Below are 49,923 nucleotides of genomic sequence, written 5' to 3' on the forward strand. Positions count from 1 at the left end.
TCAGACAGCCGAGCGGCTGGGTGTTCGAGGTTGCTCAGCGTGGCGGCGTCAATTGCGTATAACTGGAGCCCGGATGAGGATGATTTTACGTATAAATAAACGCTCGCCGTGTCGACGCTCACACCGGCGACCGTAGCGTCACAGCATCACCACTCGTCGAACGAATCAGCGTATGAATGGCGGACAGGCGGGGTAGCCCGGCGTTCCGTCACGGGGTATCCCGATTGCCTCCTCCACCCCGCGACCCGACGAGCGACTGGCGTCCGGCGGTGGGCTGCTCGCTTCCGCGCCTGACCCAATATCGCCGACGAACCGCGACGGACCGCTCCTGCGAGCGGGCGCCACGGACCGCTGTCCCCGGCGGACGAGGCTTCCACGTTGGCTCTCGGGGCCCGTGCCGGTCTGACCGGACGTGCCCGCTGTTCGGTCCCCGCTGAAGACTGCCTCACGGGTAACGAGCGGGGCCTAACCGCCCGACCTAGTCCGTTCGACGATATTCGGGTGCGGCATAAGGGCCTTTCGTTCGCCGGCCGACGGCGACGCGGGCGGCGAGCGCGCGTCGGAAAAGAGGCGTCCCGCGCGTTCCGGCGTCTCGGCTACGATAACACCGCTCGGGCGTACACCGCCGCGGAGAGCGGCAGCGGGACGGAGAGCGCGACGACGGCGGGCGCGTGCCACACCAGCCAGAGGTGGTCGCGGAACACGGCGGTCGGTTGGACCGCGAGCGCCCACGTCGCCGCGCTCGCGGTCGTCGCGAGCCCGAGGACGATTGCCACGCCCGCGAGCGTCCCCGGGTCGACGTTCCCCTGCTCGACCGAGGCGATAACGACCGCGGCGAGCAGCGCGAACAGCGCGATCCCGCTCCAGCCGACGGCCCCGGAGGCGTAGTAGGACGCGAGCTGCGACGCGTACTCCGGCCCCGTGATGATCGCGTACGGCGCGACGAGCGCGACGACGGTGACGACCGCGGCGGCGATCCCGGCCCGACGCGAGACGGCGCGGAGGTTCATACCCGACCTCGGAACGGAACCGCGGTAAAAGGACCGGATCGGAGCGGACGCGGGGGGCGGCCGCCTCGCCGCGCTCCGTTCCCGTAGCGTTTTGACCCGTCGGCACCCACTACGGACCATGTCACTCGACGTCGACCTGCCGGAGCCTCCCGAACTCGCCGCCGTCGACCCGAACGAGTACGAGGACGCCGAGGTGGCTGGCGGCGAGTACCGCCGCGACGACCTCGAAGCGCTCCTCCGCGAGGGCGCGTGGGAGGAGGCGTTCGACCAGTGGGCCGCGGGCAGCGACATGGACGCGGCGGACTGGCAGATCGCGCTCGACCTCGAGTTAGTCTCCCGGTTCGACTTCTTCTGGGACGACTTCGCCGACCGGGTCGGCTACCACGCGCCGGGGCTGCCAGAGGACTGGAAGGAGCGCGACCTCCACCCAGACCTCGACTCGTGGGGGACCGTCTCCGCGATCAACGCGGGGCTCACGGAGCTCGGGCAGATCGTCTGCGAGACGCTCAAGGAGGAGTACATCGACTGGGAGGCCGACTTCGAGGCGCCGGACGACCTGCCGGACTTCGACGAGTAGCGGCCGCTTGTGGCCGGGAGGCGACTGCTCAGTGGCCCCAGCGGTTCCCGTCCGGGTCGTAGCGCGCGTCCATGATCCGGTCCCACTGCTCGTCGGAGAGGTGGAGGTCGGCCGCCGCGACGTTCTCGTCGAGCTGGTCGACCGTCCGCGCGCCGACGATTGGGACGCAGGTGAACTCGTCCCAGCCGGAGAGCCACGCAAGCGCGACCTGCGCGGGCGTCGAGTCGCACTCGTCGGCCACATCGCGGACCGCGTCGAGCACCTTCCAGCCGCGCTCGGAGAGATAGAAGCGCTTGAACCGGTCGTCGAAGCTCGCCCGGGAGCCGTCGGGCGCGATCACCTGCTCGGGGTCGTCCGGGTCGGCGCGCTCGTACTTCCCGGTGAGGAACCCGCCCGCGAGCGGAGAGTACGGGCAGACCGCGAGGTCTTGGTCGATACAGACGTCGAGGTACTCCTTCACGTCCTCGTAGTAGCCCGCGTGGTGGAGTGGCTGGACCACGTCGAAGCCCGCGTACCCGTTGACGTCGGCGGTCCACTGCGCCTTCGTCAGTTGCCACGCCGCCATCGTCGACGCGCCGAGGTGGTGGACCTTTCCCTCGGCGACCAGCTCGTCGAGCGCGCGCATCGTCTCCTCGATGGGGGTGTCCTCGTCCCAGCGGTGGATGTAGTAGATATCGAGGTAGTCCGTGCCGAGCCGGTCGAGGGTCCCCTCGATCTGCGCGCGGATGTGTTTCCGGCCGAGCCCGGAGTCGTTGGGTCCGGGCTCGCCGCGCCCGTCGAATGGGAAGTACACCTTCGAGGCGATCACGTAGTCCTCGCGGTCCCGCTCCGCGAGCCACTCGCCGATGTACGTCTCGCTTTTCCCATTCGGCGTCCCGTAGACGTTGGCCGTGTCGATGAAGTTGATCCCGCGGTCCGCGGCCGCGTCGAGGAGCTCGTGTGACTCCTCGCGACCCGTCTCCACGACGCCGTTCGTCTCGCGCCCGAACCGCCACGTGCCGAAGCAGAGCTCCGAGACGCTGAGCCCGGTGTTCCCGAGCCGTCGGTAGTCCATACCCGGTCCTCGCGGGGGAGGTGTGTAAAGCGTGGCGGCGCCGGCCGGCGACGCCGCGAAGATCGGCCGAGGCGCCGACGCGAGCGCGGACGGCCCGGCCTGCGGCCGCGCCTACCCGAAGTTCTCGACCTTCGCGGCGTCCGCGTCGCCGCCCGCCGCCTCGATGGCGGCCTCCGCGTCGGCGACGAGGTCGGCGAACCCGTAGACGAACACGGTCCCGCCGTCGGCGCCGGCGAGGACGTCGGCGACGGCGTCGGTCAGGGGGGCATCGCCGTCGAGCAGCCTGACCGCGGCGCCGCGCTCGCGGAGGGCGTCGATCCGGTCGGCGTGGGCCACGTCGTCGTCGCGGTAGACGACGGCGGCCTCGGCGTCCTCGTCGAGCGCGCGCTCAGCGATGGCGACCGCGGGGCCGACCCCGGGGCCGCCCGCGATCACGACCGCGCGTGGCTCGCCGTCGTAGTGCTGGTCGCCGAAGGGGCCGGAGAGCGTCATCTCGGTGCCCGCCTCGGCGCCGGAGAGGAACGCCGAGAACTCGCCGCCCTCGTCGGGGTCGATACCGACCGTGACCTCGAACGTCTCGCCGACGCGGGGCGACGAGAGGGTGTAGAACCGTGCGACCGACTCGCCGTCGATCTCGGTGCCGAGCTTCACGAACTGTCCGGGTTCGGCCGCGAACCCCTCGGGGGCGCGGAAGCGGAGGGCGTACGTGTCGGAGCCGACCGGCTCCACCGACTCGACCATCGCTGTCGTGTCCATACGTCGGATCGGCGGGGCAGACACAAACGCCTTCCCGTCGCCGTCGGTCCTGCCCATGTCGAAACCGGTTCGGACGGGAGGCCCAGATCCCCGCTGCGGTGACCGGCCCGCAGGGCCGACCGCCTCGGCGTGGGGACGACCCGACACATGGACGCCAGATGCGGGGATACCCGACGCCTTGGCCTACCTCGTCGTGAACAAGTCCGCCGCGATAGGGGCCGACGCAGTTCGTCAAACGTCGAAAACGGGTCCGACGCGAAGGGTCGATCGTGATGATTTTGGTGAACGAACGTCCAATTATATGCGTTATTACAAGGCACATAGGACTCAAAGCTGACAATATTCGCGATATCGAAGACGTACGTCCAGATACACCTCGGTGGCTCCTTCCAGAAGCCTTTTGATGAGTCCGCCGGAACCTTGCCCATAGCACATGGCTGCGGATTTCAACTGGGCTGTCGGCGGAGAGGCCGGCGACGGCATCGACTCGACGGGGAAGATCTTCGCACAGGCGCTTTCCCGCGCGGGTCGACACGTGTTCACGTCGAAGGACTTCGCATCTCGGATACGAGGCGGCTACACCGCCTACAAGGTGCGGACCTCCGTCGACAAGGTACAGAGCGTCGTTGACCGACTCGACGTGCTCATCGCGTTGACCCCCCGGACGATCGAGGAGAACCTCGACGAGCTCCACGAGGGGTCGGTGATCATCTACGACGGCGAACGGACGACGATGCAGGACGTCGAGATCCCCGAGGAGATGATCGGCCTCGACGTGCCGCTGAAGAGCCTGGCCGAGGAGGCCGGCGGCGCGATTATGCGGAACGTCGTCGCGCTCGGCGCGGCCTGCGAGGTGGCCGAATTCCCCATCGAGAACCTCGACTCGGCGCTGGAGAAGCGGTTCAAGGACAAGGGCCAGAAGCTCGTCGACAATAACAAGGAGGCGGCCCGCGCGGGCCAGTCGTACGTCGCCGACGAGTACGACCACGAGTTCGACTACTCGCTGGAGACCACCGACGAGGACTACGTCCTCCTCAACGGCGACGAAGCGATCGGCATGGGCGCCATCGCGGCCGGCTGCCGCTTCTACGCTGGCTACCCGATCACGCCCGCGACCGACGTGATGACGTACCTCACTGGCCGCATCGAGCGGTACGGCGGCCACGTCGTCCAGGCAGAAGACGAACTCTCCGCGATCAACATGGCGCTGGGCGCGGCCCGCGGCGGCGCCCGCGCGATGACCGCGACCTCCGGGCCGGGGATCGACCTGATGACCGAGACGTTCGGGCTCATCGCCACCTCGGAGACGCCGCTCGTCATCTGTAACGTGATGCGCTCGGGCCCCTCGACGGGGATGCCGACGAAACAGGAGCAGGGCGACCTGAACCAGATGTTGTACGGCGGCCACGGCGAGGTGCCGCGGTTCGTCCTCGCGCCGACCACCATCTCGGAGTGCTTCTGGAAGACCGTCGAGGCGTTCAACCTCGCCGAGAAGTACCAGCTCCCTGTCTACCTCACCGCCGACCTCTCGATGGCGGTCACCGAGCAGACGTTCTCCCCGGAGACGTTCGACATGGACGAGGTGGAGATCGACCGCGGCAAGGTCGTCGACGAGACGGCGATCGACGACCACATGAGCGAGTCGGGCGGCTTCCAGCCCCACGAGATCACCGATGACGGGGTCTCGCCGCGGGCGTTCCCCGGTACGGCCGACGGCGCGCACATGTCCACCGGCCTCGAACACGACGAGCAGGGCCGCCGGACAGAGGACACGGAGATGCGCGTCGAGCAGGTCGACAAGCGCAACCGCAAGGTCGAGACCGCCCGTGAGCGCGAGGACTGGAGCCCGCGCGAGTTCGGTGACGAGGACGCGGACACCCTCGTCATCACGTGGGGGTCGAACGAGGGCGCGCTCGCCGAGGCAGTGGAGTTCCTCGACGAGGACGGACTGGACGTGCGGGTCCTCTCGGTCCCGTACATCTTCCCGCGGCCGGACCTCGCGGAAGACGTGGCGGCCGCCGAGACGACGGTCGTCGTCGAGTGTAACGAGCAGGGCCAGTTCGCGGACCTCGTCGAACACGACGTGCTCGAACGCGTCGACCGCGTGAACAAGTACAACGGCGTGCGGTTCAAGGCCGACGAACTCGCAGCGGAGATCAAGTCGACCCTCGAAGCGGGGGTGGAGGCGTAACCAATGAGCTCAGACATTCGATTCACCGATTTCAAGTCCGACAAGCAGCCGACGTGGTGCCCGGGGTGCGGCGACTTCGGGACGATGAACGGGATGATGAAGGCCCTCGCGGAGACGGGCAACGACCCCGACAACACCTTCGTCGTCGCCGGCATCGGCTGTTCCGGCAAGATCGGCACGTACATGCACAGCTACGCGCTCCACGGGGTTCACGGGCGCGCGCTCCCCGTCGGCACCGGCGTCAAGATGGCGCGGCCCGACATCGAGGTGATGGTGGCCGGCGGCGACGGCGACGGCTACTCCATCGGCGCGGGCCACTTCGTCCACGCCGTCCGGCGCAACGTCGACATGACGTACGTCGTGATGGACAACCGCATCTACGGGCTGACGAAGGGCCAAGCGTCGCCGACCTCCCGCGAGGACTTCGAGACGTCGACGAGCCCCGACGGGCCCAAACAGCCGCCGGTGAACCCCCACGCGCTGGCGCTCGCCTCCGGCGCGACGTTCATCGCGCAGTCGTTCTCCTCGGACGCGCTCCGCCACCAAGAGATCATCCAGGAGGCCATCGAGCACGACGGGTTCGGCTTCGTCAACGTCTACTCCCCCTGCGTCACCTTCAACGACGTCGACACGTACGACTACTTCCGCGACTCGCTGGTCGACCTGAAGGAGGCGGACCACGACCCGACCGACCGCGAGGCGGCGAAGGACGTGATCCTCGACAACGAGAAGGAACACCAGGGCGTCATCTACAAGGACGAGTCGTCGGTGCCGTACCACGAGCAGCACGGCGTCGACGAGGACATGTCGGTGCTTCCGGACGGCGCCCCCGAGGGCGCGACCGACCTCGTCCGCGAGTTCTACTGAACCGCGCCGCGGTCCCGGCGGGCGGACCCGATCCGACGCCCGTTTCGGGGGCCGGGTCTGCGTCCGACCGCCGGATGAGACCCCGGTAATTCCGACCTCTCTCGACGGCCAAAACCGGGCGAACGAGGGGGTTCGCGCGTATTTTCCGGTGGGTTTCAGCAAGCCTAATTAGGTGGGTCCGTAACCGTCGTGTATGGTTGACCGCTACGACGTCGCCATCGCCGGCGCCGGTCCGGCGGGCGCGCAGTGCGCCCGTGACCTGGCGACGCGCGACTACGACGTCGTCGTCTTAGAGACGGAGTCGGAAGACGAGTTCCCGCGACAGAGCAACAAGTCGACGGCGGGCACGTTCCCGTCGATGATGTCCTCTTTCGGAATCCCCGACGACGTCGTGATGTCGTACACCGACGACGTCGTGCTGGAGTCGCCCAACGAGTACTATGAGAGCTACCAGCCGGGCGCGGTGTTGGAGTTCGCGGAGTTCAAGCAGTTCCTCGTCGCCGACGGTCGCGACAACGGCGCGGAGTACCGCTTCGACGCGCGGGTCTCGCGGCCGATCCTCGACGACGACGGCGTCATCGAGGGGGTGCGGTACAACGGCGACGAAGCGGTGTACGCCGACATCGTGATCGACGCTACCGGTCCGGCCGCACCGATCGCCAGCGCGCTCGACGTGGTCGACCTCGAACGCGAGAACCAAGCCATCGGTATCGAGTACGAGATGGAGGGCGTCGAGATGAACCACCCGGACTACGCGGACCTCCGGCGGGCGATGATGCTCCGCTTGGACCACAACATCGCGCCCGGCGGCTACTCGTGGATCTTCGCGACCGGCGAGGACACCGCGAAGGTCGGCATCTGTTACATCCAGAACGACCGCCACCGCGAGTTCGCCGAGGCGGGGAAGACCGTCGACGGGTACCTCGACGACTGGATCGACCGCGACCCGCGGTTCGCCGAGGCGGAACAGATCGACGAGACGGTCCACCGCGGCTCCGCGCACATTCAGCGCCCGGAGCAGATGTACACCGACCGGTTCCTCGCCGTCGGCGACACAGTGCCGAGCATCGACCCGCTGTGGGGAGAAGGGATCCACAAGGGCATGAAGTCGGCCCGCGCCGCCGCGGCGACCGTCGACCGCTGTCTCACCGACTCGGAGCGGCGCATCGACGCGGAGAGCCTCGCGGTGTACGAGACGCTCTGGCACCGGGACGTGGCGCCGCGCGCGGAGTCGCGACTGACGCTCACGGAGTTGCTGTACCTCGCACCCAACGAGCGGTACGACCGGTTGATGCGCGATCTCCAAGAGACCGACGACGACATCTTGGCGAAGGCGAACCGCGGCGAGAAGGCGGGGATGGCGCGGCTGCTTCACCTCGACGACGTCCCGCTGCTCGCGAAGTACGCCCGCGAGCGGTTCGGAATCTGAGGAGCCGGGCCGATCGGTCGCGGACGCACATATTCTGCGAGCGGGTGACGCGCCGCGACGTTTGAAGAGCCGTTCGAAGAAGGCGGGTGGCCGGCGGGCGCGACCGTTACCGTTCGTCGAGGGGAACGAACTCGCTGTCTTCCGGACCGGTGTACCGGGCGCGCGGACGGATGAGGCGGTTGTCCTCTTGATACTCGGCGACGTGCGCGATCCAGCCGCCGACGCGGCTCATCGCGAAGATGGGCGTGTACATGTCGACGGGGATGCCGAGCGAGTCGTAGACGGAGCCGGAGTAGAAGTCGACGTTCGGGGCGATCCCCTCCTCGACGAGCCCCTGTTCGGTGAGGTACTCCTCGATGGCGGTGGTGTAGTCCAGCCACTTGGTGTCGCCCGACGATTCGGCGAGGTCGCGGAGCTTCTCCTCGAGGATGTTCGCGCGGGGGTCTTTCACCTTGTAGACGCGGTGCCCGAAGCCGGGGACGCGCCGTCCGTCGTCTCGGGCGTCTTTTACCCACTGGACGGGGTCTTTCGAGGAGGCATCCACCTCGTGGAGCACCTCCATCACGTCTTGGTTCGCGCCGCCGTGGAGCGGGCCGGAGAGCGCGCCGATACCCCCGGTGACGCCGGAGTAAACGTCCGCCATCGTCGACCCGATCACCATCGCGGTGAACGTGGAGGCGTTGAGCCCGTGGTCGGCGTGGAGCGTGAGCGCCATGTCGAACGTCTCCTCGCTCACGTCGTCCGGCTCGGTCCCGGTCAGCATGTAGAGGAAGTTCCCGGCGTGCGAGAGGTCCGGGTCGGGGGCGACCGGCTCCTCGCCCTGACGGACGCGCTCGAACGCGGCGAGGACCGTCGGGATCTTCGCCGTGATCCGTCGTCCCTGACGAAGCGTGGCCTCACCGGCGTCGGCCTCGTCGTCCGGGTCGTACGCCGACAGCATCGACGTCGCGGTCCGGAGCGCGGCCATCGGACGCTCGCCGGCGCCCGCGAGCGCGCGGACCGTCTCGATGACGTCGTCGTCAACCTCGCGCTCCGCCGCGAGGTCGGCGGCGAACGCGTCGAGCTCCGCGGCGGTGGGGAGCGAGCCGTGCCACAGGAGGTACAGCACCTCCTCGTAGCTCGCGCCCCGCGCCAGGTCTTCGATGTCGTACCCGCGATACACGAGCTTCCCGACCTCGCCGTCGACGTAGCTCAGATCTGACTCCGCGACGAGGACGCCCTCGAGCCCGCGTTTTAACTCATCAGCCATACCCCGAGTTATCTAGGCCGTCAAAAAAGCGTTATCTTTCAGGAGGGATACGTTACGACAATCGTGGTATGTGGCCGCGTCGAACGACGACGTGACAGCGAGCGAAAACGTCTGGCGTGGATGCGATCGCCAGCCAGCGGGGCGATCGGACGGCCGTCGGGCGGCTACGTCCGACCCGAACGGCCGGTTGCGGGATTCACCGCGCCGGGACGACCGTCACGGTCCGGTTCCGGTCGATCGCGTCCTCCAGTTCCTCGGCGATGGCCGAGCCGCGCGAGACCTGAACCTCACCGCCGCGCCCGACCGTGGCGGTGAAGAGGTACTCGCCGTCCGCGCGCACTTCGACCGTCTCGCCGACCTCGTCGTCGACGTCGATGACGACGTGACGCGAGGTGATCTCCGGCGCAACCACCGTCCCGCGCTCGGCGCCGACCTGCCCGTCGCCGTGCCCGTTCTCGGGGCCGCCGGCGGGACCGGCGCCGGACCCGCCGGGCTTCTCGTCGTGCGTGCGGACGTCGATGTCGATCCCGAGGCGGTTCTCGATGTCGGCGATGCGGCCGCCGCCCTTCCCGATCACCGTGCCGATGTCGCCCTCGGTGACGTAGACGACCGCCTCGTCGTCGCCGTTCAGCTCCACCTCGACGTGGCCGTGCGCGACCGAGCGGATCTCGCGTTCGATCTCCTTTTTCGCGATGCGGCCGACGCCCGTCTCGCTCCCCGCCTCGCCGCCGTCCTCGTCAAGCGGGACGGTGACGACCTGCCGGTTGAACGTGTATATCTCGTACTCCGGCCGACCGGTCTCGAAGTTCGACACCTGAATGACCGGACGGGCAAGGTCCTCGGCGGTGAGCCCCGCCGGCACCTTCACTTCCGTCGTCACGTCGTAGACCGTGTGGACCTCGCCGGCCTCGATGTAGACGACGGTGTCGACGATCTGCGGGATCATCCCGAGTTCGACGCGGCCGACGAGCCGCTGGAGCGCGTCGATGGCGCGGGAGGCGTGGACGACGCCGACCATGCCGACGCCAGCCATACGCATGTCGGAGAACACCTCGAAGTCGTTCGTCTTCCGGACCTCGTCGTAGATGGTGTAGTCCGGCCGGACGAGGAGGAGAGAGTCGGCGGTGTTCTCCATCTCGCCACCGAGCGCGCCGTACTGCGTGATCTCGGGACCGACTTGGAGGTCCCGGGGCTTCTCCATCGTCTTCACCGCGTAGTCGCTGTCGTTTAGGAACTCCGCGACCGCCTGCGCGAACGTCGACTTCCCGGCGCCGGGCGAGCCCGAGATGAGGACGCCGCGTTTCCGCTCCGCGAACCGGTCGCGGAGCTCGTCGGCGAACTCGTAGTCGTCGAGGTCCGTCTTCGCGATGGGGCGGACGGCGGTGATCTCGACGCCGTCGGCGAACGGCGGGCGCGCCACCGCGATCCGGTAGTTGCGGAACTGGACGATGTCCATCCCGTCGTCAGAGAGCTCGATGAACCCCTCGCTCGACTGGCGGGCCAGGTCGACGATCGAGTTCGCCCACTCCCGCAGCTGCGCCTCGTCGGTGGGGTCGTCCGCGATCTCGACGTAGCGCATCTCGCCGAGCGCCCCGCGTTTCGCCTTCGGGACGGTCCCCGTCTTGAGGTGGACTGACATCGTCTCGTCGGTGAAAAAGTCCTGTATCGGCAGCTCGTCGACGACGCCGCGGGCGACGGGCTCGACGTACTCGACATCGAGCCCCTTCGCGCGGGCCACCTCGGCCTGAACCACGTCGCTGGAGAGGAGCGTCGCGTCGTGGTCGGCGGCGAGGTCGCGGATCAGCGCGTCCACGTCGCCCTCGTGTGCGTTCGAGCGGGCGTCGCCGCTCGCGCGCTCGCCGACGTACCGCAGCTCGATCGTCCCGTCGTCGGCGTAGTCCGCGAGCCGCTTGAGTTCGCTGAGCCCGTCCCAGCCGGATTCGAGCCCGTCGTTCGCCTGCGACTCCAACTCGCCGACGACCGCCTCCGGGACGAACACGGTGACCGACTCGTAGGTCCCGTCCGCGACGCGTTCGGACACGCGGCCGTCGACGACCGCGCTCGTGTCCGGTACTACGTTCATACCCGAGTTCGGGACGGGAACCGTATAAGGGTGTTCGACCGGGGGCCGCGGGCGGACGGCGTGGAATCGCGCCGGTCAGTCGTCGCATCGGTCGTGCCGGTCGAGCGGCGCGGCGGTCGCGCCTCCGTCGAACCGGTCGACCCGCTCAGTCGTCCGCGGCCGCCCGCTCCGCCCGCTCGGCCGCCAACCGCTCGGCGTAACCGGTGAAGTTCTCGAACAGTTGCTTCGCCTCGCAGGCGGCGTCGTAGGCGTCGGGCGTGATCGACTCGAGGACGCCGTCCACGCGGGCGTCACCGATCTGATCCCGCTTGCCGTCGGTCACGTCGCGGGCCGTGTCGATGTCGTACTCCGGGTGGAACTGGACCCCCCAGCAGTGGCCGTCGCGGAACGCGTGGACGCCGCGGTCGTTCTCCGCGAGCAGCGTCGCTGACGGCGGGAGTTCGACGACTGCGTCGCCGTGGGTGGTGAAGGCGGTGAACGTCTCGTCGATCCCCTCGAACAGCGGGTCGTCGCGAGGTCGGCGGATCTCGTTGTAGCCGATCTCGAACCCGTCCATGCCCGCGACGCGGCCGCCGAGCGCCTCCGCGAGCACCTGGTGACCGTAACAGACGCCGAGGACGGGGACGCCGGCGTCGGCGGCCTCGGCGACGTAGTCGACGAGCGGCGGGATCCACGCCTCGTCCCAGTAGACCGACGAGCGCGACCCGGTCACCACGACGCCGTCGAACTCGGTGTGATCGGGGAGGTCTCCCGCGACGGCGTCGAACTCGACGAGGTCGGCGTCGAGCTCTCTGCGGAAGTTCCGCCGGGTGTTCGCACCGTCGTGGGCGGCGTTCAGCAGGGCGAACCGGAGGCGAGTCATCAGGTGAAGGGTTCGGCGAGAGTCACAAAACGGTTGCGACGCCGGACGCCCCGGCCGACGACGCGGACGCGGGCGTCGCGCGGCCCCGAACGCCGCGCCTACTCGAACCGGCCGGCGGCGTGTTCGGCGAGCCAGCCGACGAGGAGGTCGTTGACCGCGGCCGACGCCTCGACTCCGACGAGGTGGCGCGCCCCGTCGATCCCGTGGAACTCCCCGCGGGGGAGCCCCTCCGCGAGCGTCTCCCCGGCCGTGGCCGGACAGACCGTGTCGTCGGTGCCGTGGACGACGAGCGCGGGCGTGGTGATCTCGTGGAGGCGACCGGTGAGGTCGAACCCCTCGATCGCGGCGCGGTGCGCCTCGTACGTCTCGCGGTCGGCGTCCTCCGCGAGGCGCCACTCCGCGATCCGCGAGAGCGCGTCGGGGTGGGCCTCACGGAAGTCGAGCGAGAGGAGGCCGTTCAGCGACCCCTCGACCGCGGCCGGATCGGCCGGGGGGGCCCAGACGCCGTCGGGGTTGTAGGCGTCCCCCGCGGGCGGCGTCCCGACGAGCGCGACGCTCGCCGGCCGCGAGGAACTCGCCGCGGCCGTCAGCGCGACCATCCCGCCGAGCCCGTAGCCGACGAGGTGAGCGTTTCGGATCCCCTCGGCGGCACACACCGCGTCCACGTCGGCCGCGAGCTCCCCGACCGCGTACGGGCCGGGCGGGGCGTCGGACCGCCCGACACCGCGCGTCTCCGGGGTGATCACGGTGTGTGGACCGGCGAGCGCCGCGTGCTGCCAGCCGAACTGCCAGGCGCCGAGCCCGACGTCGCCGCAGAACACCACCGCCTCGTCGCCGTCGCCGGTGTCGGGGGCGTCCACCTCGTACCGGATCTCGGTCCCGGCGTTGGTCGCGTGCGGCATAGTGGCGAACTGGGCGCGTTCAGGCCTCCTGAAGGCTGCGGAGCACGTCCGGCGCCGCGTCGAGGGCGTCGTCTAAGGCGTCCGCGTCCGGGCCGCCGCCCTGCGCGAAGTCCGGCGGCCCGCCGCCGCCGCCGCCGACGCGCCCGGCGAGCTCCGAGACGACCTGCCCCGCGTTCACGTCGACGCAATCGGGGACGCCGACGACGAAGCTCGCGGAGCCGTCCGCGCCGCTGCCGATCACCGCGACTTTCCCGTCGTCGACGTGGGCGTTCGCGGTCGCGCGCAGTTCGTCGGCGTCGCCGTCGAGCCGCTGGATCACCGCTGTCGTCCCGGCGACCTCGACCGCCTCGGCGTCGGCGCCGCCGGCGGCCCGCGCGGCCGCGAGCTCCTCTTTGAGCGACTCGATCTCCTTGCCGCGGGCCTTCCACTCCTCGAAGAAGCGCTCGGCGGTGTCCGGCACGTCGAGCGGGTCCACGTCCAGGACCTCGGCCGCGTCGTACAGCGCGTCCTCGGTGCGCTGGGTCGCCTCCACCGCCGCGGCCCCGGCCGCGAAGACGATGCGCTCGACGCCGTCCTGTACCGGCTCCGTCTTCAGCACTTTCACGGCGCCGATCTCGCCGGTGCGGGCGACGTGCGTGCCGGCGCAGGCCTGGACGTCGGCGTCGCCGACGTGGATCAGCCGGACGTTCGTTCCCGGCGGGACGCCGCCCTGGTACAGGTCGAAGCCGTGCTCGGCCTCCGCCTCGTTGCGGTCGGGCCACTCCTGGCGGACGGGGACGTCGTCGCGGACCAACTCGTTCGCGACGCGCTCGATCGCCTTCACGTCCCCGCGGTCGATGCGCTCGAAGTGGCGCACGTCGAGCCGCGCCGAGTCGGTTCCCTTCTGGGCGCCAGCCTGCCGGACGTGGTCGCCGAGCACCTCGCGGGCGGCGTGACCGATCAGGTGCGTCGCGGTGTGGTGCGCGCGCAGTCGGTCGCGGCGGTCGCCGTCCACCTGCCCCGTGACGAACTCGCCTTTCCCGGGGTCCGCGTCCGTGCGGTGGAGCACGACCCCGTCGACCTCCTGAACGTCGTCGACGTCGACGGTGGTCTCTCCGACCGTGAGGTGGCCGCGGTCGGCCGGCTGACCGCCGCCCTCGGGGTAGAACATCGTCTGGTCCAGCACCACGTCGTACCCGCCCTCGGCCTCCAGCACGTCGAGGACGACCGCCTCGAACTCCGTGCGTCCCTGGTCGTCGTAGAACAGCTTCTCCGTCTCGGGGAGGTCGGCGAGCCGCTCGTCGCGCTCGTCGCTCTCTCCCGCGGCGTCGCCCTCCTCGTGTCGGTCGGCGACGAGCGCGTAGAAGTCGTCGGGCACGTCGACGGTCGCGCCGCGCTCGTCGGCGATGTCGGCGACCATGTCGGGCTGGATCCCGTGGGAGTCGTACAGCTCCAGTAGCTCCCCCGTCGGGATCGGCTCACCGGTGCCGGCGTACTCGTCGGCGAGCTGTTCGACCTTGCGGGCGCCGCGCTCCAGCGTCCGCTCGTACTTCCGCTCCTCGCTGCGGACGATCTCGCGGATCGTGTCGCGGTTCTCGTAGCCGAGCCGCTCGGCCTGCATGTCGACCAGCTCGTCGAGCGGCGCGTCGACGCCGACCTCGTCGACGAGGCGCTTCATCCGGCGGAGCACCATCCGGGCAAGGTAGCCCGTGCCGACGTTCGACGGGACGATCTCGTCGCCGAACATGTACGCGAGCGTCCGCGAGTGGTCGGCGATCGCGTAGATCGCTTCGAGCGGTTCCACCAGCTCGCGCAGTCGGTCGACGTCCACGTCGAGCCGGTCTGCGATCTCGCCGCGGGCGGCCTCCACGTCGTCGACGTCGTCGATGTCGAGCCGGCCGGAGAGCTTGGCGGCGCGGTGGACGATCTCGCGTTCGGCCTCGGTGTGCTCGACACCGGCGTTGTCTTTCAGGAAGTCGATCGCGTCGGGGTAGACGGCCTCGTACACGGTCGCGGTCCCCTGGCTCATCCACGTCCACCGCTCTAACCCGTACCCGGTGTCGACGATGTACGTGTCCATGAACGAGTACGAGTTCCCGTCTTTCATCTCGTAGTCGCCGTCGGGGTCCCGCTCCATACACATGAAGACGAGCGTCGCCAGCTCGGCGCCCTTGTAGATGACCTCGATGGCGGGGCCGGCGTTACCGCCGCCGACCCACGGGTCCTCGATGTAAGTGATCTCTTCGAGGTCGGCGCCGAGACTCTCGAACAGCTCGTCGCAGTACCGGACCGTCTCGTCTTTCCAGTACACCTCGCCGTGGTAGGCGTACTCGTCCTCGTCGACCTCCTCGCGCGTGTTGAACGCGTGGTGGGCCATCATCTCGAACGCCATCGTGTGCCGGCCTGTCTTGCCGACGTTGTCGATGTCCTGCATCCGGATACAGGGCTGCGAGATGGTCAGCGGGTTCGCCGGCGGGGGCGTCTGTCCCGAGGTGACGAGCGGCTGGAAGTCGTAGATCGACGCCTGCGTCAGGAGCACGTCGTCGCGCCAGCGGTTCGCGGCGACCGGGTACGGGTCGATCCGCTCGTGGCCGTTGTCTTCGAAGAAGGAGAGGAACGCCTCGCGCATCTCCGACAGCGAGTGCGCCTCCGGGAAGCCCGGGTCGTCGATGAAGCTGTAGTCCTCGCAGGGCGGCTCGCCGCACAGGTCGCGGTCGCCGTCGCGGGTCCAGAAGTGCGCGCCACAGGAGGGACACTCCTTGCGCTCGAACCCCTCCTCCTCGAAGTAGTCGAGACGGTACTCCGCTTCGAGATCGCTCATTACACGAACGTGGCCCGTGTTGCTCCAAAAGGGTTCCGGGGTCGCTCGTCGCCGGCGAGGAGGGCGGAGCGCGGGACGGCCCGAACCGCCCGACTGCGGAGATCGGTACGAAGTTTTATGCTCTCGGCGTGTACTAATTCGTACAATTGTGACTCCTGCGTTGGGTGAGCGCGCGTCCGTTCTCGTGCTCGCAGACGACCCCCGACTCACCGACGAGGTCGAGTCGGGGGCCGACCCAGAGAACCGCGGCGACGACGGACCGGTCGCGGTCGAGACCCACGCGACAGCTCCCGCCGACGTCGACGAGGAGCGCCTCGCGGACGTCGACGTGGCGGCCGTCACCGACGAGGCGGGGCTCGACCGGGTCCGCTCGGCCGAGGCCGTCGAGTACGTGATCGCGTACGTCGACGATCCGACGGGCCGGACCGCGACGGATCCGCTCGTCGACGCGGTCGCCGGAACGCCCGAGGCGCTCTCGGAGACGGTCTCGTGGCTGCTCGCCCGGGATCAACGGTCGACCGTCCGGGCGAAGCCGACCCGGACCCCGTCGCGAATCGAACAGCTCAACGCCGGGATGGCGGAGCTCGCCGCCGTCAGGTCGGTCGACGAGGCGTATCGTGCGGCCATCGCCGTCACCGAGCAGGTGTTTCCGGAGTATCACGCCGTCGTCGCCGTTCGGGACGGCGAGTGGGTCGAGCCCGTGGTCGCCTCCAGCGGGACGCCCGTCGAGGACTGTAACCGGGTCCGCGTCGGCGCCGGCGTGGCCGGCAGGACCGTCCAGACGGGCGACGCGTCGATCGCCCCGAACCCGAACCCAGAGGGCCAGTTCGGTACGCTGCTCACCGTTCCCGTGGGCGACGACGTCGTTTTCCAGCTCGCCGCCGACGGAGTCGACGACGGCGACGCGTTCGACGACGCCGACCGCCGGCTGGCGGAGCTGCTCGCCTCCCACCTCGAAGAGACGCTCGACCGGATCGGGGTCACGGAGGCGCTCCGGACCGAACGCGACAGGCTGCTCGCGCTGTTCACGAACGTACCGGACCCCGCCGTCGCCTACGACTACGTCGACGGCGAGCCGATCGCCCGACAGGTGAACGACGCGTTCGAGGCGACGTTCGGCTACGAGGCCGAGACCGTGCTCGGCGAGTCCATCGACGAGTACATAGTCCCCCCCGACGCCGAGTCGGAGGCCGACGACCTCAACGAGCGCTTACAGTGCGGCGAGAACGTCCGCCGGGAGGTGACCCGGACCACCGCGGAGGGGCCGCGTCACTTCATCCTCCACGTCATTCCGATCCACCTCGACGCCGCCAACGCGGCCGGGTACGCCATCTACACCGACGTCACCGACCGACGGGAGCGCGAGGAGACTCTCCGGCGGCAGAACGAGCGACTCGACGAGTTCGCGTCCATCGTCTCGCACGACCTCCGGAATCCGCTGTCGGTCGCGGAGGGGTACGTCGACCTCGCCCGCGAGACGGACGACACGGCGCCCCTAGAGAAGGCCGCGGACGCGCTCGGGCGGATGGACGAACTCGTCGCGGACCTCCTGTCGCTGGCCCGGGAGGGACGCTCGGTGGGAGAGACCGAGTCCGTCTCGGTGGTGGACGTCGCGCGCGAGGCGTGGGAGTGCGTCGACATGGCGAACGCGACCCTCGACGTCGAGACGGACGCGACGCTGGACGCGAACCGGACGCGGCTCTGCGAGCTGCTTGAGAACGTCTACCGGAACAGCGCGGACCACGGCCGCGACTCCCCCGACGAGCCGCTCTCGGTCCGCGTCGGAGCGCTGACGCGTCGCGACGACGGGACCGCGACCGACGGCTTCTACGTCGAAGACGACGGGAGCGGGCTCCCGGACGACGCCGACAATGTGTTCGAGAGCGGGTTCACGACCGACGAGTCGGGGACGGGACTGGGACTCGCCATCAGCGAGCGCATCGCCGAGGCCCACGGCTGGAGCGCGCACGCGCTCGCCGCCGAGGGCGGCGGGGCGCGCTTCGAGTTCCGGGTCCCCTGAACGCGCCCGGCGGCGGTCCGAAACGACCTTACGCCGCGCGCGAAGGTATCCGGTATGGTCGAGAACGTCGTCTACCCCGCATACTTCGACGCCGAGCTGTCGCGGTCCGAGGGGCGCCGCGTCCCGACGGATCTGGCGGTCGAAGCGCCGACCGTCGACGAGATAGCGAAAGCCGTCCAGCAGGTGGGCTACGACGCGGTCGTCGAGCGCGACGCGACGTATTCCCGGGAGTTCGAGCCACGGGGCTCCGTCGTCGTCAAAGGCACCGAAGACACCGCGAAAAACGACCTCGTTCAGGCGATCGCCGCGTACCTCGGCGTGCTCCGGGAGTAACCGTGCGGCGCGTCGGCACCGTCGTCCGCACGGCCGGCGGACTCGCGATCGCCCGCGGCGACGCCGGCAACGATCCGCCCCGGATCGGCGCGAGCATCGTCGACGAGTCGCTCTCGACGGTCGGCCGCGTCGTCGACGTGTTCGGTCCTATCGACCGCCCCTACGTGGCGATCACGCCCGGCGACAGCGTCGGACTCGCCGACCTCCTCGGCGAAAAGTTGTACGCGCGGTAGCTACGCGTCGCCCGGCTCGGGTGTCGTTCGTCCCTCCGCCGCCTCCTCGTCGACCGCCACGTCGAAGTCCGCGAGCGTCTTGTCCGTGCGAGCGAGGCGCTCGGCGACGAGCAGCTTCTCCCGCCGCTCCAGTCGGTCCCAGTCGAACTCCGCCGGCGGCGACGCCTCCAGCGACTCGAACCGCTCGATCACCGCCTCGTTCGCGAACCGCTCGAACGAGCCGCAGTCCGGACAGGTCCGGGACAAGTGCGACGTGTCGAAGGTGCGCGTGACGGTGGCGTCGAGGCAGTTCAGACACCGATAGGTGTGGCTCCGGGACACGAACACAGTAACGGGGCGAACGAATGAGTATCTGTGGTCGGCGGTGCGGGGTTCGGCGACCGAAACCGCCCTCCGGGGCGCGGTGAGTGGTGACGCGGAGAACAGCGGAAACAGAAATCGACCGGCGGAACGGACCGCTCAGCGCTGCGGAGCCGCCGGTCAGAACAGCGCGGAGGCCGCCGCTTCGGCCGTCTCGATGACGGGCCCGAAGCCGGGCAGGAGCAGCACCGTCGCGACCGCCGCGAAGATGACCGCGGCGTACAGCGCCGTCGGCCGCACGTCGATCGCGTCGAGCGCGCTCGGCGACGCGGGGTCGTCCAGGAACAGCGCCTTCACGACCCGGCTGTAGTAGTACAGCGACACGACGCTGTTTATCGCGCCGAGCCCGGCGAGCCACAGGAAGCCGTTGTCGATGGCCGCCTGAAACAGGAAGTACTTCGAGAAGAACCCGGCGAACGGCGGGAGCCCCGCCAGCGAGAACATGAACACGGCCATCGCGACGGAGGCGACCGGTGCGCGCCGCCAGAGCCCCGCGTAGTCCGCGAAGGTGCGGCCGACGCCCCACCGCTCCGCCATCGCGACGAAGAGGAACGCGCCGGTGTTCATGAACCCGTAGACGAGCAGGTGCGCCATCGCGGCGCCCATGACGGTGCCGTTGGCGGGCCCGTCGACCGTGAGCGCGGCGACGCCGATGAGCGCGTATCCGGCGTGCCCGATCGAGGAGTAGGCCAACATCCGCTTGACCTCCTCCTGGACCGCGGCCGCGAAGTTACCGAGCGTCATCGTGACGGCCGCGAGGATCGCGAACGCGAGCATCCAGTCGACGTTCGCCGACGCCGCCATCTCCAGCGGGAACGCCTCGGTGAACACGCGGAACGCGACGACGAACCCGGCGGCCTTCGAGGCCGACGAGAGGAACGCGCTCACCGGCGCGGGCGCGCCCTCGTACGCCTCCGGCGCCCAGAAGTGGAACGGGACGGAGGCCGTCTTGAAGGCGACGCCGCCGATCATCATCACGACGCCGACGCCGAGCACGCCGGCCAGCCCGTCGATCGAGGCCGACGCGATGTCGGCGAGGATCAGCGAGCCCGTCGCGGCGTACACGAGCGAGATGCCGAACAGGAAGATAGCCGACGAGAGCGCGCCGACGAGGAAGTACTTCAGCCCCGCCTCGACGCTCCCGCGGTTCTGCTTGAGGTACGCGACGAGCACGTACGAGGGCAGCGACACCATCTCTAAGGCGACGAACACGACCGCGAGCGAGTTCGCGACCGCCAGAAGCGCCATGCCGGTCGCGGCGAACGTCACGAGCGAGTAGAACGCCGCTGGGTTGTCGTGGTCGTGGAAGTAGTCGTGGGCCGCGACGAGCACCAGCGCGGTCACCGACGCGAAGATGGCGGTGAAGAACAGCGACAGCGTGTCCACCTTCACCGCGTCCGCGAACAGCAACACCGCGCCGCCGTCCGGGCTCACACCGCCGCTGGCGGTGAGCCAGACGCTCGCCGCGAGCGCGGCGAGAGACCCGATCGCGCCGACGACCGCCATCGACGTGTTCGACCGCGCGTCCGGCCGGACCGTGTCGACCAAGAGCAGCGCGAGACCGGTGACGGCAAGCAGGAGCGCCGGCAGCAGCGCCGTCACGCCGGGCAGGCCGTTAACCATTGATCGTCACCCCCTCTACCACGGGTAGGGCAGCGTCGCGGATCATCTCGAAGAAGATGTCGGGCGCAACGCCGAGCACGATGATCGCTACCAGCAGCACCGCGAGCGGGGCGACGTCGTGGAACGGCGCGGGCCCCACGTCGTAGTCGGTCTCCAGTTCGAACGGACCGAACAGCGTACTCTGCATCGCCGACAGCAGGTAGCCGGCGACGATGACGATACCGAACATCGCGAGCGCCGTGAACACCGGCGCGTACGGGAGCGACGGGGCGGACAGCGAGCCGACGAAGATGAAGAACTCGCCCGCGAAGCCGGCCATCAGCGGGAGCCCCATGTAGCCGAACGCGCCGGCGACGAGGATCCCGACGGTGACCGGCATCCGGTCGGCCATGCCGCCCATGTCGCCGATCATCCGCGTGTGGGTCGTGTTGTAGATGACGCCGACCGCCATGAACATCAGTCCCGAGATGAGGCCGTGCGCGACCATCTGGAACGTCGCGCCGCCGACCCCGTACTCGGTGAACACGATGAGCCCGAGGATGACGTACCCCATCGACGAGACCGACGAGTACGCGACGATGCGCTTGAGGTCCTTCTGTGCGAGCGCCAGCATCGCGCCGTAGATGACGCTGATGACGGCGATCGCCGCGATCGGAACCGCGAGCATCGACGCCTGGTCGGGCAGCATCGTGAAGTTGAACCGGAGCAGCGCGTACGTCCCCATCTTCAGGAGGACGCCCGCCAGCAGCACCGACGCGGGGGTCGGCGCCTGAACGTGCGCGTCCGGCAGCCACGTGTGGAACGGCACGATCGGGACCTTCACCGCGAACCCGAGGAACATCGCGAGGAACGCGAACAGGGCGAGGCGGTCCGGCGCGATGCCGAACCACGTGCCCAAGTCACCCGCGGCGATCGCCTGCGCGATCTCGGGTAAGGCGAACGACGACACCGAGTCGCCGAGCGCGAACACGAGGCTCATGAAGCCGATGAACATCAGTAGCGACGCCGCGTTCGTGTACACGAAGAACTTGATCGCGGCGTACTTGCGGCGCGGACCGCCCCAGATCCCGATGAGGAAGTACATCGGGACCAGCACGGCCTCCCAGAAGACGAACCACAGGAAGAAGTCGAGCGCGGCGAACACGCCCAGCAGGTTCGCCTCCATGAACAGCATGAGCCCGTAGAACTGGCTCTGCCGCGAGTCCACGGGCGTCCACGCGCTGACGATCGCCAGCGGGACGAGGAACGTCGTGAGCACGAACAGCGGGAGGCTGATCCCGTCGAGGCCGACGAACCACGAGACGCTGCGGCCGCCGACTTCGAGCCACTCGATCTGCGTCGCGTACGCTATCTCCCCGCCCAGCAGGGCGTTGCCGCCGGCCTCGAAGCCGGACCACAGGTAGAGGCTGCCGACGAACGGGATCAGGCTGATCGCGAACGACAAGCGGCCGGCCCACTCGTCGGGCGCGAGGAACACGGTCAGCGCGCCGACGAAGGCGGCCGCCATGAGCGCTTCGAGTATCACAGGAACCACCCCCCGGTCGCGCCGAGCACGAGCAACAGCGCGACGAGTCCGAAGGTGAGCAGGGCGGCGTACTGCGAGACGATCCCCGACTGGAGCTGACGGATCCGACCGCCGCCGGTGAGGCTCACCGAGGAGACGCCGTTCACGACGCCGTCGATGATTCCCTGATCGAAGACGTTCGCGCCGCCCGCGACGTCTTCCGTGCGATACGCGAGCCAGACCTGCAGTTCGTCGAGGTAGTAGTTGTTGTACAGCACGTCTTTGATGCCGCCGAGCTTGGCGGTGTGTTCCGCGGGCGACGGCACGTTGTAGAGCCGCCAGGCGAGTCCGAGTCCGAGCAGCGCTAAGCCGAGCGAGACGGCCGCGCCGACGAGGACGGTCCCGGTCTCACCGCCGACGAGGTAGCCGCTGCTGTAGGGACCCAAGTCGGCGTAGTGGTGCGAGGAGAGGCCCTCGATGCCGCCCCAGTGGTTGTCGAGCCACAGGTGAAGCAGGTCGATCCCTTCGATGCCGAGGACCTTCTGGACCGGCACCATGTTGATGAACCCGGTGACGACCGCGAGCGAGCCGAGGACCGTCAGCGGCCCCTTCACGTTCCAGCGGACCGGGACGGGGTCGCGCGCGGTGTCGCTGCGGGGCTCGCCGTGGAAGGTCAGGAACACCATCCGGAAGGTGTAGAACGCGGTGACCGGCACCGCGAGCAGCCCCATCAGGTAGCCGCCGAGCAGCAGCGGGTCGTTGAGGCCGTGGACGAGCGCCTCGTAGAGGATTTCGTCTTTCGACCAGAAGCCAGCGAACGGGAAGATGCCCGCGAGCGCCAGCGACCCGGCGAGGAAGGTGTAGTAGGTGACGGGCAGCTTCGACTTCAGCCCGCCCATGTCCCACATGTCTTCGTTGTGGTGCATCGCGATGATGACCGACCCGGCGCCGAGGAACAGCAGCGCCTTGAAGAACGCGTGGGTGGTCAGATGGAAGACCGCGGCCACGTACCCGCCCGCGCCGAGCGCGAGCATCATGTACCCGTACTGGGAGATGGTGGAGTACGCGAGCACCTGCTTCAGCTCGTTTTTCACGAGCCCCATCGTCGCAGCGAACAGCGCCGTGAAGCCGCCGATGAAGGCGATGACCGCCATCGTCGTCGGCGTCAGCACGTAGAACCCGTACATCCGCGCGACGAGGTAGACGCCGGCCGCGACCATCGTCGCGGCGTGGATCAGCGCCGAGACGGGCGTCGGGCCCTCCATCGCGTCGGGGAGCCACGTGTGAAGCGGGAACTGCGCGGACTTCCCGACCACGCCGCCCAAGACGAGCAGGCCGACGACGGTCAGCCACGTCCCGAGTTCGACACCGCCGGGCGTCCACGCGACCGAGCCGGAGCCGTTGAGCGCCGCGTCGGCGAGCGCCGGGAACGACTCCGGACCGGCGAACTGCGCCGTGCCGAAGGTGGCGAACACCGCGACGACGCCGACGAGGAAGAAGTAGTCGCCGAAGCGGGTGACGAGGAACGCCTTCTTCGCCGCCGACGGCGGGCCCGGCTCCCGGAAGTTGAAGCCGATGAGCAGGTACGAGCAGAGCCCGACCAGCTCGAAGAACATGAACGCCATCAGGAGGTTGTCGGCGACGACGAACCCGAGCATCGAGGCCGTGAACAGACCGAGGCCGGCGTAGTAGCGCGGCAGGCCGGTCTCGCCCTCGTCGTTCATGTAGCCGAGCGAGAACACGTGGACGAGAAGCGCCACGAGCGTCACGAGGACGAGCATGAGCGCCGACAGCGGGTCGATCAGGACGCCGAAGGAGAGCTCGATGTCCGTCGGGCCGATGCCGGCACCGCCCTCGCTCGCCCAGTAGTACAGCGTCTCGTTGTACGCCCGTCCGCCCGCGACGGTCGCCGCGACCCAGATCGACAGCAGGAACGAGCCCGCGGTCGCGGCGATACCGCCGAACGCGCCGCCCTTCGGGAGGTACCTGCCCGCGCCGAGCGCGACCAGGAACGAGAAGAACGGGAGGAGCACGATCGCCGGGACGTATGCGAATGCGTTCACCATCTTACCACCTCATCTCCGCGGGAACAGTCACGTCTGTCGTGCCGAAGTTGCGGTATAACACGAGTATGATGCCGATGCCGATGGCGACCTCGGCGGCGGCGAGCGCGATGACGAACAGCGCGAACACCTGCCCCGTGAGGTCGCCGTAGTAGAGCGCGAACGCGACGAAGTTGATGTTGGCCGCGTTCATCATGAGCTCGACGCTCATGAGGAAGTACAGCGCGTTCCGGCGCGTCAGCACGCCGAACAGACCGACGCAGAAGACGGCCGCCGCCAGCAGCAGGTACCACGACGGCGGAATGGAGGACGCGACGGCGGTCACTGCCGGTCACCTCCGTCGCGTCCGCCGTCCGTGAACGCCTGTCCGACCGCCGAGATGACCGACCCGTCCTCCTCGCGTTTCGCGAGGTAGACAGCGCCGTCGACCGCGACGTCGAGCGCGACCGCGGCGATCAGGAAGGCCGCGAGGAACCCCTCCGCGGGGATGGTCGCGATGTCGTACGCGCCGAGGTTGAACAGGGCGTACCCGAGGTTGTGGACGATCGAAGCGTCAGCCGGGAAGCCCACCTCCTCGAAGCCGAACGTCGCCGCGTTGATCGTCGCGGCCAGCACGGCGAACAGGGCGCCCACGGCGACCGCGGGGGCGATCCGCGACCCGCGGCTCTCGTCGTTGCTCACGCGCTACTCACCTCCGTTTCAGAATCAGATCGCGTGAGCATCACGGCGAACGTGACCAAGATGAGAACCCCGCCCACGTAGACGAGGATCTGCATGGCGGCGATAAACTCCGCCCGCAGCATCACGTAGTGCACCGCGACGCTCGTGAGGGCTCCGCCCAGCAGCAGCGCGGCGTGGAACACGTCGCGCGCCAGGACGACCCCGAGGGCGAACGCCAGCGTAACCGCGGCGAACAGCCCGAACGCGATGGTAGGATAAACCATTGTGTTTGTCTCCTATGAGAACCCCTTTGAAGATTTCGAGACGAGCCCGCTACTGGTAGTCGACCTCGCCGTCACCCTCCCCGATCCACGCGCCGCGATCGGGATTGCGGGACTCCAGCGGGTCGATCCCCTTGTACCACGGGACGTTCTTGAGCTGTTCTTTGTTGAACACGAAGTCGTCTTTCGTGTCGGCGGTGAACTCGAAGTTCTGCGTCAACAGGATCGCGTCGACGGGACAGACCTCCTCGCAGAGCCGGCAGTAGATGCACTGCCCGATGTGGAGGTTGTACTGCTCACCGTTGCGCTGGTCGTCCTGAACGATCTGGATCGTGTCGTTCGGACAGACGTTCTCGCACTGCCGACACCAGATACACCGTTCCTGGCTGAACTTGTGGACCCCGCGGAACCGCGGGCTCACTTCGGGCGCGTCCTCCGGGTATTCCACCGTGAACGTATTCCCGTCCAGCGCGTGCTTCATCGTCGTCGCCATGGATTTCATGAGTCCAATCATGTTACGCGATCACCCCCACGATTACGGCCGTGAGCACCAGGTTCGCGAACGACAGCACCAGCATTCCCTTCCAGCCGATTTCGATCAGCTGGTCGATACGGACGCGGGGCAGCGCCGCGCGGGCCCACTGCGTGAACAGGAAGAAGCCCCAGATCTTCACCACGAACCAGATGAAGCTGATACTCTCCGGACCGGGCCCGGAGGCCCCGCCGAGGAACGTCACGGCGAGGATCGCCCCGCCGAGGAAGATGTGGACGAACTCGCCGAGGTAGAAGAGGACGAAGTACGCCGAGGAGTACTCCGTCTGGTACCCGCCGACGATCTCGGTCGGCGCCTCGGGGATGTCGAACGGATTCCGCCCGATCTCCGCCATGTTCGCCGTGAGGAACAGCACGAACGCGAACGGGTTCACGAGGGCGTACCACGACGGGATCGAGACGCCGGCGATCGTCACGAGCGTCTCCGTCTGCGCGCCGACGACGCCGCTCATCTGGAGCGTGCCGGAGAAGATCACGACCGACATCGCCGTGACGATGAGCGGGATCTCGTACGCGAGGTTCTGCGCGACGGCGCGGAGACCGCCAAGGAGCGAGTACTTGTTGTTCGACGCGTAGCCGGCCATCACCAGCGAGACCGAGGCGATCGACGCGAACGCGAACACCAGCGCGAACCCGACCTCGGGGTCCGCGAGGTGGAGGTTGATCGGACCGAGCTGGCCCATCGGGATCACGGAGAAGCCGAGCAGCGCCGACGACGGCAGGATGATCGGCGCGATGTCCCACGAAGGGCGGTCGACGCCCTCGGGGATGATCAGCTCCTTCGCGAGGAGCTGGATCGCGGCCGCCGGGATGATGAGCAGGCCGAACGGGCCGATCCGGTCGACCGCGATCCGGTCGGTGAACGCCGCCGTGATCTTCCGTTTCGCCCACGGGCCCGCGACGCCCGTGAACGCGAGGATGATGTTTCCGACGACGAAGGCGGCGACCAGCGAGGCCGCGACCTCGCCGATGACGCTGTCGAGCCCGAGCGTGTCGACGATGAACTCGGGGAACAGCTGTGCGGGGGCCGTACCCATCAGCGGTCCACCTCCCCGAGAACGACGTCGAGGCTACCGAGGGCCGCGATGACGTCGGGGATGTACTCCCCGTTCGCCATCTCCGGCAGCGTCTGGAGGTTCGAGAAGCACGGCGACCGGATCTTGAACCGCGCCGGCTTGTCCGTGCCGTCCGCGCGGATGTAGATGCCGAGTTCGCCCTTCGCGCCCTCGACGGCGCGGTAGATCTCCGTGTCGTCGTCCGGGCGCAGCGTGCGCGGCACGTTCGCCTGGATGTTGCGCTCGTCTTCGGGCCAGTCCTCGAGCAGGTCGACGCACTGCTCGATGATCTTCGCGGACTCCTCGACCTCGCGCATCCGGACGAGCAGGCGGCTGAAGTTGTCGCCGCCGTCCTCGGTGACGACGTCCCAATCGAGCTCGTCGTAGTAGCCGTACGGGTCGTCGCGGCGGAGGTCGTAGTCGACCCCCGAGCCGCGGGCGACGGGGCCGGTCGCGCCGTAGTTCTTCGCGACCTCCGGCGGCAGGATGCCCGTGTCGATGGTCCGCATCTGGAACACCTCGTTCGAGGTGATCAGGTTGTGGTACTCCTCGACGGACTCCGGGGGCTGGTCGAGGAAGTCCCGGGTCTTCGAGAAGAACTCCTCGCGCGGTTCCGGCAGGTCCCAGACGACCCCGCCGAGCCGGAAGTAGTTGAACATCAGCCGCTGGCCCGTCAGGTCCTCCAAGAGGTTCTGGACGCGCTCGCGGTCGTTGATGGCGTACATGAACGTCGCCGTGAAGTCGCCGTTGATGTCGAGCGCGAACGTCGCGAGCGCGAGCATGTGCGCGGCGATCCGGCACATCTCCGCGCCCATCGTCCGAATGACCTGCGCGTACTCGGGCACCTCGATGTCCGCGAGGTCCTCGGCCGCGCGGGCGTACGCCCACTCGTTGAGCAGGCCCGCCGAGATGTAGTCCCAGCGGTCGGGGTACGGCATGATCTGGTGGCGGTACGTCCCGGACTGCGCCATCTGCTCCTCGCTGCGGTGGAGGTAGCCGATGTCTGGCTCAACGTCGGCGACCTGCTCGCCGTCGAGCACCGTCTTCAGGTGGAGGACGCCGTGGGTCGCGGGGTGGTGCGGCCCGATGTTGAGGAACATCGTGTCGGACTCGGCGTCCTTGTGGTGGTCCTCCAGCGGGTTCGCGTGCTCCGGCAGCGTGGCGATCTGCGGCCGGTCCTTGTCGTAGTCCATCGACAGGGGGTGGCCCTGCCACGTCTCGGGGAGCAGGATCCGACGGAGGTCGGGGTGGTCGTCGTACTCGATCCCGATCAGGTCGTACGCCTCCCGCTCGTGCCAGTCGGCCGTGCGGAAGACGGGCTCGGCCGACTCGGAGACGGGGTCGTCCTTGTCGGCGGGCACGACGATGCTGACCTCTTGGGTCGGATCGTCGTACTTCTTCAGGTGGTAGATGGACTCGTAGCGGTTCTCGTACTCCTGTGCGGAGACCACGGAGAGGTGGTCGTACCCCGCCTGCTCTTTCAGGGTCCGAAGCGTTTCCTGAACGGTGTCCGGGCGGATGACGAACCCGGGCGCGTTCAGATGGTCGTCGCGGTCGACGACGAGGTCGCCGAGCAGCGCCTCCAGCTCGTCGGGGGTGCGCTCGACGGCGTCGTCGTCGACTCTGTCTGGTCGTTCGAGGCTCATGGCGAATCAGCGAAGTTGTACCGCATGACGAGTTCGTCGTCGTCGATCTGGTCGGCCAGCTTGTCGACGAGCTCGTCGCGTTCGAGGTCCGAGAACTCCTCCAGCTCGTACGGCTTGACGGTGACGGGCGCGGCCTCGCCGTTGGCGACGCGCTCCTGTAGTTTCACGACGCCGTACACGAGCGCCTCGGGGCGGGGCGGGCAGCCGGGGACGTGGATGTCGATCGGGATGACCTCCTCGGCGCCCTTGATCACGTTGTACCCCTCCTGGAACGGGCCGCCGGAGATGGTACACGAGCCCATGCCGACGACGAACTTCGGCTCGGGCATCTGGTCGTAGACGCGCTTCATCCGCGGAGCGAACTTCGAGACGATCGTCCCGGGGACGATCATCACGTCGGCCTGCCGCGGCGAGGCGCGGGGGACGCCCGACCCGAAGCGGTCGAGGTCGTGTTTCACCGCGTAGGTGTGCATCATCTCGATGCTACAGCAGGCGATACCGAACTGTAGCATGAACATCGAGGAGCCCCGACACCAGTTCAGGAACTTGTCGAACTTGGTGAGGATGAACGGCGAGGAGCCGAACGCCTCGCGGAGCCGGGAGTTGAACCGGTCCCCCTGCCCGGTCATCCGGGCGTCCCTCGTCTCGGTTACGACCTGCGATTCGTCGGTGATAAACGGTTGATCGCTGCTCATTAGTTGATGTCCTCCGTCGTTTTTCTGCTGGTCGCGCGGGGGCTGCGGGCCCAGCTGATCGCCCCCGACCGCCACGCCCAGACGAGTCCGACCGCGAGGATTCCGACGAAGGCCAACATCGGCCACAGCAGGTCGGCCATCGGCACGCCGGCCTGGACGGCCGGGCGGTAGATGACAGCCCACGGGAACAGCAACACGGTCTCGATGTCGAACACGACGAACAACAGCGCGACCATGTAGTACTGGATGTTGAACCGGATGCGGGTTCCGCCCGTCGGGGTCTCGCCGGACTCGTAGGTGGTACTTTTACCGGTCTCAGGCACGCTCGGACGGAGCAGCGCCGACACTGTCATCATCGCTATCGGGATGAGCAGGCCGACGACCGCCAAGGCGCCAATCGCTATCCAATCGCTCATATAGGTCTCCGTAACGTGCTGGGGTTTGGACCGCCCCCTCATAAGCGTTGAGTCTTGTGCGTCCCCGCGTGTGCGGGCCGGTACCGGCCGTTCGCGGTCGAAGCGACGCCGAAGCGACCGAGAGTCCTCGATCGGCCCTCGATCGTGAACCCGCGTGCGAGTGGGGAGGGGGACGGTGATTCGGTGGGAGACGAGGCATCCGGTTTTATAAACCGACGCGCGGTCGCGGTGGCGCGTGCCTACGAGCGGGACGGAGGCCCGCGAGGCAGCACGCGCGATGGAGCGGTGAGCGCTCGGAGAGCGCGAACAGCGAGGCTGGGGAGGCGTGAGGCACGGCACGGTCGCGGTCGAGGGAGACGCGAGTGGGCGGCCACGGAGCGGACGGACGCCCCCTCACCGGTCGCGGAACCCGTCGATACCGAGGTCGTGGAGGTCAGCGGAAACGTCCGCGACGCCCGCTTTCTGCCCGTCGTGGAGGTCGAGCAGTCGCTCTTCGACCTCGTCGTGTTCGCGCGCGAGCACCTGCGCCGCCGACAGCGCCGCGTTGTACGACTTCCCGGCGTCGACGGCGACGATCGGGGCCCCGGTCGGCATGCCGATCACGGAGTCGACCGACTTCTCTTGAACCGGCACGCCGATCACGGGGACCGGATACGCGATCGAGGCGGTCATGTTCGGCAGGTCCGCGGACTTCCCGCCCGCGCCTGCGACGATCACGTCCAGCCCGCGGGCCGTCGCCGTCTCCCCGTACGCGTACATCAGCTCTGGCGTCCGGTGCGCGGAGACGACGTAGCTCTCGTAGGTGAACCGCGCGTCCGGCGCGTCGCCGAAGTCGGTCTGCTCCGCGAAGCCGAGGTCGTCGAGCGCCTCGTAGGCGCCCTCCATGACGGGGAGGTCCGAGTCGGAGCCCATGATGATCCCCACGTCGGGGGTGGTCGACGGGTCGGCGTCCGCCGCAGCCTCCGATTCGAGCCGCTCGATCAGGTCGTCTACCATGGTCATGATCGGACGTTCGGCGGAGGGCTACAAGGAACTCCCGGATGCGGCGACGCCGGTGTGCTCCGTCTCCCGGACGGCGTTCAGAGGTACGGGCGGAGCAGGGCGCCGTCGTGGAGGGCGGTTGGGACCGCCTCGAACCACCGTGCGGCGCGGATCTCGTCGGGAGAGACACCGAGACCGGCGGCGTCGGGAATACGCCCCGCGGCGCGGGCCGCGTAGACGACGTACTCAGCCTCGAACGCGACCGCACCGCTCTCGGCGCCGACGTACGACTGCTCGAAGACGCCGACCGGGTCGTCGATCGCCGCGCCGAGTCCCGTCCCCTCGCGGCCCTCCCGCGCCCCCGCGGTCGGGGGCGACTCGTCGGGTTCGACCGCGCCGCCCGGAAGGACCCACCCGTCCGACCACGAGGTCTTCACGAGCGCAATCCGACCGTCGGGGTCGCGGACGCGGGCGGCGGCGGTCAAGCCGGTTCCCGCCTCCGCCCACTCCCGAAGGGCCTCGATCCGCTCTTCCGGGAGCCGGATCGACTGCGACTCGCGAGGGGCGCCTGGCGCGACGCCGCCGGGAGCGTTGTCAGACATCGGGGCGAGCTACGCGTCGCGGAACGTCAGTCCGTCCCGGAGTTCTCGCGCGTGTGAGAGCAGCGCGTCGCGGTCGGCCCCGTCGTCGCTTCCGCCGGGCACGGTCAGATGCCCCATCTTCCGGAGCGGGTACACGTCGTCTTTGCCGTACCAGTGGAGGTCGGCGTCGGGCGCGGAGAGGACGGACTCGACGTTCCGGAGCGTCGCCGGTCCGGTCGCCTCTGCGTCACCGAGGACGTTCGCCGTGACCGCGGGCGCGACGAGGTCGGTCGGGCCGAGCGGCCACCCCAGCACGGCGCGGACGTGGTTCTCGAACTGCGAGGTGCGCGCGCCCTCGATCGTCCAGTGCCCGGAGTTGTGCGGGCGCGGCGCGATCTCGTTGACCAACACCTCCCCCTCGCGGGTCTCGAACAGTTCGATCCCGTAGACGCCCCGGCCGTCGAGGACCGCCAGTACGTCGCGGGCGACCGACTCCGCCTCGGCGACGACCGCGTCGTCGGCGCGGGCGGGACTGACGCTCTCGCGGAGGATCTCCTCGCGGTGGACCGTCTCCGTGACCGGGTACGTCCGCGTCTCGCCGTCGGCGCCTTTCAGGCCCATCACGGCGATCTCACGCTCGAAGTCGAGAAACTCCTCGGCCATCGCCGCGCCGCCAATCTGGTCGAGCGCGGCGGCCGCCTCGTCGGGCGTCTCGACCGGGACGTTCCCGCGGCCGTCGTAGCCGCCCTCGCGGGCCTTCAGCATGACGCCGCCGAACTCCTCGACGACGCGTTCGAGCCCCTCGGCGGTGGCGACCGCGACGAACTCGGGGACCGGGATCCCCGCGTCGGCGAGCGCCTCCTTCTGGACCAGCTTATCCTGAATCGTCTCCAGCGTGGCCGGGTCGGGGTGGACCGGCACGTCGTGGTCCTCGCTCGCGGCCGCGAGGACCGCCGGGTCCGTGAGCTCGATCTCGAAGGTCAGGGCGTCGACGCGGGCCGCCAGTTCGCCGATCGCGTCCGCGTCGTCGAAGTCCGCGACGATCTGGTCGGCCGCGACGGGCGCCGCCGGACAGTCGGGCGTCGGGTCCAACACGACGAGGTCGACGCCGAGCGGCGCGGCGGCCTCGGCCAGCATTCGGCCGAGCTGACCGCCGCCGACGACGCCGAGCGTCGGCCCCGGAAGAGTGATCGACATGTGCGGGTCGGTACCCAACAGAGATGAATAAGTATTGCCAATCGACCCGTCGAATACACACAGATACGGATCAAAGCCGAGAGAGCTGCCTCGGTGCGTCGGAAGGACGGACGGGACGAACCGACAGGCTGAGCGGGGGCCGAAGGGGACGGACCGACGAGCCGAACGAGGGGCGGACGGGACGAACCGACAGGCCGAGCGAGGGGCTGGGAGGGCGAGTCAGACGGAGATCCGTTCGAGGTCGCTCTCGAGTTCGTCGACGAACTCGTTGTACGTCTCGACGAAGCCGCGGAACCGGTCGGCGTACTCCCGGACGTCGGCCGCGGAGGGGGCGCCGTACTGCGAGAGGAGGTAGAGCCCACCGGACCCCCCGATCCGGAGGTACGAGACGGCCCCCTCGTCGTGTTTCAGCTCCCAGCGGTCGCCCTTGACGCGCGCGGTGAACGTCCCGTAATCGTCTCCCTCGTACCGGTGTATCTCCCCGGCGATCACCGCGCAGGTGTCGCGGATCTCGTCGAGGACGCGGTCGCGCTCGGCCACCACGCCCTCGGTGGTCGCCGGCTCTGGGAACTCCGCGCTCACGCCGTCGAGGACGCCCGAGAGCGAGTCGACGTGCTCGTTCCACGCGGCAACGAACGCCGCGTAGTCGTCGAGCGCGGTCGAAAGCGCCGCCGGCTCCGGCGGCTGCTTCGTCGAGATCACGTACGTGTCCGAGCCCGACTTCGGCGAGAACAGGAGGAACTCCAGCTCGCCAGCCTCGTGTTTCACCGTCCACTCGCCGCCGGGCGTCGAGAGCGTTTCGCGCCCGTAGTCACCGCCCTGGAGCCGCGCGAGCTGGTAGGCGATCCGCCCCGCGTGGTCGCGCACGGCGGCGACTATCTCGTCGCGGCGCTCCGCGACGGCTGCGGCGTCGCGCACGTCGAGGTCGATTCCGAGGTCTGCCTGCGTCGTCACGGGTTCACTGGGCGCGCCACTCGGTTAACCGGTTCGGGTCGGCGTCCGGTCCGCGGTTGTCTATCTACGCTTCCCCGCCGATCAGCGGCGGCGCAGTCACTCGATCGTCTCGCGTATCGCTCGAATCCGCTCCGGCTCGTCGAGCCCCGAGCGGATCACGACCGCCGAGACGGCGTCGCCGTCGGCGACCGGCGCGTCGCCGCTCAGTATCGCGTCCGAGCCGGTCTCGTCGGCGAGCCAGCGCCGCCCGTCGGCGATCGCCTCTCGGTTGAGCCACGCGGGCGGGCCGCCGACCACGAGGAGGGTCCGGTCGGCGCGCCCGCCGGCGACCTCGATCGTGTTCTTCCCGCGGGTCGCCTTCCGGATGACCGTCTCGATCGCCGACACCGCGGCGCTCGTGTCCACCTCGGCGGGCTCATCGGAGCCGAACAGCCCGAGCCCAAATCGGGACCCCGAGTCGGGCGGGTCCACCGCCTGCGTCGCGTGGCCGATCGCCGCGATCTCGCCGTTGCTCCCCACGGCGCGCGCGATGTCGCTCGCGTCGAGCACCTGCTGTGGCGTCTCCGTTCCGTCCGGCGTCTCGCCGGCGCCGAACAGCGCCGCGATCCGTTCGGCGGCGACCTCGTTCAGTCGCCCGCGGGCGTCCCCGAGCGTCTCTCTAGATCGGATCCACGCCGCGTTGTCGAAGGGGAAGACCGCCGCGCAGCGGTCCGAGAGCGCGTCGAGCGTCCGCGCGGCGTTCCGCTCGGCCAGCGGCCGATGGAGCGTCGGCGGCGCCGGGTCGCCGCCCGGTCCCGCAGCATCGGCCCCGTCGGTAGGCGCGCCCGCGGGGCCGTCCGACGCGCTCGCGGGACCGCCGTCGTCCGGTTCCTCCGTCTCGCCCGGCGTCGGGAGGAACCCGAAGGCGTAGACGGGGGCGTCGTAGAGCCGGGAGAGCTCCTCGGCGAGCGCAGGGGCCGCGCCCGCGCCGGCCGCGCCGCCGAGGCCGACGACGAGCAGGAACGCCTCCGCGAGGGAGGGCCGCTGGTCGTCCAGCGCCCTGCCGAGTTCGCTCGCGTGGGCGTCGCCGAGCCGGCGGCCCGCGTGGAGGTCGCCGCCGAGCCCGTCCCCGCCCGCGGCGTCGCCGAACCGGTACCGACGCTCCTCGCCGAGGGCGTCCAGCGCCCCGAGCGCGTCGATGTCCGTGTCGAAGGCGTGAACGCCCGCGAGGAACGGATCGCCGCCGCGGTCGGCGGCGAGTCGGTCGGCGATCCGCCCCCCGGCCCCGCCGAGGCCGATGACGTGTAGTCGCATACGTACCCCGGTCGTCGACCGGGGATAAATGACTTCGGCTCGCCGCGGCCGACGGGTTAGACGGCCGAGTGGTCCGACGACCGCGCGCTCGACACACCGGGCCCCGCGAGGACTCAGAATTCGGGGCCCCGCGACGACTCAGAATTCGTCAAGCCGACGCTGGCCGGCGGGGACCTCGGACCCCGGGTCCGGCTCCACGCCGAGCAGGCGCAACAGCGCGGTGTCCGCGAACGTCAGCGCCAACACGAGGATGATCGGCGCGAGGAACAGGCCGTGGAAGCCGAACACGACCGGGCCGAAGATGTACGCGAGCATGAGCAGCCCGACGTGCGTCGTCTCGCCGCTGAAGTACGGTCGGAGGACGATGTCCGGGACGGTGTCGACGACCACGACCGCGACGGCGAGGAACCCGGCAACGTAGACGAGCAGCGAGACCTCGCCGTCGAGCGCGACGGGGACAGACATCGCCGCCGCGAGCGGGATGTAGACGATCTTCATGCCGATCACGGGGATCAGACTGGCGACGCCGGTGAGCGCGCCCGCGAGCGTCGGGTACGGGATCTCGACCGCGGCGGGGGCGACCGCGTTGTACCCGAGGTAGGTGACGACCGCGATGACCCCGATGGCGATCACGTTGAGGAGGTTCCCGTACAGCACCGCCTCCAGTTCTGCGTCGGCGGTCTCGAGGTACTCGCGGACGATCGCGTCGTCGTCGAAGCTGAGCAGCCAGTCGTGGAACTTGTCGCCGTCGATGAGCAGGTAGTAGGTGACGACCACGGTGATGAGCAGGTTCAGGGCGAGCCCGGAGACCGTGCTCGCTAGGAGCGACGCCTGCTCGGAGACGAGGTCGATGAGCGGGTCGAACTGCCCGGAGCGGTACGCGGTGAGCAGTTCGTCGGCCGTCGGGTTCGACAGCTCCGCGAGGTCCCCGATCACCGAGTTCTCCGCGCCGATGGTGTCCGCCACGGGGTACTGTTCGATGAACCGCCGCGCCTCCAGGATTAGCAACACCAGCGTGTAGCTCACTAGGCCGATGAGCGGGACGCCGATGAGCGACAGCGACACGACCGCGCGCACCCGAGACGGGAGCCGGAAGCGTTCGAGCCGGTGGTAGAAGCGCCGCGTCGAGTAGTAGAGGAAGACGGCGACGGTGAGCGGGGCGACGAACCGATAAGCCACGTAGCCGGCGACGATCGCGACCGCGAGGCCGAAGAGGGCGACGACGAACCGCTTCTCGTCCATGGGCCACGGTCTTCAGGGCTCGGTATAAACTATGGTGGTCGTAACGGTCCCGTCCGCCGGGACCGCACGGGGAGTCGTGCGCGACGGGACCGACCGCGGGTGGCGGTCGCGCCGATCCCAAAACCCCTAACGGCGGGGGGTGAATGGAGACCCATGACCGACATTCACCCGGACCAGCGCGTCGCGGTGCTGGCGGACTCACAGAACCTGTATCACTCGGCACAGAGCTTCTACTCGCGGAACATCGACTACTCCGGCCTCCTCGACGGGGCCGTCGCGGACCGGTCGCTGGTCCGCGCTATCGCGTACGTGATCCGCGCCGACTCCCCCGAGGAGGAGAGCTTCTTCGAGGCGCTCCGCGACATCGGCTTCGAGACGAAGATCAAGGAGATCAAGACGTTCGCGGACGGCTCGAAGAAGGCCGACTGGGACCTCGGGATGAGCCTCGACGCCGTCTCGCTCGCGAGCCACGTCGACACCGTCGTCCTCTGTACCGGCGACGGCGACTTCGCCCGGCTCTGCTCGCACCTCCGTCACGAGGGGGTCCGGGTGGAGGCGATGGGGTTCGGCAACTCCGCCGCCGACGAGCTGATCGAGGCCGCCGACGACTTCGTCGACCTCGCGGAGGACGAGGAGAAGTTCCTGTTGTAGGAGCCACCCGAAGGGCTACCCGAGCAGCGTCGACAGCGCGCGCTCGACCGTCGCCGCCGCCGCCTCCACCTCGCGCACTCGGACGTACTCCCGCTCGGCGTGCGCGACGGCCCCGCTTTCGTCGGCAAGATCCCCCGGACCGAACACGACCGTCGGCGCCGGCGCGAAGTACGACGCCTCCGTCGCCGCGCCGAACGGGCGCACGCCCCCGCCGCGCCCGCTCGGGAGACCGACGGCGTCGCCCGCGTCCCGCGCCGCGGCCGCGACGGTTCGGACGAGTTCGTGGTCTGGTTCCGTCGCGAACGCCTCCAAGAACGGCGACTCGCGGTCGGTGAGCGCGACCGCGGTGTCGACGTCGCCGGAGTCCTCCCCAGCGCCGTCGCCGAGCGACGCCCGCACCGCGGCCGCGAGCGACTCCCGGAACTCCTCGGCGGACTCCGGCGGGACGCTGCGCCGATCGACCGTGATCTCGCAGTCCGCCGGCACCTGGTTCGTCGCCGCACCCCCCTCGATGACGGTCGGGGTGAGCTTCGGCGACCCGAGCTGCGGATGGTCGGCTGCGTCCGCGTCGAACGCCCGGATCGCCGCGAGCGCGTCCTCCGCGGCGGCGACCGCGTTCGCGCCCGCGAACTCCGCGGCGTGGGCAGCCGTTCCGGACAGCTCGACGGTCGCCTGAAACCGGCCCTTGGCCGCGGTACAGGCGTCGAGCCCGGTCGGCTCGCCGACGAGGAACAGGTCGCCGTCGAGTCGGTCGTCGGTCCCCGGGAGTCGGCCCGTCAGCGCCGCCGCGCCGAGCGACAGCGCCTCCTCGTCGGGCGTGAGCGCCAGCGTGATCCGGCCGCGCTCGGGGTCGGCGGCGAGGAAGCCCGCCAACAGCGCCGCAAGCGGTCCCTTCGCGTCGCAGGCGCCGCGCCCGCGGATCACCGCTTCGCCGGCCGCGGCGTCCGCCTCGGGGCCGCCGCGCTCATCCGCGCTCGCCTCGCCCCGCTCGAACGGGACGTGCGGCGTCACCGTGTCGAGGTGCGTGTTCAACACGAGGTGCGGGCCCGAATCGGGCGCCGGGGATCGCTTCTCCGCGAGGACGCAGCCGTCGGCGTCGACGACGGGGTCGGTCGCGCGAGTCGCGAGCGTCTCGACGACGAGCTCGCGCATCGCTTCGACCGACTCGTGGGAGGCGATCGAGACCGCGTCTTCGAGGAACGAGACCGGGTCGAACTCGTCGTCGCGGCCCGGGGTGGCGTCGCTCCGGTCGCTCATCGCGGGTCGGCGGGGAGCGTCCCCGAGAACTCGTGGGCGACCGGACCGGTCAGGGTGGCGTGGCCGCGGTCCGGAACCGCGATCTCCAGCTCGCCGCCCGGGGGGCGGCTCACCGCGGTCTCGCCCTCGATCAGTCCGAGCCGGCGGGCGGCCGCGACGACCGCGACCGCGCCGGTGCCGCAGGACCGCGTCTCCCCCTCGACGCCGCGCTCGAATGTGCGCTGGTCGAGCACCGCGGGGCCGTCGCCCGACCCGTCGTCGACGACGGCCGCGAGGTTCACGTTCGCGCCCTTGGGGAAGGCGTCGGCGTGACGGACCGGCGGCGCGACCGCGTCGAGGTCGACCGCGTCGATGCCGTCGGGGTCGTCGCGCCCGCCGTCGACGAACGCGACCGCGTGTGGCACGCCGGTGTTGACGGCGGTGACGGGCAGCCCCGCGACCGGCTCGTCGACGAGGGGCTCGTCCGCGAGGGCGCCCCCGCGGGCGGCCGGAACGCGACGCGGGTCGAACGTCGGCTCGCCCATCTCGATGGTGGCCGCGGTCGCGTCCGCGTTCACGGTCGCCCGCCGGGTCCCGGCCTGCGTGTCGATCATGAACTCGCGGTCACCCGTTCGGTCGTTGGCCCACCGCGCGACGACGCGGGCGCCGTTGCCGCACATCGTCGCCGTGGAGCCGTCCGGCTGGACCAGCGTCATCACGACGCGGGTCGGGTCGAACCGCTCAGCGACGCTAAGGAAGAGGACGCCGTCGGCGCCGCGGCGGTCCCCGTCTCCCTCGACGCCCGTCCCGCGGTCGCAGTGCGCGCGCGCGAACGCCGCGCGGTCGCCGACGCCCTCGGCGTCCGCGTCGACGACGATGAAGTCGTTGCCGGTGCCGTGGTACTTCTCCACCGGGACGGCGTGGGCGCTCATCGGTCGCCCTCCGATCGGCCGGCTCGGTCGCGCGGGATCTCGCGTTCGACCGTCGTCAGGTCGCCGAGCGTCTCCCTGCGGCGGGCGATCGTCGCGGTTCCGTCGTCGAGCGCGACCTCCGCGGGCCGCGGTCGTGAGTTGTATTGGCTCGCCATCTCGTACCCGTAGGCGCCCGCGACGCCGACCGCAAGGAGGTCTCCGCGGACCGGCTCGGCGAGCGCTCGGTTCTCACAGAACGCATCGCCGGTCTCACAGATAGGTCCGGCGACCGTGACAGGGGTTGCCTCCCGCTCTCCGACGGGGGGCGCGTCGCCTCCCTCGCGCCCCCGCCCGCTCCCCAAGTTGCGGATCGGGTGGTACGCGTCGTACATCGCCGGACGGAGCAGGTCCGTCATCCCCGCGTCGACGCCGACGACCGTCTCGTCCGGCGTCGGCTTCACCGTGTTCACGCGCGCCAGGAGGACGCCGGCGTCGGCGACGACGTACCGCCCGGGTTCTATCGCGAGGTCGACGCCCTCGGGGAGCGGCGCGACCGCCTCCCGGGTGGCGTCGGCGACGGCCCGCAGGTCGAGCGCCGGGGCGTCCTCCTCGTAGGGGACGCCGAACCCGCCGCCGACGTCGACGTACTCGAGGTCGAGGGGAGCGGCCCCCTCGGCATCCGGGTCGGTCAGCTCGCGCGCCAGGTCGGCCATGCGCGCGACCAGTTCGCGGTGGCTGTCGAGCTGGTCCGGGTCGATCCCGGAGCCCGCGTGGGCGTGGACCCCGACCGCGTCGAAGCGCTCGGCCGCGTCCCGCGTCACCTCTGCGGCGCGGTCGTACGGGACCCCGAACTTCGCGGCCCCGCCGGTGGTGACCTTCTCGTGGTGGCCCGCGCCGACGCCGGGGTTCACGCGGACGCAGACCCGGCCGTCGTACCCGCGCTCCGCGAGTCGGTCGAGGGTGTCGACCGCGCCGACCGTGACGGTGAGGTCCGGGTCGGCCTCCGCGACGCCGGCGACGTAGTCGAGGTCGCGAGCGGGGGGGTTGACCGCGGTGTAGTGGAGCCGGGAGCCGTCGAAGCCCGCCGCGAGCGCGCGGTCGACCTCGCCCGCCGAGGCGCACTCGGCGTCGAGGCCGGCGTCGCGAACGGTCTCCAAGACGGCCTGGCCCGTGTGCGCCTTGACGGCGTACCGCACGTCCGCGTCGGGGAACGCCGCGAGCAGGCGCTCGCAGTTCTCGCGGACCCGGTCGAGGTCCTGGACGTACAGGGGCGTCCCGTGGGCGTCGGCTAGTCCGCGGAGGCGCCCGGCGTCCCAGTCGCTCACGCGGCGGACCGGGGGGTTGTCGCCGTCCGCCTCGTCGGTCGCTCCCGCGGCCGCCTCGGCGTCGCTCATTCGCGGAGCGCGTCCTCCCGCTGCGTTGCCTCCAGCGTCTCCTCCTCAACGTGCGTCGCCACGACCGCGGGCTTGTACGCCCCGCCCTCGAACAGGTCATGGTCGCCGACGGACGACTCCACCATCCGGGTGAACGCCCGTCGCTCGGCCGGGAGGTGCCCGTAGATGACCTCCTCCTCGACGAGGTCGTAGACGGGGATTCGGGGGGTCAGCAGGGTGTTCTCGCCGACGACCGTGTTCTCGCCGACGCGGAACCCCGAGGTGACCCGACAGCCCGCGCCGAGGGAGACACCGTCCTCGATGATTACCGGCGCGTCCTCGACGGGCTCGAGGACGCCACCGATCAGAGTGTTGGCGCCGAGCTTGACGTTCTCGCCGAGCTGCGCGCAGGAGCCGACGGTGTCACAGGAGTCGACGAGCGTGCCGTCGCCGACGTACGCCCCCATGTTGACGAACGAGGGGCTCATCATGATACAGTCGCTGCCGAGGTACGCCCCGCGGCGGATCGCGGTCCCGTCCGGCGTGTTCCGCGTGCCCCGCTCGGCGAGGTCGGCAGTGTCGCGCAGCGGGAGCACGTCGTGGTAAGTGACGCCGCCGTACTCGCGGGGCTCCGTCTCGCGCAGGCCGAAGTTGAGCAGGATCCCCCGCTTGACCCACTCGTTGGCCTCCCACGAGGTCACGTCGTCGCCGCTCTTCTCTGCGGCGCGGACCTCGCCGGCCTCCAGGGCGGCGAGGAACTCGTCGACGACGGCCGCGTCCTCGTCGGTCGCGTCCGCAGCGGTCAGCCCGTCCTGATAGCGGTCCCACAGATCGGAAACGTCGGCTTCGAGGCTCATTGGATGGTGTATGGATGAGTAGCGGTATTTACTCGTCGAAGTAAGTATGTCTCGTCGTTATTCATCGGCGGCCCCGGCGTCCAGCACGTCGCCGAACCCGTACCAGCCCGGGTCGCGCTCGGCGAGCCACTCGGCGGCGTCGAGCGCGCCCTCGGCGAACACCCCGCGGTCGCCGGCGCGGTGCGTGAGTTCGAGCGTCTCGCGGTTCCCGGCCAGCAGGACCTCGTGTTCGCCGGTCACGTCCCCAGCGCGGCGGGCGTGGACGCCGATCTCTCCGGACTCGCGCGGCGCGTCGCCCTCGCGGCCGTGGACGCGCTCGTCGAGGTCCTCGCGAACGCCCTCCACGTCGTCGAGGATCGACTTCGCGGTGCCGGAGGGGGCGTCGCGCTTCGCGTTGTGGTGCGTCTCGGTCAGCTCGACGTCGTAGCCCGGCAGCGCCGCGGCCGCCTCGCGGACCGCCCGGCGGAGCGCCGCGACGCCCCGCGCGAAGTTCGACGCCTTGAGGACGGGCACAGCTTCGCTCGCGGCGCGGATGTCGTCGATCTGCGCGTCCCCGAACCCGGTCGTCCCGGTGACGAGGGGGACGCCGGCGTCGGCGCAGGCCGCGGCGTACGCGACCGCCGAGTCGGGGCCGGTGAAGTCGACGAGGGCGTCCGTGGCCTCGCTCGCGAGCAGGTCGTCGAGGCGGTCTGCGTCCCCGACCGCGACGCCCGCGACCGGGTCGGTCTCGGTCCGGTTGACGGCGACCGCGACCGTGACGCCCTCCCGGGCGGCAGCGGCCTCGATCACCTCGCGGCCCATGCGACCGCCGGCGCCCGTCACGGCGATCGACAGGGGGTCGGCGCTCATTCGGCGCCCCCGGTCCCGACGGGAGCGACGGCCGTCGGGTCGATCGTCCCCGGCGCGCGCTCGTCGTACGCGGCCAGCAGGTCTCGGAGCGCCTCGCGGCGTCCCTCGGAGAGCCGCGAGAGGGGCGAGCGGACGCGGGGGGCGCCGCGTCCGCGGAGGTACATCGCCTCCTTCACCGGGATCGGGTTCGTCTCGGCGAACAGCTCGCGGACGAGCGGCGACAGCTCGTGGTGGAGCGTCCGCGCGCGGTCGTAGTCGCCGGAGAGCGCGGCGCCGACCATCGCGCAGGTCCGTTCGGGTTCGACGTTGGCGACCACGCTGATCGTCCCGGTGCCGCCGACCGAGAGGACGGGGAGCGTGAGCCCGTCGTCGCCCGACAGCACCGCGAACGCCTCGTCGCGGGTCCGCTCGATCACCTCGCTGATCAGGTTGAGGTCGCCGGAGGCCGCCTTGTAGCCGCGGATGTTCGGGTGTGCTGCCAGCTCGACGGTGACATCGGCCGGGATCGACCGGCCCGTGCGGCTCGGGACGTTGTAGACGATCTGCGGGAGGTCGACCGCGTCCGCGATGGTCCGGTAGTGGTCGAGGAAGCCCTGCGGTTCGGGCATGTTGTAGTACGGCGAGATGAGCAGCAGGCCGTCGGCGCCCGCGTCGGCCGCGCGCCGCGACAGCGACAGCGCCTCCTCGGTGTTGTTCGAGCCGGTACCCGCGATCACGGGGATGTCGTCGAGCGCGTCGCGGACCGTCTCGATTACCGCGACGTGTTCGTCGTGGCTCATCGTCGCCGACTCGCCCGTCGAGCCGACCGGGACGACGCCGTCAACGCCGGCGCGTTCGAGGTACCGGGAGTTCGCCGCGAGCTGGTCGTGGTCGACCGCGTCGTCCTCGGTGAACGGGGTCGTCATCGCCGGGTAGACGCCCTCGAAGGGCGCGTCGGTCGCCTGGCTGTCCGTCTGCGTCGCGTAGGGTGTCGTGGTGGTCGTGTCTGTCATGGGGTGCTGCGGTGGGTCCGGATCGGTAAGCGGGCCGGTGCGCGCGGGTCGGGGGTCGTCCGGGACGGGGTCGCCACTCCCGCCGGCGGACGGATCACGCGCGTTTTTTCGAGAAGAGCCGCGTCGCTGACGCCGACTGCGGACCGCACGCGGACGCGGATCGGGTCACACCGGTACATGGACCGGTCGCGCGCTTATACGTTGTGCCTCGCGCCGAAACTGCCGCCGCGGCCGGTTGGCCGCCCGCTCTCCGCGGTTCCCGCCTCGGCGGCCGCCGCGTCCGGGAGCGTGCGAGGCGGGGGACACGGCCGATCCGGTCGTCGTTACGGGGCCGAGCGTCACCGCGGGGCCGCGCGTCTCGCACATTTATCCCGGCCGGGACACTCTGAGAGAGGCATGAGCGACCCCACCGACGACGGCCCAGAGCCCACCGACGACGGCCCAGAGCCCACCGACGGCGACGACGCCCACGACCCGACCGCGGAGGACGCGCCCGCAGCGCGCGAGGAGATAGACGCCGACACCGACGCTACGCGTCACGAGTACGACCCGGACGCCGAGCACGCGTTCCCGGACGGGCGGCTCAACGAGGTCCTCGACCGGCTCGAATCCGACGAAGAGGTCCTCACCTACCTGGAGGCGCAGAACGTCAACCCGGTCGCCCGGAAGGGGTACAACGACCACGGCGCCAAACACGTCGAGATCGTGCGCGACCGCGCCCTCCGGCTGTACGACCTGCTCAAGTCAGGCGGCGTCGAGTTCAACGGCGCGCGCCAGCAGGGGCTCGACGAGGCCGACGAGCCGGTGATCGTCGCGCTCGCGGCGACCCTCCATGACATCGGCCACGTCGTCCACCGCCACGACCACCCCTACTACTCGATCCCGCTGGCGGCGGACCTGCTGGACGACCTCCTCCCCTCCTTCTACGGCGTCGCCGATCGGGTCCGCGTGAAGGCGGAGGTGCTCCACGCGATCCTCTGTCACCACACCGAGGAACAGCCGCTCACGCTGGAGGCGGGCGTCGTCCGGATCGCCGACGGCCTCGACATGGAACGCGGGCGCTCGCGTGTCCCCTACGAGGAGGGCGGCCGCGGGATCAACACCGTCTCCTCGCAGGCGATCGAGCGCGTCTCGCTGCGCCAGGGCGACGAAACGCCCGTTCAGGTCGTGATCCGGATGAACAACGCCGCCGGCGTCTACCAGGTCGACTCGCTGCTGAAGGCGAAGATGGAGGGATCGCTGCTGGAAGACCGGGTCCAGACGATTGCGATCAACACCCACAGCGACGGGCAGGACGGCAACGGCTCGATCGTGGACAAGATCGAGCTCTGACGGGGCCGCGGAGCACGCGGGGAAACGTTTCACGGGCTGCGGGGAGACCGCTTCAGATCCTCCGTGCGGAGACCGCTTCAGGGCCCGCGGAGCGTGTCGCCCGCGCCGTTCCGGTGTGACGCGCCGTCGACGACGCTCGTCGCCGCGACGGTCGTCGTCCGCGCGAGGCGGGCGGGCGTGAGCCCGCCGCACAGCTGGCTCCCCTCGGCGGCCCCGCCGCCCAGCACGGGCGCCGCCTCGAACCCGTTCGAGCGCGCCCCCGTCGCCGCGATCCCCGGCTGGTTGACGACGAGGCGCCCGGGAGCGAGCCGCGCCGCGGCCCGGCGGGCGCGGCGCTGCTGAGTGGTGTGGACCGCCGCCGCGTGAGGGGACCCGAGGTCGGCGGCGAGCCCGAGCGCGGCGTCAAACCCGTCGCGGCCGTGGACCGCAATCGCGGGGATCCCGGGCAGCGTCGCGAGCGGGTCGTCGGCGCTGTCGGGCGTCACGATCAGGAAGGAGGTCTGACGCGCCGCGTTCGGGAGGCCGAGCGCGGCCGCCAGCCGCCGCGGCGACTTCCCGCGCGGGTCCGAACCTGCGGCGCGTGCCTCGCTCCCGTCGCCCTCCGAGTCGCCGAGGAGCGCGCGGAGGCGGTCGCGCTCGGCCGCGTCGAGGACGTACCCCCCCTCGTCTTCGAGGGCGGCGCACAGCGGGTCGACCGCCGGCGACACGGTGACGACCGCGGCGTCGCCCGCGGGGTGAGCCCCGAAGTCGTACGTCGCGCCGACCGCGACCCGCGCCGCCACGGCCGGGGCCGGGGCCGACCCGTCGGCGACGGCGACGACGCCGTCGGCGCTCGCGGCGACGTTCGGCGTCCCGCAGCGCTGTCCCGCGGCGACGGTGGTCTCGGAGCCGGCAGCGACGACGAAGTCGGCGCGCTCGAACAGCGCGTCCGTCTCGGGCTTCGAGGGCGGCGCCGGGAGCATCGAGACCGCGTCCGTCGGCGCGCCGGCGTCGGCGAGCGCGCGACTGACGGTCTCGACGACCGCGTCGCACGTCTCGACCGCCGACGGCGACGGCGCGAGGACGACCGCGTTCCGCGCGGCGAGCCCGTACAGCGAGAGGACCGCGGGGACCACGACCGGGTGCGTGGCGGGGACCGCCGCGCCGACGACGCCGAGCGGCCCGGCGACCGTCACCGTCCCCGCCGCGCCGTCGCGGTCGACCACGCCGGCGGTCGGCGCGTCTCGGACCGACCGCCGGGCGGCGTCGATCTCGGTCGCGACCTTCTCCGCCTTCGTCCCCGGGTGCCCCCGCCCCGTCTCGTTGGCCGCCGACCGCGCGAGCCGGCTGATCGTCTCTCCGTCCGCCAAGCGCTCGCCGACGGACCGCACGAGGGCGGCGGCGTCGTCGGGGTCCCACGCGGCCAGTTCGTTCGCCGCCGTCCGCGCCGCGGCGACGGTTCGCTCTGCGCGCCGCGACGAGTCCGAGGCCGCCGCGTCGGGTCCGCCGGCCGCCGCCCTCGCTTCCTCCGGGCCGGTCGCGCTCGGACCGTCGCGTCCATGCGTCGCCGGGCCGTCGCTCCCGTCCTTCGACGCCTCGGCGGGGTCGGTCGGTTCCGTCCCGTTGGGCGTCTCCACGCCCGGGCCGTCGCTCCCGCTCGTCCGATCCCCACTCATGGGTACCACTGCGCCGGTGTCCGGCTTATTCTCACCCCGTGAAACACTGTGTCACCGCACGGGCCAAGTCGTCATCGAAGAAACAGTTATGTCGGTGGGGACGGTGCGGGGGGACGTATGACCGAGCCGTCGGAGCTCGCGGGCGTCGTCGAGCGTCGCCTCGACTTCCTCGAACGGCTCGCCGCGGAGCCGCTGCGAAAGCACGAGCTCGTCGACGCGCTCGGCCACTCCCGGTCGACGGTGAACCGCGCGATAGACGAGCTGGAGGCGGCCGGGCTCGTCGCCGGCGAGACCGACGGCTACCTGACGACGCTCTCGGGCCGCCTCCTCGCGGAACAGTACCGCGAGTTCCTGACGGCCGCGGCCGACCTCGCGGCCGCGGGCGACGTGCTCGACCCCCTCGGCGCGGACGTCGGCGTCGACCCCGCGGTCCTCCGGAAGGCCGAGACGCACCGGGCCGCAGCGCCGGACCCGTACCGACCGCTGGAGGCCCTCGACGACGCGCTCGCCGACGCCGACTCGGTCGCCGCCGCGCTGCCCGCGTTCCCCTACCCGCGGGTGGCGGAGCGGCTCCGGCGCGCGGCCGTCGGCGGCGGCTCCGTCGATCTGGCGCTGGCGGATCGGGCGTACCGCCACGCGACCGAACGGTTCGCGGACGACCTCGGTACCGTCGCGAACCGGGACGACTGTCGGATCGCCGCCGTCGACGCCGTCGACGCGGGGGTCGTCGCGGTCGACGACACCGCGCTGCTCCTCGTCTTCGACGACGGCGCGCCCCACGGCGTGACGGCGTCGACCGAGCCAGAGGCGGTCGCGTGGGCGGAGACCGAGGTGCGCGGGCTGATCGAGCGGGGCCGCGACACGACCGAAGCGCTCGCGGCGACCGGGCGCGCGGCGGGGAAGCGGACCGGAGGCGGCCGGTCCGAGGACGACCGGCCCGGAGGCGGCCGGCTCGGCGGCGACGGCTCGCGTGACTCGCGCCGCTCGTCCGACGGCGGCCTCTTGGGACGCGGGTATCCGAACGACGAGGGGGCCGGATCGCTCTCGGCGCAGGGGTTCCGCGCGGTCGACGAGGACCGCCTCGCCGGCGATCCGAACCCGTGCGGCCCGCTGCGGGCCACGGCGTCGTTCCCCGAGGTCGACGCGGGACACGTCCTCGAGAGGAGCGTCGCGTGCGACGGCGAGCGGCGCGAGCTCGCGGGGGCACTCGTCGAGGGGCTCGCCGGGGGGACCGACCACGCCCTGGTCGGGCCGCCGGGAAGCGGCAAGAGCACCGTCTGCCGGAGCGTCGCGGTCGAGTGGTACCGGTCGGGACGCGGCCCGGTGACGTACCGGACAAGCGACGGGGGCGACCCGTTCACCGCGACGGACCGCCTGCGCGAACGCGTCACCGGGGGGGACGGGCACCACCTCGTCGTCGTCGAGGACGCCGTCGACCCGGGGGCCGCGGAGGCGATCACCGTCGCCCGCCAACTGGCCGACTGCGGCGACGTGTCGTTCCTGTTCGACGCGCGCGAGGAGCCGTACGACGACCTCGACGGGCTCCCGCTGTCGCCCGCTGACCTCCGCTACCGGCGGGCGATCGAGACCGTTCGGATGCCCCGACTCGACGAGCGCGAGGTGGAGCGGTTCGTCCGCCACGTCGCCGACCGCACCGGAACCGCGCCGGCGGCCGACCCGAGCTCGCTGCTTGACGACGTGCGCGGCGACGACGACGAGCGCGTGGGGGAGCTGCTCGCGCTCGGCCACCGCCTCGTCCGCGCGGTCCGAGGCGGGACCGTTCGGTCGGAAGAGGCGGACGGGAACGCCGGCGAGGCGTCGCCGGAGAATGAAGCGGGCGGCGCCGCGCCCGCGTCGGGGTTGGAGCGGGCGGTCGCGGAGGCGGTGCGCGAGGTCAGGAACCGCCCGCCGCCGACCGCGGACGTCGCGGTGCTGGTGAACCTCCTCAACGTCGCCGGCGCGAGCGACCTCCGGACGCTGGCGTACGCGCTCGTCGACGATCGCGAGGGGGCGACCGGGGGCGGAACCGACGGCGAGCCGTCGCCGACCGTCGACGGGGTCCGACGGGCGCTCGACCGCCTCGCGGGGACGGTCCTCGTCCGGGCGGGCGACGGGGAGTACCGCGCGGTCCACGACGAGTGGTCGGTGCTGTTCTTGGAGCGGCTCGTCGACCGCGAGCCGGAGCCGGTCGTCGCCAGACGCGTGGGCCGGGTCGTCTCGCGGCTGCTCGCGCTCGCGGACGACCCGGCGCGTCGGTCCCGCGTCCGGCGGGCCGTCGGCGGGGAGGCGCCGGCAATAGACCGGATCGAGCGCGACCCGAGCGCGTGGGCGGCGGCGACCGTCCGGTCGGTGTACGGCGTCGGACGGCGGTACCCGCGGCTCGCCGCGCTGTACGGTCGCGTCCGCTACGCGTGGATCGACCTCCCGGACGCGTGCCCCGACGACCTGCGCGACCGGCCGCCGGAGTGGGTCGCGCGGATGTACATCGACGCCGGCGACCTCGACGGCGCCGCGGCGGCGCTGGACGCGTGGCGGCCGACCGGCGAGGCGGGGGCGGCCGAGCGCCAGCGGGGGTACGGCGACGTCGCCCGTCGGCGGGGCGAGTACGACGCGGCGCGGGAGCGGTTCCGGCGGGCCGAGGAGCTGTTCGCCGCCGCGGGCGATCGGACCGGGCTCGCGTCGGCGGTCCGCGGGCGGGCGCAGGCGGCGCACTTCGACGGCGACTACGAGGCCGCGTACGAGGCGGCGTCGCGGGCGTGCGCCATCGCCGCGCGGACCGGCGACCCGATCGCGAAGGCGAAGGCGATGACGGACGCCGGCAACGCCCTCGACGCCCTCGACGGGTCCGACGCGGTCCTCGAGCACTACCGGGTCGCCGGCGACCTGTTCCGCGCCCACGACGACACCCACGGCGAGGCGAACGTCCGGGCGAACCTCGCGGTCGCGCTGCGGCGGCGGGGGGACCTCGACGCCGCCGAGCGGACCGCGCGCCGCGCGCTGGACGGCTACCGGACGGTGGGAGACGAACATCGAGAGGCGATTTCGCAGTTGAATCTCTCCGCGATCGCGGAGCAGCGCGGCACCGTCGGCGAGGCGGTCGCTCGCGCGGCGGAGGCCCGGGCGATCGCCGAGCGGATCGGCTCCGACATGTGCGAGGCGCTCGCGTTGAGCCACCTCGGCAGCGCGGCGCACCTCGCCGGCGACTTCGACCGGGCGGAGCGGTTCCTGAGGACTGCCTTGGACCGCTTCGACGCGCTCGACGCCGACGCCCGGCGCGCGATGGTGACCGCGATCCTCGCGGAGGTGGCGGTCGACCGCGGCGATCCGGGCGCGGCCGAGCGGCGGGTCGAACGGGCCGCGGCGCTGCTCGACGACCACGCGGGCCGCAAGCGGCTGGCCGAGACGGACCGGATCCGCGGGCGGGCGGCGCTGGCTCGCGGCGACGCCGACGCCGCGGCGACGGCGCTTGAATCCGCGGTCGAGTCGGCCCGGGAGGGGGGGTTCGCGCAGGCCGAGGCGAAGGCGCTCGCGTCGCTGGGCGCGGCGGCGGCCGAGCGCGGCGACGCCGAGGCGGCGGCGGGTCGGCTGACGGCGGCGCTCGACCTCGGCCGGCGAGTCGAGGACGCGCGGGCGGTCGCGTCGGCGGGCGATCGGCTCGCCGACCTGCTCGCGGGGAACGACGCCGGACCGGAACCGATCGACCGCGAGGCGCTTCGGGCGGCGCTCCGCGAGGCGCCGCCGGAGGCGGTCCCGCCGGATTCGGCCGCGGACCCGGCGGCGTACCGGGAGATAGCCGAGCGCTGGCGCGTCGACGGCGACGGGGTCGCCGCGTCGTACCCCGCGCTCGGCTGAGGGGTCGGCCCGGCGGCTTCGGGCGCTGTCGCAACCGCTTTCAGCGCGCGCTGAGAACGGCGGCCATGACCGACGCCGACACGCTCGCGGACCTCCGGACCGCGGCCGACTACCAGTTCGGGGCCGACGCGGGCGAGGCCCTGTTCCCGCCGGACGCCCCGCTCACGGTGCGCCGGTCGAGCGGCGGCCGCCCGCGGCAGGTGATCGACGGCGACGTCGACGACACCCCCGGCAGCAGCGAGGGCGACCGACTCGTCTCGTACGGCACCGACGGCCGGTTTACGCTCGGGCTCGCCGGCGGGAAGCGGATCGCCGACGCGTTCCCCGAACCGCGACACCGGATGGTCGTCGGCGAGGAGAGCGAGCCGTTCGTGCGCGAGGGGCGCAACGCGTTCGCGAAGTTCGTCACCGCGGCCGACGACGGGATCCGCCCCGGCGACGAGGTGCTCGTCGTCGACAAAAGCGGAGCGATCTTCGGGGTCGGCCGCGCCGAACTCTCCGGCGCGGAGGCCGAGCAGCTCGGCTCCGGCGTCGCCGTGAAGACGCGCGACGGGAACCCCGCTGACGGCGACTGACGGATGTGTACGCCGGCGCGTGCCTGCGAGCGGCCGCGCCACCGGCGGCCGCGAGACAGCACGCGCGAGGGACGCGGTGAGCGCTCGGAGAGCGCGAACCGCGAGGCTGGGGAGGCGCTGTCTCTTATCCACCACTGACGCTGCCGACGACCTCTAGGGCGTAGCGCTCTG

General features: G+C 70.7%; 44 protein-coding genes and 1 other RNA gene. 11 read left to right on the top strand and 34 right to left on the bottom strand.

Features of this window, described 5'->3' with window-relative positions:
* Positions 1-177: 177 nt before the first annotated feature.
* Positions 178-489: signal recognition particle sRNA (ffs, locus tag B9H04_RS07960), an RNA gene on the bottom strand.
* 107 nt (positions 490-596) lie between these two features.
* Positions 597-1,010 (bottom strand): DUF7548 family protein, encoded by a 414-nt coding sequence (locus B9H04_RS07965; protein ID WP_049931184.1) that lies wholly within the window; start codon positions 1,008-1,010, stop codon positions 597-599.
* 118 nt (positions 1,011-1,128) lie between these two features.
* Between B9H04_RS07965 and B9H04_RS07970 the strand changes: the two genes are divergently transcribed.
* On the top strand, positions 1,129-1,587 hold the full coding sequence (locus B9H04_RS07970) for a hypothetical protein (RefSeq protein ID WP_049931186.1): 459 nt from the start codon (positions 1,129-1,131) through the stop codon (positions 1,585-1,587).
* Between the two features lie 28 nt (positions 1,588-1,615).
* On the opposite strand, the gene B9H04_RS07975 is transcribed toward B9H04_RS07970, so the two are convergent.
* Together B9H04_RS07975 and B9H04_RS07980 are read right to left on the bottom strand one after the other, a co-directional pair.
* Positions 1,616-2,641 (bottom strand): aldo/keto reductase, encoded by a 1,026-nt coding sequence (locus B9H04_RS07975; RefSeq protein WP_049931188.1) that lies wholly within the window; start codon positions 2,639-2,641, stop codon positions 1,616-1,618.
* Between the two features lie 111 nt (positions 2,642-2,752).
* Positions 2,753-3,397, bottom strand: a complete 645-nt coding sequence (locus B9H04_RS07980; protein WP_049931190.1) for an FAD-dependent oxidoreductase — start codon at positions 3,395-3,397, stop codon at positions 2,753-2,755.
* 433 nt (positions 3,398-3,830) lie between these two features.
* Here B9H04_RS07980 and B9H04_RS07985 point away from each other — a divergent pair, with 433 nt between their 5' ends.
* The 3 genes from B9H04_RS07985 to B9H04_RS07995 all read left to right on the top strand — a co-directional run bounded on the left by B9H04_RS07985 (position 3,831) and on the right by B9H04_RS07995 (position 7,884).
* A complete protein-coding gene (locus B9H04_RS07985; RefSeq protein WP_049931191.1) occupies positions 3,831-5,588 on the top strand; it encodes a 2-oxoacid:acceptor oxidoreductase subunit alpha in 1,758 nt (585 codons plus the stop codon).
* A 3-nt stretch (positions 5,589-5,591) separates the two neighbouring features.
* Positions 5,592-6,455 carry a 2-oxoacid:ferredoxin oxidoreductase subunit beta gene (locus B9H04_RS07990; protein ID WP_049931193.1) on the top strand — a complete coding sequence of 288 codons (864 nt, stop codon included), beginning with the start codon at positions 5,592-5,594 and terminating at the stop codon, positions 6,453-6,455.
* Positions 6,456-6,648: 193 nt separating this feature from the next.
* Complete coding sequence (locus B9H04_RS07995; protein ID WP_049931194.1) at positions 6,649-7,884, top strand: digeranylgeranylglycerophospholipid reductase; 1,236 nt, start codon at positions 6,649-6,651, stop codon at positions 7,882-7,884.
* 106 nt (positions 7,885-7,990) lie between these two features.
* Here the strand turns inward: B9H04_RS07995 and citZ are convergent, their stop codons facing one another.
* The 5 genes from citZ to alaS form a co-directional block, all read right to left on the bottom strand.
* Positions 7,991-9,133, bottom strand: coding sequence for a citrate synthase (gene citZ / locus B9H04_RS08000; RefSeq protein WP_049931196.1), 1,143 nt, complete (start codon positions 9,131-9,133; stop codon positions 7,991-7,993).
* 196 nt (positions 9,134-9,329) lie between these two features.
* Positions 9,330-11,216, bottom strand: coding sequence for a PINc/VapC family ATPase (locus tag B9H04_RS08005; protein WP_049931197.1), 1,887 nt, complete (start codon positions 11,214-11,216; stop codon positions 9,330-9,332).
* A gap of 145 nt (positions 11,217-11,361) precedes the next feature.
* Entirely contained in the window at positions 11,362-12,078 is a 717-nt protein-coding gene (locus B9H04_RS08010) for a type 1 glutamine amidotransferase (RefSeq protein ID WP_049931200.1), read from the bottom strand.
* Positions 12,079-12,176: 98 nt separating this feature from the next.
* Positions 12,177-12,980 (bottom strand): alpha/beta fold hydrolase, encoded by an 804-nt coding sequence (locus B9H04_RS08015; protein WP_049931202.1) that lies wholly within the window; start codon positions 12,978-12,980, stop codon positions 12,177-12,179.
* Positions 12,981-12,999: 19 nt separating this feature from the next.
* The gene (gene alaS, locus B9H04_RS08020; protein ID WP_049931204.1) at positions 13,000-15,780 is read right to left on the bottom strand and encodes an alanine--tRNA ligase; all 2,781 of its coding nucleotides are present in this window, start codon (positions 15,778-15,780) and stop codon (positions 13,000-13,002) included.
* A gap of 148 nt (positions 15,781-15,928) precedes the next feature.
* Here alaS and B9H04_RS08025 point away from each other — a divergent pair, with 148 nt between their 5' ends.
* The 3 genes from B9H04_RS08025 to B9H04_RS08035 are packed head-to-tail and all read left to right on the top strand — an operon-like array spanning position 15,929 to position 18,366.
* On the top strand, positions 15,929-17,800 hold the full coding sequence (locus tag B9H04_RS08025; protein ID WP_049931206.1) for a PAS domain-containing sensor histidine kinase: 1,872 nt from the start codon (positions 15,929-15,931) through the stop codon (positions 17,798-17,800).
* 54 nt (positions 17,801-17,854) lie between these two features.
* Positions 17,855-18,133 (top strand): signal recognition particle subunit SRP19, encoded by a 279-nt coding sequence (srp19, locus tag B9H04_RS08030; protein WP_004596410.1) that lies wholly within the window; start codon positions 17,855-17,857, stop codon positions 18,131-18,133.
* A gap of 2 nt (positions 18,134-18,135) precedes the next feature.
* Positions 18,136-18,366, top strand: coding sequence for an H/ACA ribonucleoprotein complex subunit GAR1 (locus B9H04_RS08035; RefSeq protein WP_049931208.1), 231 nt, complete (start codon positions 18,136-18,138; stop codon positions 18,364-18,366).
* On the opposite strand, the gene B9H04_RS08040 is transcribed toward B9H04_RS08035, so the two are convergent.
* From B9H04_RS08040 to B9H04_RS08125, 18 genes are all read right to left on the bottom strand, one after another.
* The gene (locus B9H04_RS08040; protein WP_049931211.1) at positions 18,367-18,687 is read right to left on the bottom strand and encodes a hypothetical protein; all 321 of its coding nucleotides are present in this window, start codon (positions 18,685-18,687) and stop codon (positions 18,367-18,369) included.
* Between the two features lie 159 nt (positions 18,688-18,846).
* Positions 18,847-20,349 (bottom strand): NADH-quinone oxidoreductase subunit N, encoded by a 1,503-nt coding sequence (locus tag B9H04_RS08045; protein WP_049931213.1) that lies wholly within the window; start codon positions 20,347-20,349, stop codon positions 18,847-18,849.
* On the bottom strand, positions 20,342-21,856 hold the full coding sequence (locus tag B9H04_RS08050) for a complex I subunit 4 family protein (RefSeq protein WP_049931345.1): 1,515 nt from the start codon (positions 21,854-21,856) through the stop codon (positions 20,342-20,344). Before B9H04_RS08050 ends, B9H04_RS08045 begins: the two co-directional genes overlap by 8 nt.
* 14 nt (positions 21,857-21,870) lie before the next feature.
* Positions 21,871-23,919, bottom strand: coding sequence for an NADH-quinone oxidoreductase subunit L (gene nuoL, locus B9H04_RS08055; protein ID WP_085682591.1), 2,049 nt, complete (start codon positions 23,917-23,919; stop codon positions 21,871-21,873).
* 1 nt (position 23,920) lies between these two features.
* The gene (gene nuoK / locus B9H04_RS08060) at positions 23,921-24,241 is read right to left on the bottom strand and encodes an NADH-quinone oxidoreductase subunit NuoK (protein WP_049931218.1); all 321 of its coding nucleotides are present in this window, start codon (positions 24,239-24,241) and stop codon (positions 23,921-23,923) included.
* Positions 24,238-24,597 (bottom strand): hypothetical protein, encoded by a 360-nt coding sequence (locus B9H04_RS08065; protein ID WP_049931220.1) that lies wholly within the window; start codon positions 24,595-24,597, stop codon positions 24,238-24,240. Before B9H04_RS08065 ends, nuoK begins: the two co-directional genes overlap by 4 nt.
* Entirely contained in the window at positions 24,594-24,860 is a 267-nt protein-coding gene (locus B9H04_RS08070) for an NADH-quinone oxidoreductase subunit J (RefSeq protein WP_049931222.1), read from the bottom strand. Before B9H04_RS08070 ends, B9H04_RS08065 begins: the two co-directional genes overlap by 4 nt.
* Before the next feature lie 49 nt (positions 24,861-24,909).
* Complete coding sequence (locus B9H04_RS08075) at positions 24,910-25,371, bottom strand: NuoI/complex I 23 kDa subunit family protein (RefSeq protein ID WP_049931224.1); 462 nt, start codon at positions 25,369-25,371, stop codon at positions 24,910-24,912.
* 1 nt (position 25,372) lies between these two features.
* Positions 25,373-26,446 carry a complex I subunit 1/NuoH family protein gene (locus B9H04_RS08080; protein ID WP_049931226.1) on the bottom strand — a complete coding sequence of 358 codons (1,074 nt, stop codon included), beginning with the start codon at positions 26,444-26,446 and terminating at the stop codon, positions 25,373-25,375.
* Positions 26,446-28,110, bottom strand: a complete 1,665-nt coding sequence (locus B9H04_RS08085; RefSeq protein ID WP_085682592.1) for an NADH-quinone oxidoreductase subunit D — start codon at positions 28,108-28,110, stop codon at positions 26,446-26,448. The genes B9H04_RS08080 and B9H04_RS08085 overlap by 1 nt, the downstream gene beginning before the upstream one ends.
* Entirely contained in the window at positions 28,107-28,805 is a 699-nt protein-coding gene (locus B9H04_RS08090; RefSeq protein WP_006113007.1) for an NADH-quinone oxidoreductase subunit B, read from the bottom strand. The genes B9H04_RS08085 and B9H04_RS08090 overlap by 4 nt, the downstream gene beginning before the upstream one ends.
* Positions 28,805-29,221 carry an NADH-quinone oxidoreductase subunit A gene (locus B9H04_RS08095; RefSeq protein ID WP_004596397.1) on the bottom strand — a complete coding sequence of 139 codons (417 nt, stop codon included), beginning with the start codon at positions 29,219-29,221 and terminating at the stop codon, positions 28,805-28,807. The genes B9H04_RS08090 and B9H04_RS08095 overlap by 1 nt, the downstream gene beginning before the upstream one ends.
* 393 nt (positions 29,222-29,614) lie before the next feature.
* Complete coding sequence (gene purE, locus B9H04_RS08100; RefSeq protein WP_049931229.1) at positions 29,615-30,223, bottom strand: 5-(carboxyamino)imidazole ribonucleotide mutase; 609 nt, start codon at positions 30,221-30,223, stop codon at positions 29,615-29,617.
* 77 nt (positions 30,224-30,300) lie between these two features.
* Positions 30,301-30,804 (bottom strand): NUDIX hydrolase, encoded by a 504-nt coding sequence (locus tag B9H04_RS08105; RefSeq protein WP_085682593.1) that lies wholly within the window; start codon positions 30,802-30,804, stop codon positions 30,301-30,303.
* 9 nt (positions 30,805-30,813) lie between these two features.
* Positions 30,814-31,980, bottom strand: coding sequence for a 5-(carboxyamino)imidazole ribonucleotide synthase (locus tag B9H04_RS08110; protein WP_085682594.1), 1,167 nt, complete (start codon positions 31,978-31,980; stop codon positions 30,814-30,816).
* 219 nt (positions 31,981-32,199) lie between these two features.
* Positions 32,200-32,934: a hypothetical protein gene (locus tag B9H04_RS08115; RefSeq protein ID WP_049931235.1), complete on the bottom strand. Its 735-nt coding sequence runs from the start codon at positions 32,932-32,934 to the stop codon at positions 32,200-32,202.
* A gap of 96 nt (positions 32,935-33,030) precedes the next feature.
* The gene (locus B9H04_RS08120) at positions 33,031-34,227 is read right to left on the bottom strand and encodes an FtsZ/tubulin family protein (protein ID WP_049931238.1); all 1,197 of its coding nucleotides are present in this window, start codon (positions 34,225-34,227) and stop codon (positions 33,031-33,033) included.
* Between the two features lie 138 nt (positions 34,228-34,365).
* A complete protein-coding gene (locus B9H04_RS08125; protein WP_049931240.1) occupies positions 34,366-35,469 on the bottom strand; it encodes an AI-2E family transporter in 1,104 nt (367 codons plus the stop codon).
* 153 nt (positions 35,470-35,622) lie between these two features.
* Between B9H04_RS08125 and B9H04_RS08130 the strand changes: the two genes are divergently transcribed.
* A complete protein-coding gene (locus tag B9H04_RS08130; RefSeq protein WP_049931242.1) occupies positions 35,623-36,120 on the top strand; it encodes a LabA-like NYN domain-containing protein in 498 nt (165 codons plus the stop codon).
* A gap of 15 nt (positions 36,121-36,135) precedes the next feature.
* Here the strand turns inward: B9H04_RS08130 and B9H04_RS08135 are convergent, their stop codons facing one another.
* The 6 genes from B9H04_RS08135 to dapA are packed head-to-tail and all read right to left on the bottom strand — an operon-like array spanning position 36,136 to position 42,338.
* The gene (locus B9H04_RS08135) at positions 36,136-37,377 is read right to left on the bottom strand and encodes a M20/M25/M40 family metallo-hydrolase (protein WP_049931243.1); all 1,242 of its coding nucleotides are present in this window, start codon (positions 37,375-37,377) and stop codon (positions 36,136-36,138) included.
* On the bottom strand, positions 37,374-38,288 hold the full coding sequence (gene dapF / locus B9H04_RS08140; protein WP_049931244.1) for a diaminopimelate epimerase: 915 nt from the start codon (positions 38,286-38,288) through the stop codon (positions 37,374-37,376). Before dapF ends, B9H04_RS08135 begins: the two co-directional genes overlap by 4 nt.
* The gene (gene lysA / locus B9H04_RS08145; protein WP_049931246.1) at positions 38,285-39,661 is read right to left on the bottom strand and encodes a diaminopimelate decarboxylase; all 1,377 of its coding nucleotides are present in this window, start codon (positions 39,659-39,661) and stop codon (positions 38,285-38,287) included. The genes dapF and lysA overlap by 4 nt, the downstream gene beginning before the upstream one ends.
* Positions 39,658-40,497, bottom strand: coding sequence for a 2,3,4,5-tetrahydropyridine-2,6-dicarboxylate N-succinyltransferase (locus B9H04_RS08150; RefSeq protein ID WP_049931247.1), 840 nt, complete (start codon positions 40,495-40,497; stop codon positions 39,658-39,660). Before B9H04_RS08150 ends, lysA begins: the two co-directional genes overlap by 4 nt.
* 57 nt (positions 40,498-40,554) lie before the next feature.
* Entirely contained in the window at positions 40,555-41,346 is a 792-nt protein-coding gene (gene dapB / locus B9H04_RS08155; protein ID WP_049931248.1) for a 4-hydroxy-tetrahydrodipicolinate reductase, read from the bottom strand.
* Complete coding sequence (gene dapA / locus B9H04_RS08160) at positions 41,343-42,338, bottom strand: 4-hydroxy-tetrahydrodipicolinate synthase (RefSeq protein ID WP_049931249.1); 996 nt, start codon at positions 42,336-42,338, stop codon at positions 41,343-41,345. Before dapA ends, dapB begins: the two co-directional genes overlap by 4 nt.
* Positions 42,339-42,734: 396 nt before the next feature.
* Here dapA and B9H04_RS08165 point away from each other — a divergent pair, with 396 nt between their 5' ends.
* Positions 42,735-43,670, top strand: a complete 936-nt coding sequence (locus B9H04_RS08165; protein WP_049931250.1) for an HD domain-containing protein — start codon at positions 42,735-42,737, stop codon at positions 43,668-43,670.
* A 77-nt stretch (positions 43,671-43,747) separates the two neighbouring features.
* Here B9H04_RS08165 and B9H04_RS08170 read toward each other — a convergent pair whose 3' ends face one another.
* Entirely contained in the window at positions 43,748-45,325 is a 1,578-nt protein-coding gene (locus B9H04_RS08170; protein ID WP_049931251.1) for an aldehyde dehydrogenase family protein, read from the bottom strand.
* A 117-nt stretch (positions 45,326-45,442) separates the two neighbouring features.
* Here B9H04_RS08170 and B9H04_RS08175 point away from each other — a divergent pair, with 117 nt between their 5' ends.
* On the top strand, positions 45,443-49,177 hold the full coding sequence (locus B9H04_RS08175) for a transcriptional regulator FilR1 domain-containing protein (RefSeq protein ID WP_085682595.1): 3,735 nt from the start codon (positions 45,443-45,445) through the stop codon (positions 49,175-49,177).
* 65 nt (positions 49,178-49,242) lie between these two features.
* Positions 49,243-49,752: a PUA domain-containing protein gene (locus B9H04_RS08180; protein WP_049931253.1), complete on the top strand. Its 510-nt coding sequence runs from the start codon at positions 49,243-49,245 to the stop codon at positions 49,750-49,752.
* Positions 49,753-49,923 lie beyond the last annotated feature (171 nt).

Origin of the sequence: Halorubrum ezzemoulense DSM 17463, assembly GCF_002114285.1 — an archaeon.
In the GTDB taxonomy this organism is placed as follows: Archaea; Halobacteriota; Halobacteria; order Halobacteriales; family Haloferacaceae; genus Halorubrum; species Halorubrum ezzemoulense.

Bases quoted from the DNA above. Each gene is read 5' to 3' on its own strand.
- B9H04_RS07965 (WP_049931184.1), bottom strand. From the start codon at position 1,010: ATGAACCTCCGCGCCGTCTCGCGTCGGGCCGGGATCGCCGCCGCGGTC.
- B9H04_RS07970 (WP_049931186.1), top strand. From the start codon at position 1,129: ATGTCACTCGACGTCGACCTGCCGGAGCCTCCCGAACTCGCCGCCGTC.
- B9H04_RS07975 (WP_049931188.1), bottom strand. From the start codon at position 2,641: ATGGACTACCGACGGCTCGGGAACACCGGGCTCAGCGTCTCGGAGCTC.
- B9H04_RS07980 (WP_049931190.1), bottom strand. From the start codon at position 3,397: ATGGACACGACAGCGATGGTCGAGTCGGTGGAGCCGGTCGGCTCCGAC.
- B9H04_RS07985 (WP_049931191.1), top strand. From the start codon at position 3,831: ATGGCTGCGGATTTCAACTGGGCTGTCGGCGGAGAGGCCGGCGACGGC.
- B9H04_RS07990 (WP_049931193.1), top strand. From the start codon at position 5,592: ATGAGCTCAGACATTCGATTCACCGATTTCAAGTCCGACAAGCAGCCG.
- B9H04_RS07995 (WP_049931194.1), top strand. From the start codon at position 6,649: ATGGTTGACCGCTACGACGTCGCCATCGCCGGCGCCGGTCCGGCGGGC.
- citZ (WP_049931196.1), bottom strand. From the start codon at position 9,133: ATGGCTGATGAGTTAAAACGCGGGCTCGAGGGCGTCCTCGTCGCGGAG.
- B9H04_RS08005 (WP_049931197.1), bottom strand. From the start codon at position 11,216: ATGAACGTAGTACCGGACACGAGCGCGGTCGTCGACGGCCGCGTGTCC.
- B9H04_RS08010 (WP_049931200.1), bottom strand. From the start codon at position 12,078: ATGACTCGCCTCCGGTTCGCCCTGCTGAACGCCGCCCACGACGGTGCG.
- B9H04_RS08015 (WP_049931202.1), bottom strand. From the start codon at position 12,980: ATGCCGCACGCGACCAACGCCGGGACCGAGATCCGGTACGAGGTGGAC.
- alaS (WP_049931204.1), bottom strand. From the start codon at position 15,780: ATGAGCGATCTCGAAGCGGAGTACCGTCTCGACTACTTCGAGGAGGAG.
- srp19 (WP_004596410.1), top strand. From the start codon at position 17,855: ATGGTCGAGAACGTCGTCTACCCCGCATACTTCGACGCCGAGCTGTCG.
- B9H04_RS08045 (WP_049931213.1), bottom strand. From the start codon at position 20,349: ATGGTTAACGGCCTGCCCGGCGTGACGGCGCTGCTGCCGGCGCTCCTG.
- B9H04_RS08050 (WP_049931345.1), bottom strand. From the start codon at position 21,856: ATGGCGGCCGCCTTCGTCGGCGCGCTGACCGTGTTCCTCGCGCCCGAC.
- nuoL (WP_085682591.1), bottom strand. From the start codon at position 23,919: ATGGTGAACGCATTCGCATACGTCCCGGCGATCGTGCTCCTCCCGTTC.
- B9H04_RS08070 (WP_049931222.1), bottom strand. From the start codon at position 24,860: ATGGTTTATCCTACCATCGCGTTCGGGCTGTTCGCCGCGGTTACGCTG.
- B9H04_RS08075 (WP_049931224.1), bottom strand. From the start codon at position 25,371: ATGATTGGACTCATGAAATCCATGGCGACGACGATGAAGCACGCGCTG.
- B9H04_RS08080 (WP_049931226.1), bottom strand. From the start codon at position 26,446: ATGGGTACGGCCCCCGCACAGCTGTTCCCCGAGTTCATCGTCGACACG.
- B9H04_RS08085 (WP_085682592.1), bottom strand. From the start codon at position 28,110: ATGAGCCTCGAACGACCAGACAGAGTCGACGACGACGCCGTCGAGCGC.
- B9H04_RS08090 (WP_006113007.1), bottom strand. From the start codon at position 28,805: ATGAGCAGCGATCAACCGTTTATCACCGACGAATCGCAGGTCGTAACC.
- B9H04_RS08095 (WP_004596397.1), bottom strand. From the start codon at position 29,221: ATGAGCGATTGGATAGCGATTGGCGCCTTGGCGGTCGTCGGCCTGCTC.
- purE (WP_049931229.1), bottom strand. From the start codon at position 30,223: ATGACCATGGTAGACGACCTGATCGAGCGGCTCGAATCGGAGGCTGCG.
- B9H04_RS08105 (WP_085682593.1), bottom strand. From the start codon at position 30,804: ATGTCTGACAACGCTCCCGGCGGCGTCGCGCCAGGCGCCCCTCGCGAG.
- B9H04_RS08110 (WP_085682594.1), bottom strand. From the start codon at position 31,980: ATGTCGATCACTCTTCCGGGGCCGACGCTCGGCGTCGTCGGCGGCGGT.
- B9H04_RS08120 (WP_049931238.1), bottom strand. From the start codon at position 34,227: ATGCGACTACACGTCATCGGCCTCGGCGGGGCCGGGGGGCGGATCGCC.
- B9H04_RS08125 (WP_049931240.1), bottom strand. From the start codon at position 35,469: ATGGACGAGAAGCGGTTCGTCGTCGCCCTCTTCGGCCTCGCGGTCGCG.
- B9H04_RS08130 (WP_049931242.1), top strand. From the start codon at position 35,623: ATGACCGACATTCACCCGGACCAGCGCGTCGCGGTGCTGGCGGACTCA.
- B9H04_RS08135 (WP_049931243.1), bottom strand. From the start codon at position 37,377: ATGAGCGACCGGAGCGACGCCACCCCGGGCCGCGACGACGAGTTCGAC.
- dapF (WP_049931244.1), bottom strand. From the start codon at position 38,288: ATGAGCGCCCACGCCGTCCCGGTGGAGAAGTACCACGGCACCGGCAAC.
- lysA (WP_049931246.1), bottom strand. From the start codon at position 39,661: ATGAGCGACGCCGAGGCGGCCGCGGGAGCGACCGACGAGGCGGACGGC.
- B9H04_RS08150 (WP_049931247.1), bottom strand. From the start codon at position 40,497: ATGAGCCTCGAAGCCGACGTTTCCGATCTGTGGGACCGCTATCAGGAC.
- dapB (WP_049931248.1), bottom strand. From the start codon at position 41,346: ATGAGCGCCGACCCCCTGTCGATCGCCGTGACGGGCGCCGGCGGTCGC.
- dapA (WP_049931249.1), bottom strand. From the start codon at position 42,338: ATGACAGACACGACCACCACGACACCCTACGCGACGCAGACGGACAGC.
- B9H04_RS08165 (WP_049931250.1), top strand. From the start codon at position 42,735: ATGAGCGACCCCACCGACGACGGCCCAGAGCCCACCGACGACGGCCCA.
- B9H04_RS08170 (WP_049931251.1), bottom strand. From the start codon at position 45,325: ATGAGTGGGGATCGGACGAGCGGGAGCGACGGCCCGGGCGTGGAGACG.
- B9H04_RS08175 (WP_085682595.1), top strand. From the start codon at position 45,443: ATGACCGAGCCGTCGGAGCTCGCGGGCGTCGTCGAGCGTCGCCTCGAC.
- B9H04_RS08180 (WP_049931253.1), top strand. From the start codon at position 49,243: ATGACCGACGCCGACACGCTCGCGGACCTCCGGACCGCGGCCGACTAC.